A 43,106-nucleotide genomic window follows, 5' to 3' on the forward strand; every position below is an offset into this window, starting at 1 on the left:
TCGTATCTTCCTATCTCGGTGTTCTTTTATGAAATGTCTTATAATCTCATTAGTTCTATCTGTACTATTATCAGATGATATCAAAAATTCAATTTTATCTTTAGGATAATTTAACTTCAAAATGTTATTAAGTTTTTCTAGTATAACTTTTTCTTCATTATGAGCAACAACCATAACCGTTACTGTTGGTTGATGAGAATAATCTTTTTTTAGCCTGCGATTCTTATATAACTTTCCAATTATCTTTAAAGATACTGGATAGCCAACCATTGCCCAAACTATAATAAATCCACTTATATAAAATAGAATTTTATATAATATTTCCATGTTTTTCCCCCCTTAAATTATTTACTACTTATTTATTTTCCTAGCAGGAACCCCTATATAAGTTCCAGGTTCAGTTATATCCTTAACTACAACAGATCCGGCACCAATTTTACATCTGCTAGTAATATTTAAATTATTGCTCACTACACTGCCAATACCCAACCATGTTCTCTGGCCAACTTTTACTGTACCCGCAGTATGTACTCCAGGAGATATATGAACATAATCTTCAATCACATTGTCATGATCAAGCGTAGCTCCAGTATTAATAATGCAGCCATTTCCAATCCTTGTGCAACAGTTAATCACAGCCCCAGCCATGACAACTGTTCCATATCCAAAATCAACTGTTCTTCCAATAACAGCGGAAGGGTGAATTAATGTTGGAATACTGGCACCCCAAGCTTTAAGTCGTTCTTGTAACTTTTCTCGAGTAACATTATTCCCAATACCCACAAATAAGTCAAAGTTATTTATATGTGTAAAAGCCTCAGCTGTTTTACCAATAACCTCTATTCCCATCGACGTTTTGATACTCTCATCATCGTCTAAAAAGGCAATGCTCTGCCATTTGTTCATTTTTAAGGCAATGTCAGCAATCACTTTTCCATGGCCACTAGCTCCTATTATAAGAAGTTTATTTTTCATAGTCCTAAACCATCCTTTTTGGTTCCCATAAAAGGTTCCACTGTTGCAGCCGTTTCTGAATTAATACCCTCCTTAACAAAAACCTTAATAATTGTCAAAAGAATAATCTTCCAATCGCCAAGGAAACTTACATTATCTACATACTCCACATCAAGATTAAATTTCTCTTCCCAACTGATCGCATTTCTACCACTTACCTGCGCTAGACCAGATAAGCCAGGTCTTACTTCATGGCGTCGTTTTTGCGTTACATTATAAAGGGGAATATACTGCACCAGTAATGGTCTTGGCCCTATGAAGGACATATCTCCCTTTAAAATATTATATAGTTCCGGCAGCTCATCAAGAGATGTCGACCGAAGGAATCTTCCAAACTTTGTTAATCTCACGCTATCTGGGAGTAATTCTCCATCTTCATCTCTTTCATCAGTCATCGTTCTAAACTTATACATCTTAAAAATTTTCTCATTCAGGCCTGGCCTGTTCTGTGTAAACAACACCGGACTACCTAGCTTAACTCTTACTAGTATAGCTAATACTAGAAACACAGGACTAAAAACAATAATGGAAACCAAGGACAATAAAAAATCCATTAGCCTTTTTATAAATCTTCTATAAAAACTCCCCTTAGAAGATTTCATTATTCAAACCATAACCCTTTGATAATCTTTACCACTCTCTCTAAATCTTCGTCTGTCATCTTCGTATCAGAAGGTAAACACACGCCATTCTCAAACAAATTCTCGGAAACATTCGATCCTACAAAATCATACTTTTCAAAGAACGGTTGCATATGCATTGGTTTCCATATCGGTCTTGACTCAATATTTTCTTTCTCAAGAGCTTCCATAACATCAATCGGCCTAACATTGCCACTTAACGTCATTGAGCTTAACCAATAGTTAGGATCATTCCAATCATTAATGGGCATGAACTTAACTCCATCAAGTGCACCAAGTTCTCTTTTATAAAACTCAAAGATATATTTCTTTTTCTCAACCCTCTGATCTAAAACCTTAAGCTGCCCTCTACCAATCCCCGCAACTACATTACTCATTCGATAATTGTATCCTAATTCGCTGTGTTGGTAGTGTCTCGCTTGATCTCTAGATTGAGTGGCCCAAAATCTCACTTTCTCAATTCTCTCCTCATGATCAGAAACGAGCATGCCGCCTCCTGAGGTAGTGATAATCTTGTTCCCATTAAAAGAGAATATACCAAAATCTCCAAACGTACCTGTATGTCTTCCTTTATAAAAAGCACCTAAGCTTTCAGCAGCATCTTCAATTAAAGCAACATTATGTTTCTTGCAACTCTCCACAATCTTATCCATATCAGTAGAAAGTCCGTAAAGATGAACAACTATTACTGCTTTTACATTCGGGTACTTTTCAAAAGCTTCTTCTAAAGCTTTAGGGCACATATTCCAAGTCTCATAATCACTATCAATAAAAACGGGTGTTGCATTTTGATAAATAATGGGATTTACTGTAGCCGAGAAGGTCAGTGTCGGACAAAAAACAATATCCCCTTCACCAACTCCTACTGCTTTAAGCGCCAAATGAATCGCAGCAGTTCCAGAAGAAAGTGCAGCAGCAGATTTAGATCCTACCTTCTCAGCAAGTTCTTTTTCAAATTGATTAACATTTACTCCAAGTGGAGCAATCCAATTTGTATCAAATGCCTCTTTAACATATTCCCGTTCATAACCCTCATCACTCATATGTGGTGATGAAAGAAAAATTCTATCTGCCATTGCTTAAGACTTCCTTCCTTAATAGCTTACTATTTAACTTTAGATGGCTAGTACTCAGTTGATATAACATATATGATCACTAAATTGCTTACCCACCAAATTCGACACACTTAATAGTCTAAGCGCTTGTCATATAGCATAAATTATGACATTAGCCTAGGTTTTAAATTTTTTCACTTAACTTTTAGTTCATCCATTACTGTCTCAAGATAGTTCAATAACTCGGGCCTCAAATCACTATCTTGTAATGCTATATCAATGGTGGTTTTTACAAACCCAATCTTTTCACCAACGTCATACCGCTTACCATCGAAGTCATATGCAAATACTCTTTGTATCTGGTTCAACTTTTGAATCCCATCAGTCAGCTGAATTTCCCCTCCAGCCCCAGTCTGCTGCTGTTCCAAAAACATAAAAATCTCTGGAGTAAGAATATATCGACCCATAATGGCAAGATTTGAAGGAGCAGTCCCTGGTTTTGGTTTTTCTATAAAGTTATTTACTTGGTACCGGCGGCCTTCTTGAATGGACGGATCAACTATTCCATATCTATGAGTCTCTTCATTTGGAACTGTTTGAACACCTATAACCGAAGAACTAGTTTCTTCAAATACATCCATAAGCTGTCTTAAACATGGTGTTTCACTTTGGACAATATCATCACCAAGTAGAACCGCAAACGGCTCATCACCAATAAAATTACGTGCACACCATACTGCATGCCCTAAACCCTTTGGTTCTTTCTGCCGTATATAATGAATATCTGCTAATTTTGAAGAATATTGTACCTTTTCCAGCAGTTCTGTTTTACCTTTTTCTTTTAAGTTTTGTTCTAGCTCTGGAGCAAAATCAAAATGATCTTCGATCGCTCTTTTTCCTTTGCCTGTTACAATAATAATATCTTCAATACCAGAAGCAATTGCTTCTTCGACAATATATTGAATAGTAGGCTTATCAACAATCGGTAACATTTCTTTGGGCATTGCCTTTGTTGCAGGAAGGAAACGTGTTCCAAGTCCAGCTGCCGGTATGATTGCTTTACGTACCTTTTTCATCGCACACTCCACCTTAATTCTCTATGTTTTAAAAGAAGTATTAGTTAGTCGTTGATAAAGCCGCAGTACGGTCAAATTTATTATTTGCAACTGCTATTAACGTATCGTGCATTTCTGATTCAGACATAGTTAATAGGTTTTCGATTAACTCACCTAAAGCCGTAGCATGGATAACCTTCGCCTTTCCAATATGAATCTTAGGAAAGACATGCTCCGGATGTACTTCATTCTCATTAAGAAGCTCCTCATACATTTTCTCCCCAGGTCGGAGGCCAGTGTAATTAATACCGATTTCTTCTTCAGTATACCCAGATAATTTAATAAGATTTTTAGCCAAATCCACTATCTTAACCGGTTCACCCATATCAAGTACAAAAACCTCACCACCGCGAGCTAACGAACCAGCTTGGATTACAAGCTTTGAGGCCTCCGGTATTGTCATAAAGTAACGAGTCATCTCAGGATGCGTAACCGTTACAGGTCCGCCTGCAGCAATTTGCTTTTTAAATAACGGAATAACGCTCCCCCGGCTTCCAAGTACATTTCCGAACCGAACAGCAACAAACTTTGTTTGACTAGTAGCTGCAAGACTCTGAATTATCATCTCAGCAAATCGCTTAGTCGCTCCCATTACATTTGGAGGATTTACTGCCTTATCGGAAGAAATCATTACGAATGTATTCACACCAAATGTGTCAGCCGCTTCCGCTACATTCCTAGTACCAAATATATTGTTTTTCACAGCTTCTCTCGGATTATATTCCATCAATGGTACATGTTTATGTGCTGCAGCATGGTACACTACAAAAGGTTTATGCTCTTCCATCACTTCAAAAATCCTCGTCCCATCCTGAATATCACCAATAACCGGAACAATTTCTATTTGATTCTGATATTTTTTTCGTAGTTCCATATCAATCAAGTAAATACTGTTTTCCCCATGTCCCAAAAGAACAATTTTTCTAGGATTAAACTTACAGATCTGCCGGCATATCTCCGAACCAATGGATCCGCCTGCTCCTGTAACCATCACTGTTTTTCCTGAGACTTTCTCAGAAATCCCAGCAATATCTAACTCTACAGGCTCTCTTCCTAATAAATCCTCAACCTGTACATCCCGGAATTGATTAACCGTAATTTTCCCCGTCATTAAATCCTCAAGTTTAGGAATAATTTGTGTTTTGGCCTTTGTTTTTGCACATTCTTCAAAAATTCTACTTAATGCTTTCTGAGGTAAAGACGGAATAGCAATAATAATATTATCTATCTTGTATTTTTCTACCGTTTCCTTAATGTGTCTGGAATCCCCCACAACGGTAATCCCGAGAATGTCTAATTTATGTTTTTTGGGGTCATCATCGATAAAGGCAACGGGTCTCAAATCAATATCATGGTTATTAAGCAATTGCCGAGCTACCATCGTACCGCCTCTACCAGCCCCAATAATTAATGTCCGTTTAACATCGGCTTGTTTTGTGATGAAATTATCGCGAAACACTCTCCAAGAAAAACGGGTGCCTCCAATAAATAGCACATGCAGCATCCAGGTAATCATTAATGCCCTAGCATACATATTATGATAAAAAATTTCTTGCATAATTGCTGTTACCAATATGGTAAACGTCACTGCCTTTACCACGGCAATTAGCTCGCCTATACTCGCATATTCCCATGCCTTATTATAAAGCTTATAAATAGAAGCAAAAAAATGATGGCAGATTAATAAGGTAATCGACGTAACAAACAGCATCGGAATCTTAAAAATCTGTATTTCTGGGCTCAGCGTAAAATAGCTTATATATACCGCTGTTAACACTATAACGGAATCAAGCAACGCAAGTGTCGTCAATCTCTTCCTATATGTCACTCTTTATTCCCCCTCTTTTTCTCCCATTTTCCCCTCACACTTTTCCGTACTAAAGCACTTGGGCAAAAAAATAAATACCTAATGGAATAGCAAGTGGCTTAACACTCATTCTTTCATTAGCTATTTATTATTCATATATTTTTTTTATGGCATTTAACCAGTCCTCACATCATGCTATCGACGACAAGCGTCTAAGGATAGAGGATTTGCCTCCTTCCCAAATCATGATCGAGTGCCCCCATGGATAACGGACAGGGTAGCCTCGCCGAATTAGACTTTTGGCCTAATTAAGATAGTTAATAAAATCTGTCATACTATGCTTTAAATACTTTAAAAAAATATGAACTTTTTTTTCTTTTTTATTTGGGCCGGTATTTCTTTAATTACATTTTTACCATTAATCAATAGTTCAGCATTTTCTTTAAATAAGTAAACGTAATCCAAACCATATTTTTCATTGATAAGATCGAATGCTTCTATCATTTTAAAGGTCCGATTGGTAATGTTGTGGGCATCAGATGCAATAAAATGTGTTAAATTCGCCTCAATGATCTGGTTGGAAAAGCTCTTAATATTCTTACCGAAATAACCGCATAGGCTTGATGCGGTTACCTGAGTTAAGGCACCTTTTTCAACTAAGTGGTACAGCAATTCAGGACGTTCGATTAATTCCGAATTTCTTTCGGGATGGACAATAATTGGAGTTAGACCTTTTACTTGAATATCAAATAAAAGTTTCTCTGTATATCTTGGGACATGGTTTGAAGGGAATTCAATAAATAAATATTTACTATTATTTAAAGGTTGAATTTCATCTTTTTCTAAATCTTCTATTATATCACCATAGATTCTAGGTTCTTGTCCTGGAAGAATCGTCACATTTACTCCAGAGTTCTTTAGTGCCTGGTTTAATTCTTGAACTTTTGTAACGATTAACTCTTTTCGGTTATCGTAATGGTTATTTAAATGAGGGGTGGCGATGATGGATTGGATTCCTTCTTTCTCTGCTTCCTGTGCCATCAAAATGCTATCTGACATATTTCCTGCTCCGTCGTCAACGCCCGGCAATATATGACAATGAATATCCACCATAATACGCACACCCTTTCCTAATTATTGTCACAAACAAAAGACTTTTACCATAATATCATTTCACCTTGGGATGGTAAAGGGGTGAAAAATGTCGAAATTTGTCACTATACTCCATAATAGTAGTAGTAATTTGTGTCTTTCATTTTCTTATTGTTTAAAACGACACCTAATAGTTTACTTTGTGCTGAATCCAGTAATTCTTTCGCTTTTACCACTTGATCCTTCTCCGTTTTACCGCTTGATACTACCAATATGGAACCCTCACATTTATTAGCTAATATTTGCGCATCCGTAACCGCTAATAAAGGCGGAGTATCAAATAAGACAACATCAAATAAGTTTAATACTTCCTGATAAAATTGTTCCATCGCCTTGGAGCTTAATAACTCAGCGGGATTAGGTGGTATAGGACCGCTTGTTAAGACAAAAAGATTCTTTTCATCCGTATCCGCAACAGCCTTTTCTAAGGTCATTTGCTTTGTTAAGACACTTGTTAGACCAAAAGTATTCGTTTGACTAAATGTGTAATGAACCGTTGGTTTTCTTAAATCTGCATCCACTAGTAAGACTTTTTTTCCTTGCTGTGCAAATACCACTGCTAAGTTCGCAACTGTAGTGGATTTACCCTCTCCCGGTCCTGTTGAGGTAACCATCAATGATTTTACTTCATTATCCACTGAAGAGAACTGAATATTTGTTCTAATTGTTCTATACTGTTCTGAGATTGGTGATTTTGAGTCAGACATGGTAATGATATTTCTTCTGTTGCTTATTGATTTCGTATTATTTCTGTTAAGAGCCAATCGTCTCACCTCTTAATTTCGCATTTCTACCTGTGTTTCTTTTCTTACCGCCCTTTAACTGGGAATCGTCCATAATTGCAATGGACCCTAGTACCGGTAAACCAAGCAGCTTTTCAATTTCTTGTTCATTTTTAATCGTGTTATCAAAGTACTCTAAAAGGAAGGCTAAACCTACCCCAACCATTAATCCAACCACCATTGCAATCGCTATGTTTATTAACGGTCTTGGCTTAATTGGTGATATTTGATCCGTCACGGTTGCTTTTGCTAGAATACTAACATTGTCAACGTTCATAATTTTCACAATATCATTTTTAAACACATCGGCTGTCTTATTGGCAATTTTTGCAGCTGTTGCTGCATTTTTATCCTGTACAGATAGAGTTACTACTTGTGAATCCTTTTCATTTTGAACAGTTATTTTTTCATTTAACTCGGATACGGTCATATCTAAATTCAATTCTTTAATGACTTTTTCAAGAATGGCAGGACTTTTTATAATGACGTTGTAGGTATTGATTAATTGAAGATTGGTCTGTACTTCATTGTATTGATAGGTTGCTTGATCGTTCTTCGCCTGATTGACAAGCAATTGTGTGGACGTTTGATAGATTGGTGTTATGAAAAAGTAACTAACCACTCCGCTAATTAATATGGCAATAAATGTTATGCTCAATATTAAACTTAGTCGTTTACGTAATGTTTCAAACAACTCTTTTAAACTAATGGTTTCTTCCATGGTGTCCTCCCTTTATTTCCAAAAATAAACCAAAAGTATTATATCATAGAAATTCAGTTCATGTTGGCCTAATTTGTATAATTTTAGTTATTTTTGTCATATTAATGTTTTGTTTCCTTAGTCCTTTCTTATTCTACACTGTTTTGTAGTTTTTTGTAGATAAATTACGAAATTGGAAGTAATTTTCTAATTATTTTTGTTATAATGGTTGTGCAGAATAATTTGGGGGTATTATAAATGAAGACTTTTTTCACTATACTATTAGGTATAGCCTGCCTTACGGTACTCGTTTGGGGCCATTCCAATTGGAATAAAAAAATCGCAGTCGCCTCGAACCGTACCTCTACCTCCTCTTCCATAGATGGGGATAATTCACAGGAGATAACTACTAATTCATCACAAGAAGATTTATTAGCCTATACCTCTAACTGGCCTCCAGCAGCTGTTGAGACATTTAAAAAGGCTATAAAAGAGAAAAAGACCTACAAGATTCTTTTTTTTGGGTCTCCGGCCATCGGTTCAGATACGTCTGGTAGTTATCCCAAGGTAAAAGAAAAGCTTCTAGAGACATTTGGGAATAAGAATATTAAAGTGGGGTTAAAAACCTTTAATACTACCTCCACCAAGTTCATTAGTATGAATAATCAGGAAGAAATAGCTGCCGAAAAGGCTGATTTAATTGTACTAGAGCCGTTTATTTTACTTAATAACGGAGAGGTATTACCAGATAACACCCTAACGGATATAACCAAGATGATGAATGATATCAAAGCGAAGAATCCTGACACAACCTTTATTCTTCAACCTTCCTATCCACTATATCAAGCCAAGATCTATCCTAGTCAGGTCGCTGTGTTGAAGAAGTTCGCGGAGGAAAATAAGATTGCTTATCTTGATCATTGGACAGCCTGGCCGAATTCAAATACAGAAGCGTTTAAAGAATACCTTCTGCCGGATGGAAGCGCACCAAGTGAAAAAGGATATCAAGTATGGAGTAATTACTTAATCAAATACTTTACGAATCAATAAGCGGACTCTATTTAGAGTTCGCTTTTTTTCTATTAACACAGTGTAAGCGTTTTAACATATATAATAGAAGAAACTAGGTTTAAAATGCGGAAAACTTCCTCTAGAGAAAGTAATGGTTCAACTTCAGCGTTAACAGCTCTTAAAAAAATCAGTACTGCCAAAGCCATCTTTATCTCTAGAGGAGATGATTCTGGTACTAATAAGAAAGAGATCGCTCAATGGAAATTAGCAGGCATTACACCTTCTGGTACTTGGTATAAATAGGCTGGATTAGGAATGGGTTAAACTCTCCGTATGGCAGGAATTAGGCGGGTATACACTCACAGATGAGGCTACTTTTTTAACGAACGAACAAAACGTCTTTAGCGAAATTAGTTTACGGACAAAATGCTTTATATAACCCATATGGTGTCATTGAGGTAAAAGAAACGAAGAAGCCAAATTCAAGTAAGACATTTATTGATTGGTTAGTCACAAAGAAGGCCAAGGGATTATTGGAAAATATGGTAAAACCAAGTTTGGTAAACTATTATTTGTTCCGAATGCCTCTAAACGATAGTTTATACGATTTAATAGTTTTTAAGGGAGCCTAGTTCTAGGTCCCTTTTTTATTACAAAAAATTTCCACTTTCGTATATTTTATCAGAAAAATAATTTATAATATTGTTAATGGAGGACTTTTGTCTTATGAAATTATTCTTAGGGAGTGAAGGAATGAAAAGTTTAAGGGTTTTATTTAGTTTATTATTTTTATGTTTGCTTGCCATCCCGATTAGTGCACATGCAGCGGAACGTGTACCAGTTCAAAAAAGTTTAAGTAGTAACATTACTACAAGCAGTTTACCAGGGTCCATTATGAGGAAGTCCTTATCTGTAAATCCGGGGGATTATCCTTTAAGAGGTAACAATACATATGTAGATTCATTGTTGGATAGTTGGTATACATTTCACGATCTTACCTTTGTTGGGGTAACCAATTACTCTGCTTCTCAAATGGATGTTCAAGTATTATCTCAAGATGATTCCTTTTTCAAAGATCCATATATTACAATCGAGTTTCTTAAAAATAATGGTGGGACATTACAGTACATAAACGCTACTAATTTTAACACGTTTGGTTCGTTAAATACCATGATGCATTCCACTGTCAATAAGTCATTATATGTAGGCCAGCCCTACATTTATTTAAGAATAGGAGTTTCCGAATATCTGAGTGATTTGTACTATCAGGATGTTACGCAATTTAAGGTGGTTAATCCTTTCAACGCACCTGACAAAACGCCGCCTGCCAAGCCAACTGTTAATACCGTTGACGACAATGACACGATTATAACAGGCAGAGCAGAAGCAAATTCATATATTCTCGTAAAAAATGGGAGCGCCACAGTTGGTTCAACCAAAGTCAGCCCTGCAGGGGTCTTTAGTATGTCGATGCCAAAACAACGGGCAGGGACAAAACTAACAGTTTATGCAAAAGATGCAGCTGGAAACCAAAGCGTAGGTACAACCATCACCGTTATCGATCGAACCGCTCCAGGCAAACCAGGTGTTAGTTCTATTGGTGATAACCAAACGATTATTAATGGAACAGCTGAAAACGGCTCTAGAGTAGAAGTTAAACAAGGTACTAGCGTCATTGGCCAAATTACTTCAACAGGCTCCTTTACTATTAAACTCACAGCCCTAAAGAAAGCAGGCACCGTCTTAACGGTTTACGCCATTGATAAAGCCGGGAATCGTAGTGCAGGAAATGCTGTAACCGTCATGGATGTAACAGCTCCAGCGGCGCCTAGCGTAAATAAAGTGACAAGTACCTCCACCTCCATCACTGGTAAAGCAGAAGCAGGTACAGGAGTTTATATTTTCTCCGGATCCACATTGGTAGGACAAGCCACCAGCAATAGTGCCGGATACTATAGCGCGGCTATACCGGTTCAGAAGCGGGGCATCAAACTAGAAGTACTGGCCATCGATAAAGGCGGCAATCAAAGTGGTTCTGCGTGGGCAACCGTTTACTAAGTTAATAGACAGAAATCAATGATGAGTGAGAGGAGCTCTTATGAATACATTTAACCGATTATCTTGTATCGTCTTATCCTGCCTTCTAATATTCTCTGTTTCTGCTGGAGGAACCGCACATGCGATCACAGCAGGCCAGGGCTATGTGATTATCAATAACGAGTCCGCAGACGGAGATGGAACCGCCTATACAGGATCTTTTAAGATTAATAACAAGAACTATACATTTAATAAACAAATAAAGCCTAGTGCTTATAAAATGGATTATGTTAAACCTTTTAATATCGCAAAAAACAAAACTAGTAAGCTTCGTCGGAATACGTTGTCTGCCTCGTCGTTTGCCGTAGGAGACAGCAAATCTTTTTGGGTAGCCAATATTGAATCAGATTATGATTATCAAATTACGGCCAAATTGCTTTATAGCGGGACAAACTCAAACGTGTGGGTCTATAACAATCAAATTACGACTGCCGATGCCCAAAAGCTCGGTCAAGAGTTTGATACGAAAATAAAACCGATGGTCAATACCAACTTTGGGATGGAATCCGATGTCGATGGAAATGGGAAAGTAAATATCCTTTGCTATGATATCCAGGATGGCTTTAGCGGAACCGGCGGTTATGTGGCAGGATACTTCAATCCATACGACCTATATGACCTTCCCGACTCTAATAAAATGGAAGTCTTCAACATTGATACCTATCCAACGATGGGACTTGGTTCTGGAAAAGATGTTTCACAAGCTTACAGTACACTAGCCCATGAATTTCAACACATGGTGGACTTTAACCGTACGGCCTTTATCGAAGGTAGCACTACCCAAATGGATACGTGGTTAGATGAAGGATTATCAATGGCCGCTGAACAGATCTATACAGGCAGCCCCCTAACGGATCGGATTGATTATTACAATTACTCTGATTCAATTACCAACGGTCATTCGTTATTGTACTGGGATGATTACGGTGATGTCTTGTCTAACTACTCCTTATCCTACTTGTTCTTCCAATATCTCAAGCTTCAAGCGGGCCAAGGCGACAAGATCTTTAAGGAAATCCTCGATAATCCAAATAATGATTATCGTGCCGTTGAAGCGGTGATTCAAAAATACATTGACCCGAATATGACATTCGGGAAATTTATGACCTCATTTAGAGAGGCCTTATTGTTAAAGCAGGCTACTGGACTCTATGGATTTAAAGGAGAACCTGCCTTTGATGCGTTAAATCCTAAGATCTACAGCGGTTATGGAACTGATTTACATGGCGGCGGCGCGGTTGTTAAAGTAACTGATTTACCATTTACAGCGCCTACAGATAAAGACTCGGATATTACCTACACCCTCTTAGGTGACGATATTGATATGACACCACCAGCACTTTCAGCCGTTAATCAGGTTAGTGATCAGGATACCGCCGTAACTGGCATAACGGAGGCTGGAGCCACCGTTTATGTAAAGAAAGGCAGCACACAACTCGGTTATGCTGCAGCTGATGATACAGGTAATTTTAGCGTTCCTATTTCTAAACAAACTGGCGGTACCATCTTGTCTGTTTATGCTGTAGATGCAGCAGGAAACTCGAGTAGTACCACTTCTATAACGGTTAAAGATACAATCCCTCCGGCTGCACCAAGCGTCAATCCTGTCGGTGATAATCAAACAACTGTTACAGGTAAGGCAGAAGCCGGAACAACGGTATACGTTAAATCTGGCTCAACGGTGTTAGGAACGGCTACTGCTACTAGCTCAGGGTTTTCGATAAAAATCGCTGCGCAAAAGGCTGGAACCAAACTGACTATTTATGCTCAGGACAGCGGAGGCAATAAAAGTCCTGATGTGACGATTACTGTCTTAGATAAAACTGCTCCTGTAAAACCAGCTATTACTTCTTCGCTTAAAGATAATCAAACGGTGATTATCGGTAAAACGGAAGCTGGTGCAAAGGTTGTGGTTAAGACCGGAAGCACAGTATTAGGACAAGGCATTGCTACCACTGCTGGAACGTTTGTGGTCAAAATGGCTCGTGCGCAAAAAGCCGGAACGGTTGTCACGATTTATGCCAGTGATAAAGTAGGGAATCAAAGTTATACTTCGGTTACGGTGATCGATAAGACTCCTCCAGCTGCACCAAGTGTTAATAAGGTGACGTATCGGTCAACCACAATTACTGGTAAAGCTGAAGTGGGCGCAACAGTTTATATTTATAAGGGTACTAGCTTGGTAGGAAAAGCCGTGTCCGACAAGTATGGAAATTTCAAAGCGGCTATTAAAGCACAGGCTATAGGATCTACTCTTGATGTTTCTGCGATGGATAAGGCGGGAAATCAAAGTCGGTCGGTTTTGGTGAAGGTTTATTAATATTAAAGATGTGGGCTCTTACATTCGTTGTAAGAGTCTTTTTTTATGGGATTGGGTCTGATTTTCCAATTTTTGTAGAATTAGTTTGTGGTTTCGTAGAATTATGTGTATGTTATGTAGAATTGATCTTTAGTTTCGTAGAATTCCCATCTAACGCCTCTTTAAATAATCCCCCAGCATTTTTATTAACATAAATTTGATGCTTATTAACAATAATTGGAACCTTAATATTTTACATGAGACGATTTGGTTAATTTTTTCCTTTAACAAAAGAAAGAGCTGAAATCATACAGAGATTATCAGCTCTTTTCTTTTACTAAGACCAGATGGCTGTTTCCAAATGAAGTAAACACAGCAACCAAGTTATTTCCCTAATGGGGCTGTGAAAAAAGGCGGACCATTAAAGCCCTCTTTTTTTGTAAAACAGTGGATTAAACCTGGTATAATGTTCCCCTTTTAATAAAATTTGTTTAAAAACAATGGCAAAGGGAAATTACCCAAGGGAAGGAAGTATGCATACTTAAGGCTATTACTATGAACAAGGAGGACATAATGAAGCTTGTTAAAAATTTGATTTGCCTTGGGGTTTTTGTTTTAAGTTTTAGTTTCTCACTTCGGGCAGCCGAAGCAGCACAACTATCTGTTGGTTCAACTGGGGACCAAATCATACATACTCAGACAATTTTAAAGGAAATAGGTTATTTCGATTCTCAAGTTACAGGCTATTATGGCCCCGTTACAGAAAATGCAGTGAAAAGATTCCAACAGGATTTCAACATCGAGGCACTTGGAATGGTAGGTCCTAAAACATCAAAAAGACTTGAGGAGATTGACATGATGGCACATGTTGTTTATGGCGAGGCACGTGGTGAAAGCTATGAAGGGCAAGTTGCAGTTGCTGCTGTCATTCTGAACCGAGCCCAATCAAATATGTTTCCTAATACCATACCTCAGGTTATTTTCCAAAGGAATGCCTTTTCCGCAGTACAGGATGGCCAGTACTTTTTAACCCCTGATTCTTCAGCATATCAGGCCGCAAGGGATGCGTTCCTTGGTTGGGACCCGAGCCGTGGTGCGGTATATTATTATAATCCACGTCTTGTTAGTGATAACTGGATTTTCTCCCGTCATGTAATCAGGCAAATCGGAAGTCATTCGTTTGCCATATAAAGATTATTAACGGAAAAGGCTCCCAGAGGATCCTTCTTTTACATTGTTTTTTTTAGGTTAAGTGCAGATTAAAGGTGAATTCAACAGGATAAAGAGTAATTAATAGGAAGACTTTATGTAATGCACTAATTTGTATTAATTATGTATTTTGTTTAAGGGGAGAAAATGTATGACAACAAAAAAAGCTAAGATTGGCGACCGCATTTCCTTTAAAAGAAAAGACCTAATATGTGAAGGGGAAGTTGAAATCGTAAGGGACAATAGTGTAATTGTGAAAGTATCTGATGAAACACATGAAAAGCTTGAATATGATACAGCAAAGACAGTGGTTAGGCACACAAATTACGTCATCATCGAACCTGCGGCAACTGCATAATGAAAGGAAGACGGCCAGGTGGAAGATTTAAAGCGGATTAGGGTAACGACGTGATAGGGCATGTCAGAGTTTATAATCTTTTATTGTTACTTGGAGCTGCTACTGCATGCTCAAATGCTAGTTCAAAAACGGAAGACCCAAACACCCAGCAAACCGATGATGGTTCTCAAAGCGACAATGGCTTTCAGTTTTTTTATAATTCAACAGAAAAAAGCTGACTTCAAAAGGGGACAATTTAGTCTTTTGAAATCAGCTTTTTTACAGTAGGACTATCTAATTTTAATCACTGACAATGATTATTTTTTCTTATTTTTTATTTGATTTTTATTTTCCTCTTTCGAAGAATTTTCGTTACTGTGGATTTCTTCTTTCACATTAGCTACTGTAATCGGTACTTCACTTTCACTTTCATTTATAACAGTAGAACCTGTTTGCACTCCGTTCGCTTCCATCTTATTATTTGAAGATACTTCTGGTTTGTATTTCTCTCCTTTAACAACTAGGGAGCCTGTGCGTTTTTCGCGGGTTTCTTCCTTTTTCTCCTCTTTCATTATGCTTTCAATGTCGGGATTTCCTTCCACTATTAAAATATCTGGGCTTTCCTCTATAACTTCTTCTTGCCCAATATCAGCCTTCAGCAAAGTCACTTCTTCCGTAACCGATGGGACAGAACGTTCCACAATTCGAGCTTCTTCTTTTCTAATAATATCCTGTACTTGCTTTGTTTCTTGAATTTTTCGTTTGCCTACAATCACTTCTTCAACCACTACAGGTCTTTTCGTTACTTCTATTCGTTCTTCCATTATAGGAATACGAATGATTTCATCCTCTGTAAATGCGCTGCCATCATACTTTCCATCAGTGACAGGACGGCGCTCTATATATATTTCTTCACGTAAAAGTGGTACATAAACAGTTCGCTGTTCTTCAACTATTTCTTTTTGGAGCTGTAATTCCCCGACTTGGACACGCTCTTTTATAATATCAAGCTTTTCTTCACGAAGTCGGACAGCTGTTGTTTTTTCGGTCTCAATTTGATCCTCATAAATAGGACTATTGTAAGTTTCATACGTATCAACCAGTAAAATCATTTTTCCATTATTTATTTCCTTTTCACACTGTTTTGCCGTAAATACTGGTAGTCCCCTCTCAATAAGCCTGCTGGACATGGCGTTTGACGGGCTTCCACCCATTCCTATCGTCATCAAGGAAAAAAAGCTTTCCATCATGACACCAGCTAAGGTACTTACCTGTGTATCCGCTTCGACCATGACGCCAGTTTGGGAAGTGATTAACGGAATGTCACTTCGATATTTTGCCACAACCATCATATCTGTTTCCCGATGCCCCTGACGTTTCAAACCTTCAATCGCATACAAGACTTCTTGCTCTGAATAAAATGCTCCAACGATTCTTTTTTCCATGCTCATACTACCACGCCTCCCATAATGTACTAATGCAGTAAAAAAATTACATTGAGGTCTATAGAATGTTTACCCGAGTACTCTTGACTTGAAACATTTGCTAGAAGATATGATAAACACAAAAAAGCCCGTCAATCACACTTGGGAGTTGACGAGTTTTCCTCTATTTCCACGGAATCGAAATATTCCTTAGTTAAATTCATCTTGTTGCAACGGCTCTTTTTTCTTGTTCCACTGGCAGGTTAACTGAAGAAGGAATGGTATAATAATTTAACTTGTTTCTCGACAATTCTAGTATAAAAGAAGTAGGATGTTTGCGTGTATTTTTTTGTCCACTTTTTGTGTTTAGACCCCAACAAATATTATAGCCGCAAAAAAATATCCGGCACGAGGCCGGACAACGATTCTATATAAAGGGGGTCATGAAAAAGGGTTGAATTAGCTTACCTCTTCATGTCCTTATTCTACCCCCTATATATGAACAAACTATTAAAAAATATTTACGTTTTTAAAAACTATTTAGTAGCCTTCCCTGCCGCAACCTCAAATGTTAATTGAGTTCTTGCCTCAGAATACGGTGTGATTAGACCAAAATTAAACTGATCCTTGGCTTCTACAACAACCGTATAGGTTCCAGGAATTTTAGCTGTCCAAGTCAATGTGTTGCTTGTCTCATAGTCTTGTGTGTAGATGACATTTCCCTTTTTATCGATGATGTAGAAACGATATACAGGAGTTCTGCTGCCCTCTGAGACTGCTGTAAATTGAATTGGATCTTTAAATACCTGTGTACCAGGCTTAGCTGTTGTGACACTTACCTTCGTTACTTTTTCATCTGCAACTTTTACACTAGTAGCTAAACTAATGTTACCAGCTGCATCTGTAGCCGTAATGGAGATGGTTGAACCAGCTGGTTGCTTGGCAATGTCAATGGTAAATGTGCCGTCAAAGCCAGCTTTTACTTTCCCAATCTCTAGGTCATTGACCTTCGCTACTACTGTTGCACCTGACTCCGCTGAACCAGTGATTACGCGATCGTTATCGTTTACTGGGTTGATGCTTGGTGCAACTGGAGCTGTTACGTCAATTACAGTTACTTCAGTAGCTACACTATGATTTCCAGCAGCGTCTGTTGCTGTTACGGCAATATTAGTACTTGCTGTTTGTTTTCCAATTGTAATTGTAAACTTACCATCCGCATCTGCTGTGGCGGTACCAATTTCTTTGTCGCCTGCCACTGCTTTTACGGTCGCATTTGCTTCCGTTGTACCCGTGATAACCTCATCTTGATCTGTTACGTTAGTTACAACTGGAGCTTGTGGTGCTGTTCGATCAAGTACGGTTACTTCAGCAGCTTCGCTGACATTACCGGCAGCATCTGTTGCTGTGACGGAAATTCTGCTTCCCGCTGCTTGCTTCTCGATTGTGATCGAGTAATTGCCCGCTTCATCTGCCGTTGCGGTACCAATTACTTCACCAGCAACCTTTGCCTCTACCTTAGCATTCGCCTCGGTTGTACCAGTAATCACAACAGAGTTATCCGTTACCTCATATACTACTGGTGCATCAGGAGCTGTTGCATCACTTACAGTGACTTCAGTAGCTACACCATGATTTCCTGCAACGTCTGTTGCTGTTACGGCAATCTTAGTTCCTGCTGTTTGTTTTTCAATAGAAATCGTAAATTTACCATCTGCATCAGCTGTTGCCGTACCAATTTCTTGGCCGCCTGCTGTTGCTGTTACGGTCGCATTTGCTTCGGTTGTGCCAGAGATTGCTTTATCTTGATCTGTTACCCCATTTACAACTGGTGCTTCTGGAGCTGATGTATCTGTTCCAACCAATTCTTTCGTGTTTCTTACACGGATCCGAGTCCCTTCTGAAAATGATCCAGAAAGACCGACGGCTTCTAACGTGTCGCCTACTTTAAGAACTGGAACAGGACCGCTTTGGTTGACAATGTATCCGTCTGTGAAGAATAACACATCACCAGAGCCATCATTGATCACATAGGAATTATCGTCATACTTTGATACGACTTTTCCTGTTACTTTTACAAGTAGACCTTGGTTTGCAGCAGAGGTTGCTTCACCAGTGCTAACTGTCTTAGGTTGGACTGGATCGCCTGAACCAATTTTAATCACGTCGCTTGCAAAGGTTGTAAATTCTAGTTCTTTGTTATTTTCAAATGTCTTAATGTGACCATGGACACGGACTTTGTCGCCTAGTTTCAGTGAACCTGACGGAACTTCTTGGAATGCCATAATACCGCCTGTTTCATCCTGGAGGTAGAACGCATCAAAGAAATTGTCTGCTCCTGTTGTCACTGTACCCTCTACAACTACATCTGTACCGTCTTCTTTCGAACGGACATCGGCAATTTTGGATACTTTCGTTTCACGATGTGCGAGCCAGTTGACGGCATTTAATGTGAATTCATCATTTCCTTTTGGCTCATATGATTCATCTATTTGTTTGTCATTGAAGATGTTCATACCGGACACGACAATCCGTCCGTTCGATCCAATTTCTTCAGAGGCAATTAATGGAATCGCCGAACCGCCGGTTTCATCGGAAACCGCATCGTAGGTGTATCCGCCTTTGATATTGCCTTGGTAGGTGGTTTCATTTCCTTTTGCAAGGATGGTCACCTTACCAGTATCTGTTAGTGGCTGATTATTTGCGCCTGATAGACTTGAACCGCTGTAGTAATCAATAAAGGATACGCGGTCGGTAATTAAGTTTGAGACTAATCCTGGATGCACTCGGACTGCATATGGGCTGACCTTTGGATCACTCCAGAAGTTACCGCTCTTGCTGTCGTCAAAGACTCCATCACTGCTCATGCGGATCGCCGAGCCCATCTCACCTAATAAGGCATTGTTCATTGTAGGGTCGGTACTGTTATTGCTCTTCCCTGCCATTAACAAGGAACCGCCATTTTTCACAAAATTCGCCACGGCTGTATCTTCTGCAGCAGTTAAGGCTGTTCTTGTGTGGGTGAGTACGAGTACCTTCACACCGGCTAATACCTCATCTGTAAGGGCTGTTTTATTTTCCGTAACGGTATAGCCTTCTTTTTGTAGCATAAGGGTAAATGCTTTTAGGTTATCCTTATATGTTCCACTGTCGCCACTTGTATTTTCATTGCCATGGTTGGCATCAATTAATACTTTCACGCCGAGCGGCTCTTTAATTTTTACTGGTAAGGTAAACTTCGTGTCCCCTAGGTCCAGACCGTCTAATGAGGTAACTACAGCGATTATTTTGTGGTCACCTGTTAATGGGGCAGCCCACGTTGCCGATGCAGTTGCTGAACTCTTCGGTAGAATCGAAGAAATGTTGCTTGTTCCAATTAAGTTGGTTTGGTTTACTTCATCATAATAGAAGTCTACCTTTAGGTTTTTAACTGGTTGTGTACCGTTGTTTGCAACGGTTGCTTTTAATGTTGCCGGGTTACCGCCGATCACGACGCCGCCGTCGACATCAATGCTGTTTACTTTTACATCCACTGGTTCTTCTTTTGACCAGATTGGTGAAGAGTAAATTCGTTCGCCGTCCATTTGGGTTACTTTTACTACAAACCATTGCTGGCCGCCTGTAACTGAATAAGATGGAGTCCAAGTGAAGTCTTTTTCCATCGGCGTAATCGAATCGACCACTTTGCCGCCATTGGTGATTAATTCAACTTTGGCAATTCGGTCGTCTGATTTGTAGCTTGTTGGAAGATAGCTATAATCTGTATCGTTATGAGCTTCTGCCACTAAATCGCTGCCCTTAATGTTAAATTTAAGATTTTTGCTGTCGACGGTTGAACCCATGTAATAACCATTGGCTAAAACGTCTAAGGTGAAGTTCGGATCTTCTTCCATATAAACGCGCATATTACGCATCGAGTGAAGCAGTGATGCCTGTTTAAGGTCGTCTGCAACGATAACCGTACGGGCATTGACTTGACCCCATGTTCCTTCATGGTTGTCTTCACCATATGTTGGTGCGACGTGCCAGCCTAAATCTAAGGCAGAATAGAATTTACCTTCCGCGTTAGCATAGCCGTAGTGGCCGGAACCATTTCCTACCTCTAACATGGTGAATAGCTTGTCTACTTTTGCATCATAAGGCTTAAAGTTGTTGAACGCATTCGCTGACATATCTGGGTGGTTGAATTGGCCCACGATATCGTCGTATGTCATAACCCATGCATAGTACTGGCTTAAGTCTTGGTATTGTTTTCCGTTAATATTTCGGTCGATAAAGTTATCAGTACCGAAGATGTTAGAGTGTCCCCATGTTGTTGAAGTCATCTCAAATGCCGGGAAAACGACATAATCATCGGATGTGTACTTTTTAGCAAGATCTTTTGTTAACTGCCAGTCCGATCCGCCAGAACGTTCTGGTACCGACTTCCCATCTGCTGTTGTACGTGCTACTGTGTCTGTTCCCAATTTTTCAGGGTCGATATCATGAGAGTGATCTGAGAAAGCAAACCAATCGTAATGATGGAACTTACCTGCTTTTAACGCATCTTCAGGTGTACCGGCTGCGTCATGAGAGATATTGGTATGGTTATGGGTTGTCCCACGGTAGTGATTTCCGCCTGTAAAACGTGGAACCACTTCAAATGTCCATTCTTTTTCTGTTAAGTTGCCTTTTGAATCTTTTGCTGAAACCTTTACCTTGTGTGTGCCAAGGGCAAGATCTGTTTCAGGTGTGTATTTTACCTGTGTTTTGCTGATTGTTGCCGCTGGTGCTGTTAGCTCTTGGCCATCCAGCCACATTTGAACAGTTGTTTGGTCGACACCGCTTGCGTCATCAATTAAAGCAGAAATTTCTGGTGTTGGGCTTTCTATTTTTGTTGTATCCTGTGGTGTTAAACCTGAAATTTCTGGTCCAGTGGTATCTTCAATTAGGGTTACTGGATATGGAGCTGCACTGGTTCCAGCTGTTTGTACTTGTTCACCTGCTTTTGCTTCGATGTAATAGTCAAAGCCGTTTTGAGGGACATTGGCTGCTGTTAATGTAGCCGTATAGCGCCCGTCGCCTCCGTTTACCATTGGTAATGCTGTATAACCGGTTGTACCTGTTGCTCGGTAGTAAAGTGTGACCGATTCAGCACCATCAGCATTGGCTTCAAATTCTACATTTGCATCTTTGTAGACTTTTGTTAATGCTGTGTGTGTGATGCCTAAAATTGGTGCAATATCACTTACCGCACGCGGATATAATTGATACCCGGATGTAAGTTGTGTTTTGTTGGTTGTATATTGACCTAAAATACCAGTAACTGTGTAGCTTTTGCCTACGACTAAATCGTTATCTGGAACAATTCCTGTCGTGCTCATCACCCGCAATGTGGTTGCTTTGTTGTTTTCATCGACAAAGGTCACATTGTAGTTCGGAGGTGTGCTTGCTGTCGCAGAAACCTTACCTGTAATGGTTACAAGACTTCCTTCTAGCGGTTCAGCTGTGGCAAAAGTTGTTGAATCAACGATTGATAATGATTTGGAATCAGGGATTGGATTCCCTTCACTTAATTTTACAATTGCGGTAGGTTCAAATTCAGTTAAGCCGTTATAAACAAGAACTTTACCCGTAATTCTTAGCTTATCCCCTTTTGTTACCTTAAATGGTGTTTCATAAGCCGTACTGAAAATATTAATTCCAGCTGTATCGTCTTGAAGATAGAAGTTTTGTTTCTGTGCTCCAAGAATCTGGTTATCAACAGTGGCAACGCCTTCAATAGTAAAATATTTATCTACATTTAAAGGCTGACCATTGGAATTATATGAACGAACTTCATTTAGTTTTGTAATCTGTGTGGTATCCGCTTTTGTTACGGAAACAGGATTACTTTCTAGCATGATGCCTTTTGTAGAACTTGTTTTTTGAGTGACTGATACGGTATCAGGAGCATTGTTAATGGTAGCCGAGAATTCTCCTTGTGTACCTGCTTTAATTTCTTCGGTATTTAATTTCGTGTTTGTTGGTGAGTACACATTAATGGTGGCATTTGCAGAAGCCGCTCCTGCACTGCCGATTAATGTTCCGACGCCATTTGCTACTGCATAGCTAAGTTTCGCTTGTTGAACATCTGTACTAGCGATTGCTGCATTAATTTGGATGGCAGCACTTTCTGCCAAACCACTTTGGGTTGCAGCAATATAAACAGATGTTAAGTTAGTGCCAGCTGGCAAGTTAAGTTCAAAAGAACCGTCTGCCTTTGCCGTCGCTGATGCCAGTGCCGTACCTTTTGCTGCACTTGCATAGGCTTTTACCGTTGAATTCGCTTCCACTGCTTCTGACAGCCCGGTAACTTTGTCTGTTGTATATTGAATATTATTTCCTTTTGGCTGCAAGCTGGTTACAGGAACCATTGGAGCTTCTGTTGGGCTTGCTGTGTTTCTAGGAGTTGGTGAAACTGTAACAAAATCAGCTGCATTATCGTCTGTATCCCATGCATTACCAAGACCTTGAGCCGGTGCTGTATTGGCATACGGTATACGGACTGCACTTAATGTCGCTGATAGTGATTTTGTTGGGCCAGTTGTCCCTTCGTAACCAACGGTCCCTGTTCCATATCCGACAAAATCGATTACACCTGTTGGATATTGTCCCGAAACAGCAGTGGTAGAGTTAACTAGGACCACTTTGCCTGTACCTGCCCCCATTGCAAGAGAGCCAGTCACGTCAGCTGTTGGTAACGGCTTGTCCTTTACTGTAGTACCTATTGCCCCTTGAATTAAAAAATAACCGTGAGATTTTATCGTACCTGTTACGATAGGAGTGACGCTCCATCCCGTACCAGTTGAGCTCGCATATTGAACTGACCATCCATCCAAGGAAACATCCTTATCTGTTGGATTGTATAATTCAATAAAATCATTTGAATAAGTAGCCCCGCTGTTACCTCCAGCCCCATACACTTGGGAGATCACCACATGATCAGCCTGCTCAGCATGAGCTCTGCCTATTAAACTACTCGGCAAAAATGTACCAATTAATAGAAGTGCTGCCATGAACGAACTTGTCCATCGCTTAAACTGCCTATTCTTCCCCTTCATTCATTCTCCACCCTTTTATAGTTTTTTCGACAAAAAGTAGATCGAAATCCCCTTTCTTTCTGAATAATTTCAATTACACTACTATTCTACAAAATTTTAAATTACAATGATATATTGTTTGTCAGATTTATGAACTTTATTTATTTAGTAGTTATTTCCATGTATACAAATGGGTTTAAAATATGTTTATATAGAAATATATTTGGGGTTTTTTCCACTCTATAACCCTATACTTACATTATTTAAATATAGTAATTTCAGGAGGAATACTGTGCCTATATTTTTCGACAAACAGCGAATCAGACCTCTAATCTTTGTATTATTGACCATTCTATTAGTTTGGATTTCTATTCCTTCTAAAGCGTCCGCACATGCTTACAGTGCGAGTTATACAAAGATAACAATGAACAGTAAACACACAGAACTTGTCTTTACGCTGGATACATTGTCTATTCTTGAATTATTACCCTCAATTGATGCAAATAAAAACTTTGTCCTTGAAAAATCGGAAATCACTAAAAACAAACATCATCTCGAAGAGCTAATTGAGGAAGGCCTGACACTTGACAAAGGAAACAAGGAGCAAACTCCTAAAATAACAAGTATGAAACTTGTTAAAAAGGAAAATAAAGAATTTCTTTCTACTTATATGACGTTCCCGGCCTTTTCACCTGGTGACACGATTAACTATAATGATGGTTTTTATTTTCATGACACCGGCACCAACTATGTCGACCTGATCACAGCTACGATTAATGGGGAATCAACCGAAGGTGTCTTACAAGGAAAAGAGCGGACCTGGACGGTTTTAGTAACGGAAATTCAGCAGGAGCAAGGGCAAACGGCACAGCCTGATTCTCATCAAGTGCAGCCGAAGCCGGCCGCACCCCCTGTTGAAAAAACGCCTAGCACATCTTGGTTTTCCTTTTTTAAACTAGGCATGCTTCATATTTTAACTGGTTATGATCACCTGCTATTTTTGCTGGCTTTACTGCTGCGAAAGCAAACCTTTAAACAGTATGCGGCAATTGTTACGTCGTTTACGATTGCCCATAGTATTACGCTTAGTCTGGCGGTATTGGGGTGGGTTACGCTCCCTTCTCGTTTTGTCGAGGCCGTGATTGCCTTTAGTATTTGTTATGTCGCGCTGGAGAATATTTTTAGAAAAGAAATCCGCTATCGCTGGAGCATCACGTTCCTGTTTGGTTTGATTCACGGCCTTGGCTTTGCGACAATTTTAAAAGAGATGGCCATTCCGAAGAGTCATTTGGCTGTGGCACTGATTAATTTCAATCTGGGGATTGAAGCGGTTCAGCTGACGATTGTCTGTCTGCTGCTTCCGTTATTATCGTACTTATTTAAGTTGAAGAACTCTGGAAAAGTAGTCACCTACGGTTCGTATGCGATTGTGGCGTTAGGTGCGATTTGGCTGTTCCAGCGGTTGTTCCTATAATTTATAAACCTGGACGTATCTAACCCTGTAAAAAGTTATCCATAAGTAGTAAATCTATCATTTCCTAGAACACAAAAAAGGCGTATGAATTGGCATACGTCTTCTTTCAATGTTTAAAAAATCATTACTGGTTCTTTTTGACATCTTGAATGATACTATTTTTAGTCATTTCACTTAATGTCGAATATGGTATTCAGAAAGGATCTTCGTTACCAATTTAGGATTTTTATATCTACTAGCAGGAGAAATGTTTGATGGCATAAAAAAATTGTTACTTTCCACTATCAATGGGGTAGTACATTCGTAAAGGGATGTTTGTTGTGTCTGCACAAGAAAAGATACAGGCCCAAGTTTTTGGTTGTAAAAGGTTCATTACTTAATAGCCAAGAAATTCCGGTCGATTAAAAAAACAAAGGAAATGGAGTTTTTCGTTTCCTTTGTTTTCTTTTTTGCCCGTTGGCAACTTCTTAATTGGAGTAATCTCCTTATGTCATTAGTCTCATTACAGATTTTTAGGGATTTTAATGAAATGATATTATTTGATATACCTTTCACAGGAGGCTGCAAATGTTTAAAATAAAGTTTCAGAAAAGAACTATTAAAGTAAAAGCCGGTCCTTTCAGCTTATTTATTAAAAGGAATTTTAAGGTGATCTATACATTAAACGATATTTTGTTAGGGCTTGAATTTTTAATAGGAAGTGTATTATTTCTTTTTCCATCTACGGAAACTCTAGCTGTTTGTCTATTTATAACAGGAAGTACCCAAATGCTTATACGTCCTGTAATCCGTTTATTTAATGAAATCCAATTAAAATAAAAAGTTACCTAATACCACTATCGAGGGATGGCTTTATGACACTGGAAAGCAGCTGACCATAAAATAGGATGCTACCAAATGAAATTGGAGGCATCCTATTTTTCTTTGAACAGAAGAAACATTCCCCTAGGCTAAAAATACAATTTTAATTCTTGGCTGGGCGGGTTGCGTACAATCTGTTCCGGCAGGAAAGGCCACGGTAAATGAAGAGCTCTTTCATTGCCCGACGGGGTGAATTTTATCCCGACACGGTAAATGAAATGCCTTTTCTTTGCCCGATGAGATGCATTTATCCCCGACACGGTAAATGAAATGCCTTTTCTTTGCCCGATGAGATGCATTTACCCCCGACACGGTAAATGAAATGCCTTTTCTTTATGGAAAAAGCACATCTGTTTGAGGGATCATGCATCCCGTAGTATTCGTATGAAGATATTGCACACGACAGAAATACCTTCCGCATTTTCTTCAAGTGAACTTTATTTTATTATGACGATTGCTTGGCTTCCCATCTGTTCCCAAGCTTTAATAAAGGTAGACTTGTTTAATTTTTGATTTTTATTGCCATAAGGGTTATTTATATAAATATAGTTTTGATCATAACCGGTAATCACAACACTATGCTCGCTATACGTAATTCGAATCGGTCCCTGTGGTGTATTCCACGACTGGAAATTAGATACCGGTGCAAAGGTGGTTGTTGTTATAATCCAAACTGGCAGCCCTTTCCCGACATAGCTTAATACTTCAGAAAATGGCTTCTTCGTTAGGTTAACCGCTTTATTCCCTACATATTTTTTCGCAAGTGATAAAACGGGACCATTGTATACCGCTAGCCCTGGTCCGTTTGCCATATCACCTACAAACCCTACATTTGGGTTTCCCTTTAAGCCATTACTGTACGTCCAAGGAACTTTACTCACCTGGTTTGCTAATGTATTTTTCGTCACTTTCACACCGTGGTAGTTTAAAACCATCGCTAAACTGGTTATCTCACATCCATTTTTTAAACGAGGGGCAGCATTTTGATTAATCAGTGGAACATTCAATACCATGCTGTTGCTTTGACTTTGAATGTTTATCCCAAGCGCTTTTGCTGTAGCCGGGCCTACAATTCCATCTACTTGTAAATGGCGAGCTTTTTGGAATTGCTTGACCGCATTTTCTGTATTAACTCCAAAGACTCCGTCTATTCCTTTTGTGTTATATCCAAGCGATGTCAGTTTTCTCTGCAGCTCTGTTACAGAAGGTCCTCGGCTTCCTCTTTTAAGAATGACCCCACTAGTACTAGTACTCACGGAAATAGATCCTCCGGTTGCTGCGGACGCGGAATCTACGGGCACACCCATCCCCAAACTAAACACCAGCAGGAACGCCATGGCAAAAAGACTGAACCATTTTCTCTGCAACTTGTTTCCCCCCCAAACTTCTAATCTAATAATCTAGGCAAAATTCCACCACTGACTATATTTTACCATTTTTGCCCATGATTAAACTTAAATCCCGCCGGTATTTTTTTAATTATTTTAAACATTTAAAAAATAACTTTCTTAGATTCCCCCAAAAGATTGAAACATGGATTACCGTTCATTTACGAAAATTTCAGCAAAGAACCCTTCTGTTTTTGTGAATCCTACGTTTCCATACATCGCTTCACGATTGAAGCTGTGATATTCTTCTAGGAATTGAAAAATTCCCTCTAAGATTTCATCATTGTCGTACTTATGTGTCTGACCACCATGCGTGGAAGCTTTTGCAATAATATCTCCGTTATCCTTGGCGTCAATTTCCTTCACATCCACATCTTCTGGACGACAGTTCCTTTGATTTGCCACAAATACACAAATCCCATCTACGACTTCTTGTTCATTTAATTTCAGTTTCATCGTTTAAAATCTCCTTGTATAGACTGTTCTACCACTTTTGTTCCTTCTTACCAATGCGTATAGTAAATAAATCACTACGATTACTATTATGAGATCAATGATCCAGGCTATTGGTGAAGGACCGTAATTGGTGTAATGTCCACCCGTATAATAAGTTGCTCCCCAAGGATGGAACATACTTCCCATGAACATCCCCATTGTAAATCCGTGGTAATAACCAAACCAACCAAACGGTGAATATCCCGCATGATAATAGTGATGGACACTTACGGGGTGACCACGGTAATATCCCTTTGTCGTGTTACCTGAGTAGACTTTGCCTGATACCGTTGAAGTTCTGCCTGAGAAAGAACCTGACCTTTGATAACGGTTTGTGGTGCTCTTCGTACTCGTTCCTCCTGAAGAATGAGAGGAACTCTTTGTGCTCGAACCTCCCGAAAAGGAAGAACTTTTGGAACCAGAACTTCTTGTACTTGAACTGCTGGATGAGGAACGTCTAGTGCTTGAACCACTGTAGGAGGAACCATGTGATGAACCACTGTAACTGCTGCCGTGAGAACTAAATGAGCCGTGGGAACGAGAAGAACTTCCTCCTCTAAATCCTGCTGCGTCAACCATGTTCGGAATAAGCAATAGTAAGGACAATAAGAGCGTAAAAAATACTTTGCGTATCATTTTGCATCCCCTTTCTTTCTATACTTATAGATAACTCTTCTTGTATCACCTATATTTACCACTGTTATTAATATACAAATCATACAATTTTTTATGGTGAAAATCTTAGTTTATTGAAAAATTTATGATTCTCAGCTCAAGAGTTAATAAGATTATTAGAAAAAAGAAAGCTAGGAGTAATGAGGGATGTAAGTTTATGTCTTTTATGTCATAATTATTTTATATTTACACTACATAAGTTGTGAAAGTGAGGATCATAATGGCAACAGGAGCACATACAGTAGAAATTCCAGTAAATGTTCAAGCAGTTTGGGATTACGTCAGTGACCTTGAAAAATGGGCAACAACCGTACCAGCCTATAAAGAGCATACAATCATAAATGACCAGCAGTCTATTTGGACATTTGAAGGTAGTTTGAAAGGGATTAAAAAAACAATCCAAGCGCAGGTAGACATTACCGAATGGAATGAACCTTCAAATATTAAGTTTGATCTAAAAGGTTTATCCGATAATTTTACAGGAAGCGGTCACTTTATTTCAGAAGATGGTAATGGTAAAACCACCATGACTTGTACAGTGGAAGTCCGTGCCGGCGGGTTATCGGGTGCAGTGTTAACGCCAATTATTAAATGGGCTGTTCCCAAAGTAGCCTCTCGTTTAACCGAATCCATTGCACGTAAAATTGAGTATGCTCATAGTTATTAAAGATTGGGAATCTCCTCATCAGAAAAGAATCAGATTTACCCATCTTTCTGATACGACAAAGTGGTCCTATTCTTTGAATGCTGAATAATAAAAAACCCATCTTCAAAATCGAAGATGGGTTTTCACATTCTATTATAATTGTCTTGCTCCAAGATAACGAGCTTTCCAATAGGAGTTACTCATGGCCGTAATTTGGACACCGCTAGATGCGGAATGTATGAACTGACCATTCCCAATATAGATTCCCATATGTGAAGGACCATTCGTATAAGTATGGTAATAAACGAAATCACCAACCGAGATAGAAAACACTGGTTTCGTTGTCTTCCAATACCCATCAACCGTCAGGCGGGGAGCGGGTTTTTGTTTATTTATCAAGTAGTGAATAAATCCACTGCAGTCAAATCCTTTTGGCGTAATTCCTCCCCATCTGTAAGGAGTGCCAATTACTGCTTTTGCGTCTGAAATTAACTTGCCTTTATTAATGGTGGACGCTGCCGGTTTAGCCGCCACTGTTGTCGTGGTTTTTGGTGCGGCCGTTGCAGGAGCCCCATTCACTTTTAATTTTTGGCCTATTTTAAGCTTGTCCGATGTTAGACCATTCCACGCTTTAAGTTGGGCCACTGTTGTTTTATATTTCTTGGCAATCGCTGACAAGCTATCACCTGATTTAACCGTGTAGACTACTGAAGCCGAGCTGGTTGTAGGTTTAGCCGCAGCGACGACCTTGCCTTTTTCAGGAATGATGATATTCTGACCTATTTTAATTCGATCACTTGATAGTTTATTAGCCGCCTTAATTTCTGATACTGATAGATTATATTGTTTAGAATACTTCGATAAAGTATCCCCGCTTTTAACTTTTATTGTGGCAGCCATGGCTGAAGTGCTATATAATGATGTCCCAAATACGGTAGCAGTAATGAACGTTAACAATTTCTTTTTCATACTTTCCCCCAAATGATTTAATCTATTTCCAGTTTACAACTTTTTTGGAAGAATGCCAGATTATGTCGAAAACGTTATCAAAATGTAATCCTTCTGTAATGTTTTGTCGTTTAATTTCTAAAAATTTGGGTAAAGCGGAAATCAATCCTGTTACATTAAAATTCTATGAGAAATTTGGGGAATTTTTCTGAAAATACTAGCAAACTATGGTAAAATTAATAAAAATATGTAAATATGAGGTGATTTCTCCTAGATGAAGAAAACAATCGTTCGAACTCTATCGACAACAGCTCTCTTTTCTTGCGTTTTTGCTGGTTCCGCAATGGCGTCCACATATAAGGTTCAAAAAGGTGATAGTCTTTCAAAAATTGCCTCAGATAACAATACGAGTGTAGAAAATATCAAGAAATTAAATGATTTAAGCTCTGATCGGATTTACGTCAATCAAACGCTCCAGCTTTCCTCTAATACACCAGCTGCCTCCGTTCAGGCAGTTCAGCAAACGACTTATAAGGTTGTTAGCGGCGATGCTTTAATTAAAATCGCCAACCGCTTTCATGTTTCAGTCGGTGAGCTGCAGCAGTGGAATAGTCTGAAGGGAACAATTATTTATGTTGGACAAACGCTGAAGGTATCTGCTCCTGGGAAAACAGTGACGGTGTCCGCACCGACTACCACTGTACCCGCGGCTACGACAACGACCAAAGTTCCGGCTCCTTCTGCAACACAGCCAACTGCCACTTATACGGTAAAAAGTGGAGATTGTCTAAGTGAAATTAGCAGTCAATTTGGGATGACCGTTGCGCAATTGAAAACACTCAATAACTTGAAATTAGATTTAATTTATGTCGGGCAGACATTAAAGGTTTATGCGAAGCAGACTAGTACGCCAGCTCCCGCTGTGCCAGCCGCTCCTTCTGCTAAGCCTCAGGCGGCCACTCCAACGGGTGTCACTAGTAATTACATTGTCAAAAGCGGAGACACACTTGGAAAAATTGCGGTCACCTACGATATGACCGTCCAAGAATTAAAGTCACTCAACCACTTATCATCTGACCGGATTTATGTCGGGCAAACGCTGAAGGTGACAGGCACCGTTAAGCCTGTAACGGCCCCAGCGCCGGTAACGCAGACAGATGCTGCCGCACAGATCGTTTCAATTGCTAAAAGTTTAATCGGGGTCCCTTACGTCTGGGGTGGAAGTACGGCCTCTGGTTTTGATTGCAGCGGATTTATTTATTATGTGGCCAATAAAGCGGGTAAATCATTGCCTCGTACTTCGGCTGCGGGTTATTATGACCGAACCTATTATGTGAATTCACCTAAAGCCGGTGATATTGTATTTTTTGAAAATACATATAAACAAGGAATCTCCCATTTAGGTATCTATCTTAACGACAATCAATTTATCCATGCCGATGAAAAGCACGGCATTATGATTTCCAATTTAAACAGCCCTTATTATACGGCCCATTTCGCGGCTTTTAAACGTTTCTATTAAAATCTCCCCATGTGGGAGATTTTTCTATGTATAAAAGAGTGCTAGATTGGGAATAGTACTAGTAAAGACATTTACAAGGGAGATGGGAGAAATGAACAGTCAATTATCACTATTAACGGAGTTTGTTAACGAAGATGGATTTGAATTGAACAGCTATCTTACTCACTTATTTGAACAATTTACTACTCTATCAAATAATGATGACCTAAATACTGAGCCAACCCTGTAGCGAACGAGGGTTGGCTTTTTTTTATTTACAGACTCCTTCCTTTAAAAATTACCCCGAAATAAAAATGTAAATATTCTGTCACGGTAATACCGTTGAAGTTAGGAATTTGAAGGAGTAAGCTTTACTTACTATTTGAGGAGTGATTAACTTGAAAACAGTTTCCGTACATAAGCTAGCGTTTAAAAAACATTTATCGATGATTGAGCAATTTTCAATCAAAGATTTCCTATTTAAATGGGTTGGTAGACCACCAGAAGGATTAGATGACATTCTGCCGCTCGAGTACACAGAAAGTGTCTTTGCGAAGATGGAAGCAAAACAAGGAACATCCTTTCTAATTAATGAGGATGAACATTTTAGATATGCAACCATTACAGAGGATAATCAAATTGTTATCGGTATTTTAGATTCCACTGAAGAGTTACAGCATCGAATCCTTTCTCTGGATGAGGTTTTAGCAGGTAAGCACTTGTAAGGTGCTTACCTCTTTTTTGCGGCATAAAATAGTAGCTGTTGCTTTCACTAATCAACTTTGCACCAAACAGGTAATGGTTCGATCCTGACATAGGTATAAAGGATAAAGGAAAATAGCAGGATTTACTTTCTACCTTTATTTTTTAAAAATAAAGATAGGAAAGGTATCATATTCTTCGGAAAGGTAGTGATGGAAAAGTTGCTTTATATATGGGATATTGAGGAAATCATTAAAAATACATTGCAAGAGCACAAATTAGACATTAATTATGAATTGAACAACAAACTACCTGCACCTATGAGTTATAACGTTTCGACAAATACGATTAAGTTTAACTACCTGCAAATAAACGGATACATCGCCAATATTAACTTTAAAATTAAAGAGACGGATGAAGACTGTGTTAAACTCATTCTTTTTCATCAGCTCGGCTACTTTTTAGATTTTAAGAAAAACAAACATGATTTGCGGACTCTCAAGTATGGTGAGGATGAAGAAAAAGAACAGCTTCTCGCTTTAATAGAAAGGAATTCCTGGGAATACGGCAGGACCTTTGTACCTGAGAAACTATTAAAATCATATGATAAAGTACGTTCAATCGATAAAATGCTGCTAAAAAACTATTGAATTGTTCTACTATTGTAATTAAAAATTCCTGCTTTTTAATCGGAAGCAGGAATTTTTGCATTTTTAATAAAATGTTCAAGATCGTCTTTTTCGATTACGCAAGAATGTAGGAATATCCAGAGTTTTTGCAGGGTTTTCTGAGTGCCGGTCATACTCTTGAACGGGTTCGCCATGGGTTACCAGATTAGATCGTTTACGTCGTTCCCTTTGATATGGATTAGCCATTTTTTCCACTGGTGGCAGAGAAGGATTATGTAATTCTTCTGTACTCTCTTTTTTATCCTCTTGCTCCGTAAATCCAGTGGCAATAATCGTTACAATCATTTCATCCTTTAGATTTTCGTTAATGACTGAGCCAAAAATCATATTTAATTCCTCGTGAGACGCAGAAGCAACAATTTCAGCTGCCTCCTGTACTTCAAATAGACTTAGATTCTGTCCGCCCGTTATGTTCATAATGACACCCTGTGCTCCATTGATGGAAGTTTCGAGTAATGGACTATTTAAGGCTTTCTCGGCAGCCTCGGCGGCGCGATTGTTCCCCGTCGCAATACCAATCCCCATTAATGCTGTTCCTTTATGGGACATGACCGTTTTCACGTCAGCAAAATCAAGATTGATTAAACCAGGGACAGCAATTAAATCGGAAATTCCCTGCACACCTTGGCGAAGTACAGCATCCGCCTCACGGAAGGCATCAATCATAGGAGTATTCTGATCGACAATCTCCAATAAGCGATCGTTTGGAATAATAATTAAGGTATCAACCGCTTCCCTCATTTCGTCAATTCCACTTTCCGCGTTTACTGCACGTCTGCGGCCTTCAAATTTGAAAGGACGTGTCACAACACCAATGGTCAGGGCACCTAACTTTCGGGCAATTTTTGCAATGGCAGGGGCTGCACCTGTGCCAGTCCCACCGCCCATTCCGGCCGTAACGAAAACTAGGTCGGCGCCTGATAATACTTCTTCCATCTGCCTTTTGCTTTCTTCCACCGCTAACTTTCCTATTTGCGGATTTGCACCTGCTCCTAAGCCTTTCGTCAAGGATTGACCGATTTGCATCTTGGTGTCTGCTTTCGATTGATGAATCGCTTGGGCATCTGTATTAACGGCAATAAATTCTACACCTTCCACTCCGTCGGCAATCATACGGTTTACGGCGTTGTTTCCCCCGCCGCCAACACCGATCACTTTAATCGTGGCCAATTGGTCCCTCTTCATATCAAATTCCAACATGTTCTCTCCTCCTCGTTATCCAAACTGATTTGTTTCTGCACAAATCAAGGTTACTCGAAGAACTCTTTATACTTTTTTATGTTTAGTAGACTAGCAAGGATGTTTATCGTTATTAGGTTTCAGTCTAAGTAACAATGAGATGATTGTCTAGTTAAGTCTTACCTACTTATTAAAATAGTTAATATAGCACATGTTTCACGTAATAGGGCTTTTCGCCTTCATGAATGAGTTCAACATTACCAAATTCTTGTAGGTTTATTAAGTCATATTAAAGTCTTTTTACAATTCGGTTACTATCTGTTCATTCGACAAATTTCTAAGATTCGCTTGTTATAATAACATTGTCTAAACGTCCGAGGATTTGCAACCTAAAGTAAAAATAAGAGGAGGAGAAATTTTGCCGGAGATTTTGCTTTATCTTGGTACATATCTATCTGCTGCGCTTGCTCTTGGTTGGCTGGTTAGAATTACGTTTGATCAATTTATCAAATAAACTGCCAAATTCAAGGGCAAAGATATTCGTAAAATTCCTATTGAAAGAGTTTCTAGCGGAGGTGTAATGTCATGACGGAAATATATACACCTAGTTACGTACAAGATTTGCTTGGAATCGATAGCAGTACTTTACGGAAATATGCCACTCTTTTAGAAGGACATGGGTATCCCATTCACCGTAATACTAAAGGACACAGAGGCTATTTTGATAAAGATGTTAGCACTCTCCGCCAATTAATCGTACTCAGTAAGCAAGACGGTGTGCCTTTGGAACAGGCAGCTATATCTGTGATGACAATTGTTTCTGAAAAAGATAGTAAGGAAGCCGTACCGTTAGAGACCACTATTGACCGTGATATTAAGCAGGATTGTAACCATGACGAGCTGTTAGGCCGTATCGAGCATTTGGAGCAAGTAAACTTAGATTTACTCAACCATTTGAAGGAGAAGGCGGTGCGGGAAGCTTCCCAAGAGGAGAGGCTTAATCAAATTTTAAATTATGTAAAACGTACAGAGCAATTGATGGTTGAACGAAGTAAACTAGAGGAAGAAACAAGAATGCAGATTGCCGCCGCCAGTCAGAAGAAATGGTGGAAGTGGTGGAAATGAGATCGCAATCGCAACAATCTAGGTATGCTATAAATTTATAACCCCCTTAATTGATTAGAGCATTGCTTTCCTGAGCAATGCTCTTTTTTGATGAGTTTTTTCATAATTATATAGTAGTTGTTTTCTATAATGCCTTCGCGAACCTCAACCATCAGTTAAAAAATAATCATTTATTGTTATGAAACTCATACTATTGTCAAAACTAAGAAGAGAAATATGACGATTAATAGAGGTGGTAAAAATGAGGATAATAAACAAATTAGCCGATTTATGTTGGGAAGGCCTAACTTTACAACACGTGTCTCATAAAGAGGTGGTTATTCCTTATCGATTATTTCTTATCCTTACATTCATTTTTGAACTATTTTTATCTTTTTTGTTCATTTTCTCTTTTTTTATATTTAACAGTTTTGGTTATAAACCTAATTATCCATACTACATAAGCGGTGGTATTTTAATTCTTATGTTAATCATGACAGGAAGCGCGGGGACGGTTCTCCTGCTTCCAAAGAAGCAATAGAACCGTCCCCGCGCTTCGCGACTTAGTCTAATATTCTTACTTTTACGTTTTTGCGGCCCCATTGAAGAGCTTGTTTTGTGGTAGGTAAAAGGACATCGATTTTTTTCCCTTTAATTGCTCCGCCCGTATCGCCTGCAATCGCGTTTCCATAGCCTTCTACCCAGACTTTGGTACCGAGTGGGATTACTTTCGGATCGACCGCAATCAACTTCATGTTTGGATTCTTGCGGATATTATAGCCTGCCGCTGTCATTCCACTAGAAGATTCCAGAGGAGTATAAGCTGTCGCTTCAACAGTGAACTCTGCTGCGGCTTTTACAGCTGTTTTCAGAACATATTGCTTACTGACATAACCTGTCCGTCCATTATAACTAATTTGATACCAGCCGTTTCCAAGATCCTTTTTTACGCTGACAGCTTGCCCCCTGTTTAATTTGCCAATCGAGGCGAAGTTCGTACCAGCACCGGAACGTACATTCAGAGAAGTGGCATTAACGTAATACGTTCCGCTAATTGCCGTCCCGCTTGTTGTAGTGCTTGTTTCTTTTGTATATTGTGAGCTTACATAACCGATTTTTCCATTATAGCTAATTTTTAGCCAGCCAGTCTGGCGTGCTGTAACGTTTAATGTTTGACCATTTGTTACTTTTCCAATGATGGCTGAACTTGTTGCGGGTGCTTGACGTACATTCAATACACTTGCATTGACAACAGTAGCCGCTTCGGCTGACGCCGTAAACAGACCGAACCCAATAAATGCAGCAGCTGCCATACTGATTATCTTCCTCATATGTATGTATCCTCCAGCATTTCACTTTTTTTCCATTATAGCAACTACAAGGTCGAAATAGAGAGAATGCCAGAATTATAAACATATTTGTAAATTTTTTAATAGTTTTGTAACATTTTGGAGGCATGGGGACGGTTCTTCTGCTTCCAAAGAAAAAAGCCGCAAATATCAAGCGGCTTTCCTTTAAATCCCCATCCATTCATCGGGGGAAATTACATACTGGTCTCTTTTTCTACTATTCTTTGTGTATGTTCGAGATACCCACTAATTTTAACCGCTTTATTTTTGTAAATAGAACGTAAATTGATATCAATCAGTGACCCAGCAATCAATCCTAAAAATACAACATTTATCGGAAATACTTCTGATCTTAAAGCGAAAAACAAAGCAACAACACATAAGGCTATACTGAAGAAAAATTCACTTACTAAAAAATGTATTTTTTCCATTTGCACACTCCTTATTATTTGATACAAATTAAGTTCTTGGATAAATGTTCATTTCCTTTTTTCTTCTTCGTTTTTTTTAAAATAAGACTTTTCTCCTGGTGGAGAAAAACTAGTTTCAAAAAAATGGATAGCCTTTTTAGACTATCCAGTACAGCTATGCCATAACCTTATAATTCTTGTGTGCGACGACTGTTATATTTTCTTTAAACTCCAACTCTGTCTTGTTTTCGGTTATCTTCGTTATGACTGAATTATCATTAACCTTCTCCACGATTCCTTTGACTCCATTTTTAAAAAAGATACGGTCGCCTATGTCTGCTTTCTTTTTGGTTTTGAAAAGCAAATTAATCCCTCCATGATCCTTTTAATTTTGATTCCCATTCTAATAAAAACATTGATTCCTTGCTATTGTTTTTGTCGTTTTTAAATAAAAAAGTAATGTTTGTAATTTATAGCCCCCCTCGCTTCTTGCTGCCTGTAATTTTGAAATGATCAAGTGATATGGTTGCAATTTTTGTCACTAAATTAACATATGTAGGTGCTTCTTTTCAGAATATTTTGTGTTATAATATATGTAACAACTTAGATACTAAATCAGGTTGGCGGTTTATTTACTAAAAAAAAACGAAAAGAGGGATGCCTAATGGAGATTTGTATTTCATGTGGTGAGGAATTAGCAATCATGGAGAGAAATCGGACAGAGTGCTGGGAGTGCAGAGAAACAACCATCGAAGCTTATGCTGAATCGGAATAAGCTAGGCGTGTTCACCAAAGTAGATTCTTGTCCATATTTTATCAACGATTTACCGACCACTAATTATTTTATCAACTCACTCTGTCCCCTTACCTTAACATTAAACAAAGAAACTCATTAAAAATGCCCGGCCGCAGAATGCGGCCGGGCATTTACTTTGGAAGCATGGGGACGGTTCTTCTGCTTCCAAAGAAGCAGGAGAACCGTCCCCATGCTTCGCTTATCGTGTTTTTTTGGATATAATAGATGAATATGGATTTTTTTATAAAGGGGGTTACGGCCGTGGCGTCGACACCTGCTAGTGAACAAATGGAATATTTTGAGGAACAAGTTCGCGAACTGCTCGTTCCCACGGATGCGGAGGATGCGAAGCTTGTCCAAAAGGGATTAATGCTGTACCGCCAAGGGGTGGTGAAGCAATTACAAGTATTTAATAATAAAATCACCTCCATGGTCCAGGACGTGACGCGTGTCTATGTGAAGCTCGATTTGGTGTTTGCCTCAATGAGTTCGTGTACCTGTCCAACCGAAGGATTTTGCCGCCATCAGGTGGCTACCTTTTTTGCTGCCTTTTCCAAGTATGGCAGTGTTGGCGACTGGGTAACAGCGTGGCGCGAGCCTGCACGGGAGCAACAGGAAGTGACAGACTGGGGCATGCAGACGGCGAAGGACTTGATTAAGGCCAACGGCGTGATGAAGCCAGATTACAGCCGCTGGGTGCACTCGTTTGAGGTCAGCTTTGACACGCTGCTCGCTTCGAAAAAGTATACAAGCCCCTATGTGATTCCGGAATTGTATGGGATTTATGAGCGCCGGATTCATGCTAGTGCACCGGTTGAACAGGAATGGCGCCTGTTATATGAAATGATTGCGATCGTCGTGTCATTCCGCAAGCTGGCCGCCCTAAGTGAGCAGCTTGGCCATGATGAAGACACCGTACGGCGGGCCTATCTGCATTTGTTCCAGAATTTGATGGAGGATGCGGAGGATTTAGCAATAAAAATCGGAGTACAGTCGCTGCCGTTTGCGTTTGATGAGTTTATTGAGCGACTGAAAGATGATGCTTTTGAGCTGCTCCGGTGTGCGAGTGGGTTGGAGTATGAGCGGATTTATTTATACCGGCTGATGTGGGTGCAATTTTTCAAAAAGAAAGCTTGGCGTGAGGATGAGTTAACAAAAATTAAAGCGGGTTTGAAAGGGCTTCAGGATTGGGAGAATCCCCTCCCGCTGATGGTGGCTGGGATTCACCTTCATCTGCTCGTAGGGGAAGATGAGGCGGCGATGAAGCTGATCGGCCAGTTTACCGATGAAGAGATTGTTCCCTATCTGGTCTATTGGATTGATTACTTGTCCGGTTTGAAGGCTTGGCGCCGAGTTGGGGTTTTGATTGAGTTATTTTTTCAAAAAGTGAAGGCATATTTGACCGCTTTGGGCGGCTATCATAGTTGTGTGACGTTTGCGCGGAATGCGTTGAAGTCTGTGACGGCTTATTGTGCGGAGAATGATCGGCTTGATTTGTATGAGCGCGGCTTGCTCGCGATGCTGCCGTATAGTTTTGGGGAGTATGAGTATTTGTTGTTTGAGCGCAAGCAGTATGACCGCTGGGGCGAGCTTCAGGCGTTTGTCGGGCTGGATTTTTATGATTTACCGAAAGAGCGCTTGAAGGTGATTGAGAAGGAGCGGCCTGAGGTACTGCTTGGGATGCTTCATCAGACGGCACAGCGGGAGATTGATCAGAAAAACCGGTCGAGCTATAAGATGGCGGTCCGGCATTTGAAGAAGCTGCGGACGCTGTATAAAAAGTTGAAGCGCGTAGATGATTGGGAGTATTTCTTGGAGACGCTAATGGAGCGGACGAAACGGCTGCGGGCGTTTCATGAGGAGTGCCGGCGGAGTAAGCTGGTAGATATTTAATAGGTGCTCATAAAAAAATAGTATGCAAAAACCCTCTTTTTTCATAAATAGAGGGTTTTTTATTTATCAATTTGCAGATAAGATAAGCGTAATCTTGTAGAGCCGTATTATGGTGGCATTGATTGGTGCACCGTATTTTCTGTTTCTACTATTGAAAAAAATGATCCCTGTTAGTTAAAAGAGCACAAAAAAAGCGCTTATTCAAGCGCTTTTTATCTTATAAATTCTTATGTAACTTAGGGGATTCGAACCTCTGCCCCTACGCTTAGAAGGCGCATGCTCTAAGCAGCTCGAGCTACTGCGAAACAAATAATCTATTATGATGATGGGCCTAAATGGACTCGAACCATCGACCTCACGCTTATCAGGCGTGCGCTCTAACCAGCTGAGCTATAGGCCCTTATATTTTGGGGCATTAAATGTAATGGTGGCTCAGGACGGAATCGAACCGCCGACACAAGGATTTTCAGTCCTTTGCTCTACCGACTGAGCTACTGAGCCACACACAATCTATATCTATATCAACAGTAGAGTTGCCCTACTGGGATAGAAATGGCGGTCCGGACGGGACTCGAACCCGCGACCTCCTGCGTGACAGGCAGGCATTCTAACCAACTGAACTACCGGACCAAATTGCGGGGACAGGATTTGAACCTGCGACCTTCGGGTTATGAGCCCGACGAGCTACCGGACTGCTCCACCCCGCGATAATAGAAATTATGGAGTTTGGAATATGCTCTATGTTTTGTTACTGACTGTCCCCATCTCAGAAAGCTTAATCAAGCAGCAGCTCGATGGGTACAACTCGCAGATTTTTCAATGTAGCAACGCTCGTTGCTCCACCCCGTGATAATAATAGGAAAAAATAAAAAGTTAAGTAAATATGGAGGAGGAAGAGGGATTCGAACCCCCGCGCGGTTTAACCCGCCTGTCGGTTTTCAAGACCGATCCCTTCAGCCGGACTTGGGTATTCCTCCATGTAAATAAAATGGAGCCTAGCGGGATCGAACCGCTGACCTCCTGCGTGCAAAGCAGGCGCTCTCCCAGCTGAGCTAAGGCCCCATAATGTTAATATCCACTTATGGTGAGCCATGAAGGACTCGAACCTTCGACCCTCTGATTAAAAGTCAGATGCTCTACCAACTGAGCTAATGGCTCATACAAAGAAAAGGTGCCGGCGAGAGGACTTGAACCCCCAACCTACTGATTACAAGTCAGTTGCTCTACCAATTGAGCTACCCCGGCTTAAAGTAAGAGAAATATATTAATTTGAGGCACGCTGTCTTTGTTACCGTCATCCTGACCTCAGAAAGATTATTCAAGCAGCAGCTCGGTCAGTATGCTGAAGCCTATTCAGGAAGCTTATTCGTTCGTGCTCTACCAATTGAGCTACCCCGGCTTAAGGTTTGGAAAAATTATGGTGGAGGATGACGGGATCGAACCGCCGACCCTCTGCTTGTAAGGCAGATGCTCTCCCAGCTGAGCTAATCCTCCAAATTCAAAAAACTATGGTGACCCCTACGGGACTCGAACCCGTGTTACCTCCGTGAAAGGGAGGTGTCTTAACCGCTTGACCAAGGGGCCAAATACTAAAATTGACAAAATAATAGCCCCGAAAGGGGCCTAGCCTGGCAACGTCCTACTCTCACAGGGACAAAGTCCCAACTACCATCGGCGCTGAGAAGCTTAACTTCCGTGTTCGGTATGGGAACGGGTGTGACCTTCTCGCCTTAATTACCAGACTATTTATTTGAAAGAAGTTCATTCTCTCAAAACTAGATAATATATAGAAGAAGTAAAAACGAGTTTGTTCGCTTAAAAAATATGGTTAAGTCCTCGATCGATTAGTATCAGTCAGCTCCACATGTCACCACGCTTCCACCTCTGACCTATCAACCTGATCATCTTTCAGGGATCTTACTAGCTTGACGCTATGGGAAATCTCATCTTGAGGGGGGCTTCATGCTTAGATGCTTTCAGCACTTATCCCGTCCGCACATAGCTACCCAGCGATGCCTTTGGCAAGACAACTGGTACACCAGCGGTGCGTCCATCCCGGTCCTCTCGTACTAAGGACAGCTCCTCTCAAATTTCCTGCGCCCACGACGGATAGGGACCGAACTGTCTCACGACGTTCTGAACCCAGCTCGCGTACCGCTTTAATGGGCGAACAGCCCAACCCTTGGGACCGACTACAGCCCCAGGATGCGATGAGCCGACATCGAGGTGCCAAACCTCCCCGTCGATGTGGACTCTTGGGGGAGATAAGCCTGTTATCCCCGGGGTAGCTTTTATCCGTTGAGCGATGGCCCTTCCATGCGGAACCACCGGATCACTAAGCCCGACTTTCGTCCCTGCTCGACTTGTAGGTCTCGCAGTCAAGCTCCCTTGTGCCTTTACACTCTACGAATGATTTCCAACCATTCTGAGGGAACCTTTGGGCGCCTCCGTTACTCTTTAGGAGGCGACCGCCCCAGTCAAACTGCCCACCTGACACTGTCTCCCACCCCGATCAGGGGTGCGGGTTAGAATTTCAATACAGCCAGGGTAGTATCCCACCGACGCCTCCACCGAAGCTGGCGCTCCGGCTTCCAAGGCTCCTACCTATCCTGTACAAGCTGTACCAAAATTCAATATCAGGCTACAGTAAAGCTCCACGGGGTCTTTCCGTCCTGTCGCGGGTAACCTGCATCTTCACAGGTACTATAATTTCACCGAGTCTCTCGTTGAGACAGTGCCCAGATCGTTACGCCTTTCGTGCGGGTCGGAACTTACCCGACAAGGAATTTCGCTACCTTAGGACCGTTATAGTTACGGCCGCCGTTTACTGGGGCTTCGATTCAGAGCTTCGCTTGCGCTAACCCCTCCTCTTAACCTTCCAGCACCGGGCAGGCGTCAGCCCCTATACTTCGCCTTGCGGCTTCGCAGAGACCTGTGTTTTTGCTAAACAGTCGCCTGGGCCTATTCACTGCGGCTCTTCGAGGCTATGAACCCCAAAGAGCACCCCTTCTCCCGAAGTTACGGGGTCATTTTGCCGAGTTCCTTAACGAGAGTTCTCTCGCTCACCTTAGGATTCTCTCCTCGCCTACCTGTGTCGGTTTGCGGTACGGGCACCTTGAATCTCGCTAGAGGCTTTTCTTGGCAGTGTGGAATCAGGAACTTCGGTACTAAATTTCCCTCGCTGTCACAGCTCAGCCTTCACGAGAAGCGGATTTTCCTGCTTCTCAGCCTAACTGCTTAGACGCGCATATCCAACAGCGCGCTTACCCTATCCTCCTGCGTCCCCCCATCA

At 40.2% G+C, this 43,106-nt stretch carries 34 protein-coding genes, 11 tRNA genes and 2 rRNA genes (2 of these 47 running past the window's edge); 15 read left to right on the plus strand and 32 right to left on the minus strand.

Annotation, left to right across the window (positions count from 1 at the left end; genetic code table 11):
• The 9 genes from L1999_RS27755 to L1999_RS27795 all read right to left on the minus strand — a co-directional run.
• Positions 1-327, minus strand: the 5' end (the start) of a protein-coding gene (locus tag L1999_RS27755; RefSeq protein ID WP_235741479.1) for a glycosyltransferase family 2 protein. 840 nt of this gene lie to the left of the window's left edge; 327 of the gene's 1,167 nt are visible here — the first part of the coding sequence; it begins with the start codon at positions 325-327; its stop codon lies beyond the left edge, outside the window.
• 24 nt (positions 328-351) lie between these two features.
• The gene (locus L1999_RS27760; RefSeq protein ID WP_235741480.1) at positions 352-975 is read right to left on the minus strand and encodes an acetyltransferase; all 624 of its coding nucleotides are present in this window, start codon (positions 973-975) and stop codon (positions 352-354) included.
• The gene (locus L1999_RS27765; protein WP_235741481.1) at positions 972-1,616 is read right to left on the minus strand and encodes a sugar transferase; all 645 of its coding nucleotides are present in this window, start codon (positions 1,614-1,616) and stop codon (positions 972-974) included. The genes L1999_RS27760 and L1999_RS27765 overlap by 4 nt, the downstream gene beginning before the upstream one ends.
• On the minus strand, positions 1,616-2,731 hold the full coding sequence (locus tag L1999_RS27770) for a DegT/DnrJ/EryC1/StrS family aminotransferase (protein ID WP_235741482.1): 1,116 nt from the start codon (positions 2,729-2,731) through the stop codon (positions 1,616-1,618). Before L1999_RS27770 ends, L1999_RS27765 begins: the two co-directional genes overlap by 1 nt.
• 173 nt (positions 2,732-2,904) lie before the next feature.
• Positions 2,905-3,786 (minus strand): UTP--glucose-1-phosphate uridylyltransferase GalU, encoded by an 882-nt coding sequence (gene galU, locus L1999_RS27775; RefSeq protein ID WP_235741483.1) that lies wholly within the window; start codon positions 3,784-3,786, stop codon positions 2,905-2,907.
• A 40-nt stretch (positions 3,787-3,826) separates the two neighbouring features.
• Positions 3,827-5,653, minus strand: a complete 1,827-nt coding sequence (locus L1999_RS27780) for a polysaccharide biosynthesis protein (RefSeq protein WP_235741484.1) — start codon at positions 5,651-5,653, stop codon at positions 3,827-3,829.
• Between the two features lie 330 nt (positions 5,654-5,983).
• Entirely contained in the window at positions 5,984-6,745 is a 762-nt protein-coding gene (locus L1999_RS27785; protein WP_235741485.1) for a tyrosine-protein phosphatase, read from the minus strand.
• A 104-nt stretch (positions 6,746-6,849) separates the two neighbouring features.
• Complete coding sequence (locus L1999_RS27790; protein WP_235744485.1) at positions 6,850-7,491, minus strand: CpsD/CapB family tyrosine-protein kinase; 642 nt, start codon at positions 7,489-7,491, stop codon at positions 6,850-6,852.
• Positions 7,492-7,537: 46 nt separating this feature from the next.
• Positions 7,538-8,287 carry a YveK family protein gene (locus tag L1999_RS27795; protein ID WP_235741486.1) on the minus strand — a complete coding sequence of 250 codons (750 nt, stop codon included), beginning with the start codon at positions 8,285-8,287 and terminating at the stop codon, positions 7,538-7,540.
• A 237-nt stretch (positions 8,288-8,524) separates the two neighbouring features.
• Between L1999_RS27795 and L1999_RS27800 the strand changes: the two genes are divergently transcribed.
• The 6 genes from L1999_RS27800 (at position 8,525) to L1999_RS27825 (ending at position 15,240) form a co-directional block, all read left to right on the plus strand.
• The gene (locus L1999_RS27800) at positions 8,525-9,316 is read left to right on the plus strand and encodes an SGNH/GDSL hydrolase family protein (RefSeq protein WP_235741487.1); all 792 of its coding nucleotides are present in this window, start codon (positions 8,525-8,527) and stop codon (positions 9,314-9,316) included.
• Between the two features lie 84 nt (positions 9,317-9,400).
• Positions 9,401-9,580 carry a hypothetical protein gene (locus L1999_RS27805; RefSeq protein WP_235741488.1) on the plus strand — a complete coding sequence of 60 codons (180 nt, stop codon included), beginning with the start codon at positions 9,401-9,403 and terminating at the stop codon, positions 9,578-9,580.
• Between the two features lie 450 nt (positions 9,581-10,030).
• Positions 10,031-11,335: an Ig-like domain-containing protein gene (locus tag L1999_RS27810; protein ID WP_235741489.1), complete on the plus strand. Its 1,305-nt coding sequence runs from the start codon at positions 10,031-10,033 to the stop codon at positions 11,333-11,335.
• Positions 11,336-11,375: 40 nt separating this feature from the next.
• The gene (locus tag L1999_RS27815) at positions 11,376-13,694 is read left to right on the plus strand and encodes an Ig-like domain-containing protein (RefSeq protein WP_235741490.1); all 2,319 of its coding nucleotides are present in this window, start codon (positions 11,376-11,378) and stop codon (positions 13,692-13,694) included.
• Positions 13,695-14,246: 552 nt separating this feature from the next.
• Entirely contained in the window at positions 14,247-14,864 is a 618-nt protein-coding gene (locus tag L1999_RS27820) for a cell wall hydrolase (protein WP_235741491.1), read from the plus strand.
• Positions 14,865-15,033: 169 nt separating this feature from the next.
• Positions 15,034-15,240, plus strand: coding sequence for a DUF2187 family protein (locus tag L1999_RS27825; RefSeq protein WP_235741492.1), 207 nt, complete (start codon positions 15,034-15,036; stop codon positions 15,238-15,240).
• 296 nt (positions 15,241-15,536) lie between these two features.
• On the opposite strand, the gene L1999_RS27830 is transcribed toward L1999_RS27825, so the two are convergent.
• Together L1999_RS27830 and L1999_RS27835 are read right to left on the minus strand one after the other, a co-directional pair.
• Positions 15,537-16,670, minus strand: coding sequence for a YsnF/AvaK domain-containing protein (locus L1999_RS27830; protein WP_235741493.1), 1,134 nt, complete (start codon positions 16,668-16,670; stop codon positions 15,537-15,539).
• A 509-nt stretch (positions 16,671-17,179) separates the two neighbouring features.
• Positions 17,180-23,725: a DUF4350 domain-containing protein gene (locus tag L1999_RS27835; RefSeq protein WP_235741494.1), complete on the minus strand. Its 6,546-nt coding sequence runs from the start codon at positions 23,723-23,725 to the stop codon at positions 17,180-17,182.
• A gap of 271 nt (positions 23,726-23,996) precedes the next feature.
• Here L1999_RS27835 and L1999_RS27840 point away from each other — a divergent pair, with 271 nt between their 5' ends.
• Positions 23,997-25,178, plus strand: a complete 1,182-nt coding sequence (locus tag L1999_RS27840) for a HupE/UreJ family protein (protein ID WP_235741495.1) — start codon at positions 23,997-23,999, stop codon at positions 25,176-25,178.
• A gap of 567 nt (positions 25,179-25,745) precedes the next feature.
• A complete protein-coding gene (locus tag L1999_RS27845) occupies positions 25,746-25,997 on the plus strand; it encodes a YrhK family protein (RefSeq protein ID WP_215046995.1) in 252 nt (83 codons plus the stop codon).
• A gap of 479 nt (positions 25,998-26,476) precedes the next feature.
• On the opposite strand, the gene L1999_RS27850 is transcribed toward L1999_RS27845, so the two are convergent.
• From L1999_RS27850 to L1999_RS27860, 3 genes are all read right to left on the minus strand, one after another.
• Positions 26,477-27,406: a C39 family peptidase gene (locus tag L1999_RS27850; protein WP_235741496.1), complete on the minus strand. Its 930-nt coding sequence runs from the start codon at positions 27,404-27,406 to the stop codon at positions 26,477-26,479.
• Between the two features lie 171 nt (positions 27,407-27,577).
• Positions 27,578-27,883, minus strand: a complete 306-nt coding sequence (locus L1999_RS27855) for a DUF2653 family protein (RefSeq protein ID WP_235741497.1) — start codon at positions 27,881-27,883, stop codon at positions 27,578-27,580.
• Between the two features lie 3 nt (positions 27,884-27,886).
• Complete coding sequence (locus L1999_RS27860) at positions 27,887-28,558, minus strand: hypothetical protein (protein ID WP_235741498.1); 672 nt, start codon at positions 28,556-28,558, stop codon at positions 27,887-27,889.
• Positions 28,559-28,817: 259 nt separating this feature from the next.
• On the opposite strand from L1999_RS27860, the gene L1999_RS27865 reads away from it, so the two are divergent.
• Positions 28,818-29,264, plus strand: coding sequence for an SRPBCC family protein (locus L1999_RS27865; RefSeq protein ID WP_235741499.1), 447 nt, complete (start codon positions 28,818-28,820; stop codon positions 29,262-29,264).
• Positions 29,265-29,396: 132 nt separating this feature from the next.
• On the opposite strand, the gene L1999_RS27870 is transcribed toward L1999_RS27865, so the two are convergent.
• On the minus strand, positions 29,397-30,212 hold the full coding sequence (locus tag L1999_RS27870) for a C40 family peptidase (RefSeq protein ID WP_235741500.1): 816 nt from the start codon (positions 30,210-30,212) through the stop codon (positions 29,397-29,399).
• A 253-nt stretch (positions 30,213-30,465) separates the two neighbouring features.
• Here L1999_RS27870 and L1999_RS29730 point away from each other — a divergent pair, with 253 nt between their 5' ends.
• The 4 genes from L1999_RS29730 to L1999_RS27900 all read left to right on the plus strand — a co-directional run bounded on the left by L1999_RS29730 (position 30,466) and on the right by L1999_RS27900 (position 33,044).
• Positions 30,466-31,713: a C40 family peptidase gene (locus tag L1999_RS29730; protein WP_275677279.1), complete on the plus strand. Its 1,248-nt coding sequence runs from the start codon at positions 30,466-30,468 to the stop codon at positions 31,711-31,713.
• 91 nt (positions 31,714-31,804) lie between these two features.
• The gene (locus L1999_RS27890) at positions 31,805-31,942 is read left to right on the plus strand and encodes a hypothetical protein (RefSeq protein WP_235741501.1); all 138 of its coding nucleotides are present in this window, start codon (positions 31,805-31,807) and stop codon (positions 31,940-31,942) included.
• Positions 31,943-32,090: 148 nt separating this feature from the next.
• Entirely contained in the window at positions 32,091-32,417 is a 327-nt protein-coding gene (locus L1999_RS27895; protein WP_235741502.1) for a hypothetical protein, read from the plus strand.
• A 189-nt stretch (positions 32,418-32,606) separates the two neighbouring features.
• Positions 32,607-33,044 (plus strand): hypothetical protein, encoded by a 438-nt coding sequence (locus tag L1999_RS27900; RefSeq protein ID WP_345790867.1) that lies wholly within the window; start codon positions 32,607-32,609, stop codon positions 33,042-33,044.
• A gap of 75 nt (positions 33,045-33,119) precedes the next feature.
• Here L1999_RS27900 and ftsZ read toward each other — a convergent pair whose 3' ends face one another.
• Positions 33,120-34,283, minus strand: a complete 1,164-nt coding sequence (gene ftsZ, locus L1999_RS27905; protein ID WP_235741503.1) for a cell division protein FtsZ — start codon at positions 34,281-34,283, stop codon at positions 33,120-33,122.
• Between the two features lie 564 nt (positions 34,284-34,847).
• Between ftsZ and L1999_RS27910 the strand changes: the two genes are divergently transcribed.
• Entirely contained in the window at positions 34,848-35,387 is a 540-nt protein-coding gene (locus L1999_RS27910; protein ID WP_235741504.1) for a MerR family transcriptional regulator, read from the plus strand.
• A 542-nt stretch (positions 35,388-35,929) separates the two neighbouring features.
• Here the strand turns inward: L1999_RS27910 and L1999_RS27915 are convergent.
• The 3 genes from L1999_RS27915 to L1999_RS27925 all read right to left on the minus strand — a co-directional run bounded on the left by L1999_RS27915 (position 35,930) and on the right by L1999_RS27925 (position 37,489).
• Entirely contained in the window at positions 35,930-36,697 is a 768-nt protein-coding gene (locus L1999_RS27915) for a 3D domain-containing protein (protein ID WP_235741505.1), read from the minus strand.
• Positions 36,698-36,909: 212 nt separating this feature from the next.
• On the minus strand, positions 36,910-37,146 hold the full coding sequence (locus L1999_RS27920; RefSeq protein WP_235741506.1) for a hypothetical protein: 237 nt from the start codon (positions 37,144-37,146) through the stop codon (positions 36,910-36,912).
• A gap of 154 nt (positions 37,147-37,300) precedes the next feature.
• On the minus strand, positions 37,301-37,489 hold the full coding sequence (locus L1999_RS27925) for a DUF2187 family protein (RefSeq protein ID WP_235741507.1): 189 nt from the start codon (positions 37,487-37,489) through the stop codon (positions 37,301-37,303).
• 693 nt (positions 37,490-38,182) lie between these two features.
• Here L1999_RS27925 and L1999_RS27930 point away from each other — a divergent pair.
• Positions 38,183-39,814, plus strand: a complete 1,632-nt coding sequence (locus L1999_RS27930; protein WP_235741508.1) for an SWIM zinc finger family protein — start codon at positions 38,183-38,185, stop codon at positions 39,812-39,814.
• Between the two features lie 237 nt (positions 39,815-40,051).
• On the opposite strand, the gene L1999_RS27935 is transcribed toward L1999_RS27930, so the two are convergent.
• From L1999_RS27935 to L1999_RS27995, 13 genes are all read right to left on the minus strand, one after another.
• A tRNA-Arg gene (locus tag L1999_RS27935) sits at positions 40,052-40,111 on the minus strand.
• Between the two features lie 29 nt (positions 40,112-40,140).
• Positions 40,141-40,214: transfer RNA gene (locus L1999_RS27940), tRNA-Ile, on the minus strand.
• 25 nt (positions 40,215-40,239) lie between these two features.
• Positions 40,240-40,315, minus strand: a tRNA-Phe gene (locus L1999_RS27945).
• A 52-nt stretch (positions 40,316-40,367) separates the two neighbouring features.
• Positions 40,368-40,444 (minus strand) — tRNA-Asp (locus tag L1999_RS27950).
• 3 nt (positions 40,445-40,447) lie between these two features.
• A tRNA-Met gene (locus L1999_RS27955) sits at positions 40,448-40,521 on the minus strand.
• 177 nt (positions 40,522-40,698) lie between these two features.
• Positions 40,699-40,791 (minus strand) — tRNA-Ser (locus L1999_RS27960).
• A 12-nt stretch (positions 40,792-40,803) separates the two neighbouring features.
• Positions 40,804-40,876 (minus strand) — tRNA-Ala (locus tag L1999_RS27965).
• 20 nt (positions 40,877-40,896) lie between these two features.
• Positions 40,897-40,972: transfer RNA gene (locus tag L1999_RS27970), tRNA-Lys, on the minus strand.
• A 14-nt stretch (positions 40,973-40,986) separates the two neighbouring features.
• Positions 40,987-41,059: transfer RNA gene (locus L1999_RS27975), tRNA-Thr, on the minus strand.
• Between the two features lie 173 nt (positions 41,060-41,232).
• Positions 41,233-41,308: transfer RNA gene (locus L1999_RS27980), tRNA-Val, on the minus strand.
• A gap of 15 nt (positions 41,309-41,323) precedes the next feature.
• Positions 41,324-41,398, minus strand: a tRNA-Glu gene (locus tag L1999_RS27985).
• 42 nt (positions 41,399-41,440) lie between these two features.
• Positions 41,441-41,556, minus strand: a 5S ribosomal RNA gene (rrf, locus tag L1999_RS27990).
• Between the two features lie 82 nt (positions 41,557-41,638).
• A 23S ribosomal RNA gene (locus L1999_RS27995) occupies positions 41,639-43,106 on the minus strand (it continues 1,467 nt past the right edge of the window).

Source organism: Neobacillus drentensis (assembly GCF_021560175.1).
GTDB lineage: Bacteria > Bacillota > Bacilli > Bacillales > Cytobacillaceae > Neobacillus > Neobacillus drentensis_A.

Bases quoted from the DNA above. Each gene is read 5' to 3' on its own strand.
- L1999_RS27760 (WP_235741480.1), bottom strand. From the start codon at position 975: ATGAAAAATAAACTTCTTATAATAGGAGCTAGTGGCCATGGAAAAGTG.
- L1999_RS27765 (WP_235741481.1), bottom strand. From the start codon at position 1,616: ATGAAATCTTCTAAGGGGAGTTTTTATAGAAGATTTATAAAAAGGCTA.
- L1999_RS27770 (WP_235741482.1), bottom strand. From the start codon at position 2,731: ATGGCAGATAGAATTTTTCTTTCATCACCACATATGAGTGATGAGGGT.
- galU (WP_235741483.1), bottom strand. From the start codon at position 3,786: ATGAAAAAGGTACGTAAAGCAATCATACCGGCAGCTGGACTTGGAACA.
- L1999_RS27785 (WP_235741485.1), bottom strand. From the start codon at position 6,745: ATGGTGGATATTCATTGTCATATATTGCCGGGCGTTGACGACGGAGCA.
- L1999_RS27790 (WP_235744485.1), bottom strand. From the start codon at position 7,491: ATGTCTGACTCAAAATCACCAATCTCAGAACAGTATAGAACAATTAGA.
- L1999_RS27795 (WP_235741486.1), bottom strand. From the start codon at position 8,287: ATGGAAGAAACCATTAGTTTAAAAGAGTTGTTTGAAACATTACGTAAA.
- L1999_RS27800 (WP_235741487.1), top strand. From the start codon at position 8,525: ATGAAGACTTTTTTCACTATACTATTAGGTATAGCCTGCCTTACGGTA.
- L1999_RS27805 (WP_235741488.1), top strand. From the start codon at position 9,401: ATGCGGAAAACTTCCTCTAGAGAAAGTAATGGTTCAACTTCAGCGTTA.
- L1999_RS27810 (WP_235741489.1), top strand. From the start codon at position 10,031: ATGAAAAGTTTAAGGGTTTTATTTAGTTTATTATTTTTATGTTTGCTT.
- L1999_RS27815 (WP_235741490.1), top strand. From the start codon at position 11,376: ATGAATACATTTAACCGATTATCTTGTATCGTCTTATCCTGCCTTCTA.
- L1999_RS27820 (WP_235741491.1), top strand. From the start codon at position 14,247: ATGAAGCTTGTTAAAAATTTGATTTGCCTTGGGGTTTTTGTTTTAAGT.
- L1999_RS27825 (WP_235741492.1), top strand. From the start codon at position 15,034: ATGACAACAAAAAAAGCTAAGATTGGCGACCGCATTTCCTTTAAAAGA.
- L1999_RS27830 (WP_235741493.1), bottom strand. From the start codon at position 16,670: ATGAGCATGGAAAAAAGAATCGTTGGAGCATTTTATTCAGAGCAAGAA.
- L1999_RS27835 (WP_235741494.1), bottom strand. From the start codon at position 23,725: ATGAAGGGGAAGAATAGGCAGTTTAAGCGATGGACAAGTTCGTTCATG.
- L1999_RS27845 (WP_215046995.1), top strand. From the start codon at position 25,746: ATGTTTAAAATAAAGTTTCAGAAAAGAACTATTAAAGTAAAAGCCGGT.
- L1999_RS27855 (WP_235741497.1), bottom strand. From the start codon at position 27,883: ATGAAACTGAAATTAAATGAACAAGAAGTCGTAGATGGGATTTGTGTA.
- L1999_RS27860 (WP_235741498.1), bottom strand. From the start codon at position 28,558: ATGATACGCAAAGTATTTTTTACGCTCTTATTGTCCTTACTATTGCTT.
- L1999_RS27865 (WP_235741499.1), top strand. From the start codon at position 28,818: ATGGCAACAGGAGCACATACAGTAGAAATTCCAGTAAATGTTCAAGCA.
- L1999_RS27870 (WP_235741500.1), bottom strand. From the start codon at position 30,212: ATGAAAAAGAAATTGTTAACGTTCATTACTGCTACCGTATTTGGGACA.
- L1999_RS29730 (WP_275677279.1), top strand. From the start codon at position 30,466: ATGAAGAAAACAATCGTTCGAACTCTATCGACAACAGCTCTCTTTTCT.
- L1999_RS27890 (WP_235741501.1), top strand. From the start codon at position 31,805: ATGAACAGTCAATTATCACTATTAACGGAGTTTGTTAACGAAGATGGA.
- L1999_RS27900 (WP_345790867.1), top strand. From the start codon at position 32,607: ATGGAAAAGTTGCTTTATATATGGGATATTGAGGAAATCATTAAAAAT.
- ftsZ (WP_235741503.1), bottom strand. From the start codon at position 34,283: ATGTTGGAATTTGATATGAAGAGGGACCAATTGGCCACGATTAAAGTG.
- L1999_RS27910 (WP_235741504.1), top strand. From the start codon at position 34,848: ATGACGGAAATATATACACCTAGTTACGTACAAGATTTGCTTGGAATC.
- L1999_RS27915 (WP_235741505.1), bottom strand. From the start codon at position 36,697: ATGAGGAAGATAATCAGTATGGCAGCTGCTGCATTTATTGGGTTCGGT.
- L1999_RS27920 (WP_235741506.1), bottom strand. From the start codon at position 37,146: ATGGAAAAAATACATTTTTTAGTAAGTGAATTTTTCTTCAGTATAGCC.